Here is a 57671-nt window from a genome sequence, read left to right as displayed (position 1 = left end):
GCCCCCAGAGCCGGGTGGGCGGCGGGGATCATAAGTATCGGCGGGGATGATGTCTTTCAGTCAATTCTGAAAAAATGTGCAAGGGAGCGACTGATGCGCTCCCTCAGTAGTGAATGGATCGCCCGTTTTACTGCAGCAAATCCTTGATCTCATCTTTAACCAACAAGCGTTTTTCCTTTAACTTCTTCAGCTCCTCATCGCTGCCCGCTGCCTTTTCAGCGCTCACCACCAAGTCATCGACGGCGTTGTATTTATCAAACAGCGCGTTCAGACGCGGATTTTGCGCCCGGTGCCCATCGACTTCGTCCTTGCTCAAACCCAAGTCCTGATACAGGTCGTGTTTCACTGGCATGGCCTACCTCCGCAAGTTGATCAATGATTACGCCCTTGAAGCTAGCCCATTCCAAGGGGTCTTGTCATGTTTGCGGGCAAACCAGTTCCGTTCGTCGCTACATCGGCGACGCAATCAAACCTTTGCCGCACCCTGCCCTCCACTGTAGATCGCCACCCGAGGGAGACCGGTTTCATGAATCACGCCGCCACCGCTGTCGACACCCAATGCATCAACACCCTGCGCACCCTGGCCATGGATGCCGTGCAAAAGGCCAATTCCGGCCACCCCGGCACGCCCATTACCCATGACTCGATCGGCGTCGGCGAAGACGGCCCGACGCACCAGCCGATCGAGCACCTGACCCAGTTGCAGGAGAAGTACGGGTTTACCGTGGAGAATGTGGTGAAGCTGGCCAAGCAACAGATCCAACTGAACGGACATTGATCACAACTGTGGGAGGGGCGGTGTGACGGTTCGACTCGGTGGTTCAGTCACAGTATCTGTGCCTGACACTCCGTCATCGGGGGCAAGCCCCCTCCCACATTGACCGCATTCCCTTGTTTGATCGGCGGGGTTACTGGCAGATGATCGTCAAGGGCAGCATCCCGGTGCTGGCGAGGAGCCCCACTCTCACGAACACCGCCTAACCCATGTGGGAGGGGGCTTGCCCCCGATGACGGAGTGTCAGTCACTGCATGAGTGCCTGAACCACCGCCATCGGGGCCAAGTCGAACCGTCACACCGCCCCTCCCACAGCTGATCTCCTTTAATGCTCAGATCAGCTCTCGAACGAGGAACGGCGCGGTGCGGCTTTTCTTACTCTTCGCCACCTGTTGCGGCGTGCCGCTGGCAACCACTTTGCCGCCCAGATCCCCAGCGCCCGGCCCGATATCAATCACCCAGTCACTCTGGGCCACCACGCGCATTTCGTGCTCCACCACAACCACCGTATGCCCCGCGTCGACCAAATGATTCAACTGACTAAGCAAACGGTCCACATCGCGTGGGTGCAAGCCGGTCGTCGGTTCGTCCAGCACATACAAGGTGGCGCCCCGGGCATTGCGCTGCAGCTCGGTGGCCAGCTTGATGCGTTGTGCTTCGCCGCCGGACAGTTCCGTCGCCGGTTGGCCGAGGCGCAGATAGCCCAAGCCGATATCGCGCAGCACGAGCAGCGAACGCAGCACCCCTGGCTGCTCGGCAAACACCGCCGCCGCTTGCTCGACGGTCAAGCCGAGCACTTGGGCAATGTTCAAGCCTTGCCATTGGATCGCCAGGGTCTCGGGGTTGTAGCGCGCGCCGTGGCAGGTCGGGCACGGCGCATACACGCTGGGCATGAACAGCAACTCAACGCTGACGAACCCTTCGCCTTCACAGTTCGCGCAGCGGCCCTTGGCGACGTTGAACGAGAACTGCCCCGCATCGTAATCACACTGCTGCGCGGCCGGCGTGGCAGCGAACAGTTTGCGCACGTTGTCGAACAGCCCGGTGTAGGTCGCCAGGTTGGAGCGCGGGGTGCGGCCAATGGGTTTCTGGTCCACCTGCACCAGCCGGCGAATCTGCTCCAGCCCGGCGCTGATACGCCCGCCGCTGGTTTGCGGGGTGTCATCTTCCAGGCTCGGCTCATCGTCGCTTTCCAGCACGCGGCCGAGGCCACTGCCCACCAACTCCAGCAGCGCCTGGCTGACCAGGCTGGATTTGCCCGAGCCGGAAATACCGGTCACCGCCGTGAAGCAACCCAGCGGAAAATCGACACTCACCGCCTTGAGGTTATTGCGCGTCACTCCCTCCAGGCTCAGCCAACCGGTCGCTTCCCGACGCCGAGGATTCGCCGGGCGCCGTTCGGCAAACAGATATTCACGGGTCTGCGACGCTTCAACCTGCGCCAAGCCCGCCGGCGGCCCGCTGTACAGCACTTGCCCGCCGTGTTCTCCGGCCGCCGGGCCGACATCGATCAGCCAGTCGGCGCGGCGCATGGTTTCCAGGTCGTGTTCCACCACAAACAACGAATTGCCGGCGGCTTTCAAACGCGCCAGTGCCGTGAACAGCGCCTCGCCATCCGCCGGGTGCAGCCCCGCCGACGGCTCATCGAGCACATAGATCACGCCGAACAACTGCGAACCCAGTTGCGTGGCCAGGCGCAAGCGCTGCAACTCGCCGGACGACAACGTCGGCGTGCTGCGCTCCAGGGACAGGTAGCCCAGGCCCAACTCGGTCAAGGTGCTGACCCGCTCGAGCAAATCCTCGGCGATGCGTTGGGCGGCCAGGCGTTTTTCCACCGACAGCGTCATCGTGTCCTGCCCCGCCGCCACCGGCCGCAGCAGCTCGGCCAACTGGGTCAGCGACAGTTGCGACAGCTCGCCAATGTCCACCCCGGCGAACTTCACCGACAACGCCGCCTGGGTCAGCCGCTTGCCGGCGCATAACGGGCAGGCGCTGCCCTGCATGAACTGCGCGACGCGCTTTTTCATCAGCGCACTTTGGGTGTGGCTGAAGGTATGCAGGATATAGCGCCGCGCGCCGCTGAACGTACCCTGGTAACTCGGCTCCAGCTTGCGCTTCAACGCCTCGCGGGTCTGTTGCGGGGTGAAGCCGGCGTACACCGGCACGGTCGGGGTTTCTTCGGTGAACAGGATCCAGTCGCGCTGCTTTTTCGGCAGGTCGCGCCACGGGATGTCGACGTCATAGCCCAGGGTCACCAGAATGTCGCGCAGGTTCTGGCCCTGCCACGCCAAAGGCCAGGACGCCACCGCGCGCTGGCGGATGGTCAGCGAGGGATCGGGCACCATCAGCGCCTCGGTCACTTCATACACGCGGCCCAGGCCGTGGCATTGCGGGCAGGCGCCCTGGGGCAGATTTGGCGAAAAGTCCTCGGCATACAGCATCGCCTGCCCCGGCGGATAACTGCCGGCGCGCGAATACAGCATGCGGATCAGACTGGACAACGTGGTCACGCTGCCCACCGACGAACGCGCACTCGGCGTGCCGCGCTGTTGTTGCAAGGCCACGGCGGGCGGCAGGCCTTCGATGGAATCCACATCGGGCACGCCGACCTGATCGATCAGGCGCCGCGCATAAGGCGCCACCGATTCGAAATAGCGGCGCTGGGCCTCGGCATACACCGTGGAAAAGGCCAGGGACGACTTGCCGGAACCCGACACGCCGGTAAACACCACCAGGGCATCCCGTGGGATATCCACATCGACGTTACGCAGGTTATGTTCGCGAGCGCCGCGAACCCGCACGAACCCGAGGGGTTGGCTGGTGATCTGAGGGATGTTGCGCGATGAAGTCATGGTCAACCTTGTGGCGCGGCAAGCACGCTGCGCACCCGATGCGTCTGGGTTTCGCGGTTATAGGGCTTACTCAGCAAATGAATGTCAGGGCTCAGCAGGTGGGGGATTTCGTTTCATTGCATATAGCTTATCCACGCAGGCCAGGGCAACTGCGCTCAGTGAAAATCCCGACTGCGCACAGCGACGCCTTCCAGCAACGGCGACAGATCGGTGAGACGCCCGGCGATCAGGTGCCGCACCTCGCCCACCGCCTCCCAGCGCCCGTCCACCTTGAGCAGGCGCGAGCCTACCAAGGCCTGGCGCTGGCGCTCTGCCAGGTCGCGCCAGACCACCACGTTCAGGTTGCCGAACTCATCCTCCAACGTCACAAAGGTCACGCCGCTGGCGGTGCCGGGGCGCTGGCGACCGGTCACCAGCCCAGCGACGCTGACAGTGCGGCCATGCTCCACCGCCATCAGCTCAAGGGAACTGCGGCAGCGGCGTTTGCGCAATTCCTCACGCAGCAACGCCAACGGGTGCGGGCCGAGGGTGGTGCCGAGCGTGGCGTAATCGGCCTGCAGGTCCTCGCCCAGCGTGGGCGCCGGCAGTTCCACCCGTGCTTCGTCGGGGCTGGGCAGGCCGGCGAACAGCCCGAGTTGTTTGTGTACCCCCGCCACTTCCCAGCGCGCCGTGTGCCGGTTGCCGGCCAAGGCCCGCAAGGCCCCGGCATCCGCCAGCAAGGCTTGGGCGCGGGAGTCCAGCCCGGCGCGTCGGTCGAGGTCGGCAATGTCGCTGAATGCACGGTGCTCGCGCGCCGCTTCGATCCGTCGCCCATCCTCTTCGCGAAACCCCGCGATCATGCGCAACCCCAGGCGAATCGCCGGTTGCGCGCCGTCGATGGGTTCCAGGCTGCACTCCCAGTCACTGGCCTGCACGTCCACCGGGCGGATCTGCAAACGATGGCGCCGCGCATCCTGCAGGATCTGGTCCGGGCTGTAGAACCCCATGGGCCAGCTGTTGATCAACGCACAGGCGAAGGCCGCCGGTTCATGGCATTTGAGCCAGCAACTGGCGTAAGTCAACAAGGCAAAACTGGCCGCGTGGGATTCCGGAAAGCCATAGCTGCCAAAACCCTTGATCTGCTCGAAGATCTGCGCGGCGAAGGCTTCGCTGTAGCCGTTTTTGAGCATGCCGGTACGCAAGCGTTGCTGGTGCGGTTCAAGGCCGCCGTGACGTTTCCAGGCCGCCATGGAGCGGCGCAACTGATCGGCTTCGCCGGGGCTGTAATCGGCGGCGACCATGGCGATCTGCATCACCTGTTCCTGGAACAGCGGCACACCGAGGGTGCGTTTGAGTACCGCTTCAAGCTGCGGCGACGGATAGGTGGTGGGCTCCTCTTTGTTCCGCCGCCGCAGGTACGGATGCACCATGCCACCCTGGATCGGCCCCGGGCGCACGATGGCAACTTCAATCACCAGGTCATAAAAGGTCTGCGGCTTGAGCCTGGGCAGCATCGACATCTGCGCCCGCGACTCGATCTGGAACACGCCGAGGGTGTCGGCCTTGCTGATCATCGCGTAGGTCGCCGGGTCTTCCTTGGGGATCGTCGCCAGGCACAGGTCAAGGCTGCGGTGGCGGCGCAACAGGTCGAAACAACGGCGGATCGCGCTGAGCATGCCCAGGGCAAGGATATCCACCTTGAGCAGGCCGACGGCGTCGAGGTCGTCCTTGTCCCATTGGATGATGGTGCGCTCGGCCATCGCCGCATTTTCCACCGGCACCAGGGTGTCCAGCGGGTGTTCGGAAATCACGAAGCCGCCGGGGTGCTGGGACAGGTGCCGGGGGAAGCCGATCAGTTGCTGGGTCAGCGTGAGCACGCGGCGCAGCACCGGGCTGTCGGGGTCGAAACCGCCTTCGCGCAAACGCTCCACGGGCGGTGCATCGTCACTCCAGCGCCCGCAGCACTCGGCCAGCGCATTGACCTGGTCCGGCGGCAAACCCAGGGCCTTGGCCACGTCGCGCACCGCGCCGGCAGCGTGGTAGCTGCTGACCACCGCCGTCAGTGCGGCGCGGGTGCGGCCATAGCGCTTGAACACGTATTGCAGCACCTCTTCGCGGCGTTCGTGTTCGAAGTCGACGTCGATGTCCGGCGGCTCGTTACGCTCCCTGGACAGGAAGCGCTCGAACAGCATGTTCATCAGGCTCGGGTTGATCTCGGTGATGCCCAGGGCGAAACACACCGCCGAGTTGGCCGCCGAACCCCGGCCCTGGCACAGGATCGAACGGCTGCGGGCAAAGCGCACGATGTCATGCACGGTGAGGAAATAGCTTTCGTAACCCAGCTCGCTGATCAGCTCCAGTTCGTTATTGATCTGCTGCAAGGTCTTGGCGTCGACCCCTTGCGGCCAGCGCCGGGCGATGCCTTCTTCGGTGACGGCGCGCAGCCAGGATCGGGCGTCATAGCCGGCAGGCACCAGCTCACGCGGGTACTGGTAGCGCAGTTGGCTGAGGTCGAAGGTGCAGCGGCGGGCGATGACCAGGGTTTCGTCGAGCAACGACGGCGGATACAGCGCCTGTAACGCCGGCAGGCTGCGCAGATGCCGTTCGCCATTGGGATGCAGGCGCGTGCCGGCTTCGGCCACCGGCACGTGATGACGGATGGCGGTCATGGTGTCTTGCAGGGCGCGGCGGCCGCGGGCATGCATATGCACATCGCCGCAGGCCACTGCCGGGAGCTGCAGGCTGGCGGCCAGTGCCAGGCGTTGCTCCAGGTGACGCGCGTCGTCCTGCCCGCAATGCAGATGCACCGCCAGCCACAGGCGCTCGGCGAAGGTACGGCGCAACCATTGGATCGAGGCCTGGGTGTCGCTGTCTTCGGCGATCCAGAGCGCCAACAGGCCGGGCAGCGGTTGGTCGAAGTCTTCTGGCAGCAGGCGATAACAGCCCTTCTCCGCCCGCCGCCGGGCCAGGGTAATCAAGCGGCACAGGTGTTGGTAGCCGCTGAGGTCTTCCACCAGCAGCAGCAATTTCGGGCCGTTTTCGAGGCGCATCTCGCTGCCGATAATCAGCGGCAAGCCCACTGCCTTCGCCGCCTGCCAGGCGCGCACGATGCCGGCCAGGGTGCATTCGTCAGTGATCGCCAGGGCGCTGTAGCCCTGGCGCTTGGCCCGTTCGAACAACTCCAGCGCCGTGGAGGCACCGCGCTGGAAGCTGAAATTGGACAGGCAATGCAGCTCGGCGTAGCTCATGCAAACCAGCCTTGCAGCCACAGCCCATCGCTTTGCCCCACGGTGCGGTAGGCCCAGCCTTGCTGACCGGCGCGGGTCTGGATCAGGTAATAGTCGCGGCGGATATCGGCGCCATCCCACCAGCCCGATTCGATGCGCTCCGGGCCCTTCAGGATCTGCACGCCCGCCTCGGCCAGCAAGGTCGGCTCGGCGAGCAACCAGCCGGGGCGTTGCACGTTGTTCAAAGTGGGGCACGGGTTTTTATCGGCCGCCGCTTGCCAGGCGCATTCGGGGCGGTGGTCGGCGTGAAAGCGCAGGCCTTGCACCGCTTCATCGCCAAGCCGCGCGCGCAGGCGTTCGCGCAGTTGTTCCCAGGGCAGGGTCTGTTGCGGGCGGTCATCGAACAGGTCCTGGCGTTGCGGCACGAACACCGGCAGGTCCTGGGCCACCAAGCGAACACCGCGCACGGGTGCGCTCACTTGCACTTGCTCCAGGCGCCCGCGGGCCAGTTCGAACAGCATCGCCGCATCACGCTCGGCGCTGAGCAGGCCGACCTTGATCACGCTGTCCGGGGCCTGGGCGTGTTCCAGGTGCAGGGCGAAACGCTGCACGCCACTGTCGCGGCCACAGAGGAAGGCGGACAGGTCACCGGTCAGACGGCGCAGCGGAAATAGCAAGGCCTGGTGGGATTGCACGTCGAAGTTCAGCTCGATGCGCACATCGAAGCGGTCCGGCGGTTGATAGAACCCTAGGGCCAGCGGCCGCTGCCCGCTCAGGGCATCCAGATGCTTGAGCAACGCCGCATCAAAGCGCCGCGCCAAGGTGTGCCGGGGCAACGCCTGCACCTGGGCCAGGCGGCGCAAGCCCATGCGCGACAAGGCGATAGCGGCCTGCGGATCCAGGCCGGCGCGGTCAATGGGCAGCGGCGCCAAGGCCTGCATCAATGCCTGATCATCGGCCACGGCCAGGCCATCGTAGAGGTTCGCCAGCACCCGCGCCGCCGCCGGGTTGGGCGCGGCGACGATGCGATGACGAAAGCCCAGCTCGCTCAGCTCTTTGCGCAGGCGTGCCTCAAAGCGCGGCCAAGGCCCGAACAGGCCCAGGCTCGACTCGATCTCAAACAGCAAGGCGCGCGGGTAAAACACGCTGACCTGGGAACTGAACTGGTAGGCCCAGGCCGCCAGAAACTGCTGCCAACGTTCGATTTCCACGGGGTCGTATTCGGCGCAGGCAAAGGTTTTGACCAGCGCATGCGCCGCCGTCAGCGATTGACCAGGGCGCAGGCCCAACGTGTGCGCGGCCGCATTGACGGTTTGCAGGACGCGCCGCTGCGGCGTACCGGCCAGCAGTGCCAGCGGCTCGTGCGGCGCCGGATGCATACGCTGCACCGCGTCCAGCGCCAATTGCGGAAAAACAATACAGACCCAGCGCATGCCAACCTCAGTGCCCGACCAGCGCAATCGGCGCCGGGTGGGCCAGCCCGCCCCGGCACTTGAGCACCCGCACTTGCGCGGGCCGGGCGTCGACCGCCAGGCGTAAGGCGGCCGGCGAGGCGTTGAGCGCTTCACTCAAGGCGCGCCAGGCAAACGCCAGGGTCTGCCCGGTTTCCGCCGCCACCTGCAAGCGCCGCAAGGCACGATCATCGGCCTTGCGCGGCCAGCACAACACCGCACCGCAACTGCCCGAACGCAGGCACTGCTCGACCGCCCACAACGCATCCCGCTCCTCGGCCCGGACCACCGCGAGCTGACGCACATCCACCCCGGCGTTCTGCCAGGCGTGGGGGTACGGCGTGTAGGGCGGCGCCACCAGCACTATGCGTTCCCCCGCCGCCGACAAACGCGCCAGGGTCGGCAACACCAGTTGCAGTTCGCCCACGCCGTCCTTGGCCATGAGGATTTCGCTGAGGGCCGACTCCGGCCAGCCGCCCGTGGGCAGCACCGCATCCAGCGCCGCGAGCCCCGTGGGGTGGACACTGGCCGGTGGCGCGGCGGGCCGGCCCTTCCACACGCGCCCGCCATTGAACAGCGCGTCCAGGGCAACGACGGCGCCCATCAGCCTTGCCTCACCAGGCCGCAGAACACGCCTTCGATGGCCAGCTCCTGATCGGGCCTGACCACGATGGGTTGATACGCAGGGTTGCGCGGCAGCAGGCGCACGCTGTCGCCCTTGCGTTCGAAACGCTTGATGGTGACTTCACCGTCCAGGCGCGCCACCACAATCTGCCCGTTCACCGCTTCGGCACTGCGGCGCACGCCCACCAGGTCGCCGTCAAGGATGCCGTCTTCGATCATTGAGTCGCCCTGTACCCGCAACAGATAGTCCGGGGTCTTCGCGAAAGTGGCCGGGTCGAGTTGCAGGCGGCTGTGGACTTCGGCATCGGCGCCGATGGGCAAGCCGGCGGCGACTCGGCCGAGCACCGGAACGTCCAGCCATTCAGGCCGCGCTGGCGGGTTGAGCAGGCGAATGCCACGGGCCTGGTGGGGGTTGACCTCGATGAAGCCGGCTTCGGTCAGGGCCACCACGTGTTTGCGCGCGACGCTGCGGGAGGCGAAGCCGAATGCCTCGGCGATCTCGGCGAGGCTGGGGGGTTGGCCTTGTTGCGCGATGCGGTCGCGGATGAAGGTCAGGATGGCGGTGCGGCGGGGGGTTAGGGTTGTCATGGAGTACATTTGTACTCCTGTGGGAAATTTCTGACAATAGCCGGTAGTCGGGGTTGGGGGGGATTGGTGACCGTGTGCATATCCGTTTTTTCGGTAACGGCGGCTTATGGTTCCGCTCTTACAGCAGGTCACTTTGGAAAAAAAAGCCTCAAAGTAACCAAATGTATGGTCAGCCCACCTTTTGCTATCCAGTCACGATGAACGGTAAATCAGGCTTGCGCTAATGTATCCGGGCTCCTTGTGAGCGCGGTTACGCGTTCGGCCCTTGATGAGTATTCGCTCCTGCCTGTCCTTAAAAGCGCTTCAGCTTCGAAAGCTATTTTGCTTATCAGGTTCTCAGCCAGGGTATCTGCCGTTTATCGCCATCAATTACTGACGTCGCAAAAGCCGGTGGTAAAGCTGGGTCACACGGTGAAATGCCCGTTGTAGGTGCCACCTTTGGTCAGCAGCGCCCAGACAATCCTGGCCATTTTATTAGCCAGCGCACAGGCAACTTTGTTAAGCGGTTTCCGAGCCAGTAGGTTTCTGGCCCAGACTCCAAGGGCGTCGTTTCGCTTATCGATTCGATAAAGCAGGGTTTGGGCGCCCTGCATCAGCAAGGTTCTCAAATACCGATCCCCGCGCTTGCTGATACCCAGGAGCGTGGTTTGCCCTCCGGTTGAGTATTGCCGTGGCACCAGCCCCAACGAAGCCGAAAAATCTCGGGACGATTTATATATCGAAGCGTCCCCGACATCGGCCACCAGCGCGCTAGCGATGAGGGGGCCTATGCCGGGGATGCTCTGTAATCTTTTGCCAGCGTCACTCCCGTTCACCTGCTGCTTGATCTCGATATCCAGTGCTTTGATTTCGCTGGTCAATTGACGAATGTCATCAAGCATCCGACTAATAGCCTGCCGCAGGCGCAGCGGTAGATTGTGCTCTTCCATCAATGCAGGAACCCGATCCAGCGCGGCATAGCCAGCGGGAAAGATAACGCCAAACTCCAGTAAGAACCCGTGCACCTGGTTGATCACTCCAGTGCGCCGACTCACCAGTGATTTACGCAGTTTATGCACGGTCGACAACACCTGCTGATCAACCGACTTGACCTGTACAGAGCGCGTTCTGGGACGTGATGCGGCCTCACAGATAGCCTCGGCATCAATGAAGTCGTTCTTGTTGCCGGTGACGTAAGCCTTCACATGCTGCGGCGCTATCAGTTGGACCTGATGACCGAGCTTGGTGATTTCTCTGGCAAGAAACTGTGACCCGCCACAGGATTCCATGGCGACTTTGCAGGGGGGCATTTGTGCAAGTAATGGCAGCAACTGGCTTCGATTGAGCTTCTTGCGCAGTACCTGATGGCCTTGTGCGTCCTGGCCGTGTAAGTGGAAGCTGTTCTTGCCAATGTCGATGCCTAGAAGCGTTACGCTGTTCATGAGAAAACCTCCTCAGGAAAAGTGAGAACCTCAGTAGTGTAGACCTGAGGTTCTCGCCGGGCTGACCATCTCATTAGGGCTCTTGCCCCACCACTCGGCACCTCGCTAGTGCTCGGTGTGCCCTCACTCCGGCCAGCGTGGTTTAACGGGGCGCCTAAGATCAAAAGCAAAAGCCAGAGCAGAACGAGTTCTATCTGATCCATGGAGATCAAAATGTGGGAGGGGGCTTGCCCCCGATGGCGGTGGATCAGTCATGCATGTAGTGACTGACACACTGCCATCGGGGGCAAGCCCCCTCCCACATTTTTGACCGAGTTCGGCTCGCAGAGTCAGGTCGGCTACAAGGCCGCTTTGCTTTTGATCTGAGGCACACCGGGCCTAGCTTTGGCTACTTTTGAGAAAACGGATATCGACACGCCCCACTCTCACCACCCCTCTTTCAACATCCGCAACTCCAGATGCTGCAACAGCATGATGGTCTTCCCATCCACAATCTCCCCACTCTCCACCATCGCCAGCGCCCGCTCGAACCCCAATTCCAGCACCTCGATATCCTCACCCTCCTCTTCAATCCCACCGCCCGTGCCCACCCGATCCCCCGGTTGGTACTCACCGAGAAAAAAGTGAATCCGCTCAGTCACCGACCCCGGGCTCATAAATGCTGCATAGATCTTCTCCACATGCCCCACCCGATAGCCCGTCTCTTCTTCGGCTTCCAGGCGAATGCGTTCCTCGGGGCTGGCGTTGTCCAGCAACCCGGCCGCAGCTTCGATCAGGTAACCGGGGTAGTCGTTGACGAAGGTGGGCATGCGGAACTGTCGGATCAGCAGCACGGTGCGCTGTGCGCGGTTGTACAGCAGGATGGTCGCGCCGTTGCCCCGGTCGTACACCTCGCGGGTCTGGGCCTGCCAGTTGCCGTCGCGGCGGCGTAGGTCGAAGCTGTATTTTTTCAGCAGGTACCAATTGTCCGAAAGCGTCTCTTCGGCGGTGATGCGAACGGGGCTGTTGTCCATGGTCGGGCCTTTGCTCAAAGGAGCAGGAGCATGTCGCGGTGGCAAGGTCAGCGTCAAGCGGGTCGCATACCGCTACAATCGCGCCCACAAAAGGTCTCTCCAAGGGCAAGGCAATGTCGCTGCATATCCCGACGCTACTGATAGTGGCCGTGTTCGTGTTCTGCCTGATGGGCCTGCTCACCGTGCATGCCTGGAGCCGTGGCCGCGAGCCAACCCTGGGCTATCTCGGCATCATGCTGCTGCTCGCCTCCCTGGGTACCGGGCTGATCGTGGTGCGTGGCGTGGGCGTGGACTTTGTCGCATTGATCCTGGGCAATGTCGTGCTGTTGCTCAGCGCCGCGATGAACTGGACCGCCATGCGCACCTTCGTGCAACGCAAGCCCAGCCTGCCGGGGATTTTTGCCGGGTGTGGCGTGTGGCTGTTGATGTGCCTGCTGCCGCAGTTCTATGGTTCGCTGTCGGCGCGGGTCTCCCTGTATTCGCTGCTGGCGGCCGGTTATGGCGTGCTGTCGGCCCTGGAGCTGTGGCGCAACCGCGCGACCCTGGAAGTTGCCTACGCCCCCGCCCTGGTGCTGACCCTTTTGCATACCGCGTTCTACGGCATACGCGCGTTCACCGACCCCGGCCTGCCGATGAAAAACGCCCAGGCCTCGGGGGGCGAAGGCGTGCCGTTTTTCTCGTTCATGCTGTTTGAATCGATGCTGTATGCCATCGGCATTGCCTACGTCACCCTGGCGATGGTCAAGGAGCGCGCCGAGTTGCGCTTCAAGGCCGCCGCCTTCAGCGATGCACTGACCGGCGCCGGCAACCGCCGCGCCTTTATGCTCAAGGGCGAAAAACTGCTGGCCGACTGCAACCGTCGCCAGCGCAGCGCAGCCCTGTTGCTGTGCGACCTGGACCACTTCAAGCGCGTGAACGACAGTTTCGGCCACCCCATGGGCGACCAGGTGCTGATCGCCTTCAGCCAGGTGACCCGGGCAACGCTGCGCAGCGGTGATGTGTTTGCGCGTATCGGCGGTGAAGAGTTCGCCTGCCTGCTGGTCGACAGCGATGCGGCCGGTGCGTTTGAAGTGGCCGAGCGTATCCGCCGCGGGTTTGCCGAACTGGACCTGCTGACGCCGGGGTTCTTGAGCGTGAGCATCGGCATCGTGACCACCACGGCGGCCGGCCACGACCTCTCGCACTTACTGTCCCAGGCCGACCAGGCGCTGTACCAGGCCAAGGCTCATGGACGCAATCGGGTGCAGGTGATGACGAAGATACCGACACAGGTCGTCACCCACTCAACCGAACACACCAACGCCTCATAAAATGTGTTTTCGGCACTGGGTTCGCGCGGGGCTGTCAAGCGCAAACCCAGCCTATGCTGGCCCGCGCCAGAAGTTGATCAAATATTGACCTTGGGTTGAATCGCCAACCCCCGCCGGGCCCGCGCAAAGTTATCCACAGAGATACCCACGGTTTTCGTGGACAACTCTTTTTATTTTTTTACGATTTTTTTGCTCAACCCGCACCTTGGGGAAAGGTGCCAGGCAGCAAAATATCGCGATTCACATCGCGTATATCGTTATACCCGCACAGCGCCATCGACACGTCCAACTCGCGGGCGATGATCTCGAGCGCCTTGGTCACGCCCGCTTCACCCATCGCGCCCAAACCGTACAAATGCGGGCGACCGATCATGGTGCCTTTGGCGCCCAATGCCATCGCCTTGAGCACGTCCTGGCCGGAACGGATACCGCCATCGAGCCACACTTCAATACGCTCGCCCACCGCCTCGACGATCGCCGGCAATTGGCTGATGCTCGACGGCGCGCCATCCAGCTGACGACCGCCGTGGTTGCTCACCACCAACGCATCGGCGCCGGCATTCGCGGCCAGGCGCGCATCTTCCACATCGAGGATGCCCTTGATGATCAGCTTGCCGCCCCAGCACTTCTTGATCCACTCCACATCGTCCCAGCTCAGGCGCGGGTCGAATTGCTGGGCGGTCCACGACGACAGCGAACTCATGTCGGCCACGCCTTTGACATGCCCGACAATATTGCCGAAGCCATGGCGTTTGGTGCCGAGCATGCCCATCACCCAGCGCGGCTTGGTCATCATGTTGAGGATATTCGGCAGGGTCAGTCTGGGTGGCGCCGACAGGCCGTTGATCAGGTCCTTGTGACGTTGCCCGAGGATCTGCAGGTCCAGGGTCAACACCAACGCATCGACACCGGCGGCCTTGGCGCGCTCGATCAACTGCTCGATAAAGGCGCGGTCGCGCATCACATAGAGTTGAAACCAGAATGGCTGGCCGACCTGTTCGGCGATGTCTTCCAGGGAGCAAATGCTCATGGTCGACAAGGTGTAGCGCAGGCCAAAGGCTGCAGCGGCGCGGGCCGTGAGAATTTCACCATCGGCATGCTGCATCCCGGCCAGGCCGGTGGGCGCCAGGGCGACTGGCATGGCCATGTCCTGGCCGATCATGGTGGCGCGGATCGAACGCTCATCGATATTGCGCGCCACCCGTTGGCGGAATTTGATCTGGGCAAAATCGCTTTCATTTGCCCGGTAAGTGCTTTCAGTCCAAGAGCCGGAATCGGCGTAATCGTAAAACATCCTTGGAACGCGTTTTTGCGCCAGCTTGCGTAAGTCTTCGATGGTTGTGATCAACGACATCGGGGTCACCTCTCCCTGAACTGAGCACAGAGAGTAACCGCCCATCGGCCGTACAACCAGCCATTGCGTTCATTGTGATCAGGCCGCTGACGGCTCGTCCGTGGCAGGTGGTTCGGGGGTGAGCCCCCAGTCGCCGTGTTCGTACCAGTCATCACCGATCATCTCGGCCGGGTGCATGGTGCGGTCGGCGCCGTTGCCACAGGCCAGGTCGGTCGTGGCGCAATAGCGGTCGCAGCCCCAACAGATGCGCTCGGGGTGCTTGGGGTGCAGCGGAAAAGGCTTGGCCATGACGAGGTTCCCTACCGGCGAACGATAGAGCCAACCTAACCTGAGCAAGGGTGGATGGCCTTGACCGCCGTCAAGGTCGGTCAACATGAAATATCGCCTAAACTTGACAAGAATCATTATTGTTTACGATCAACCTTTCTAGACTCGGGTTTTCTCCCCTCCCCGTCAGGAAGCCTCCATGCGTATCCCTTCTTCATTGTCCCTGGTCCTGCTGTTGTCCACCTCTGCGGCGTTCGCCAAGGAGTATCCGATCGGCGAACCGCAGCACTGCCCGGGGCTGGAAATCGGCGCGGTGTACCTGCAACCGATCGAGATGGCGCCCGCCGGTATGATGCGCGCCACCGCCGACTCCGACGTCCACCTTGAAGCCGATGTACGCGCCACGGCGGACAATGCCCAAGGCTTCCAGGAAGGCAGTTTCGTGCCGTACCTGAACCTGTCCTTTACCTTGAAAAAGCAAGGCAGCGACACGCCGATCACCGGTGATTTCCACGCCATGGTCGCCAATGACGGGCCGCACTACGGCGACAACGTCAAGCTTCAAGGCCCGGGCAAATACACCCTGACCTTCAGCGTATTGCCGCCCAGCGGCCACCAGTCCCTGGGCCGCCATACCGACAAGGAAACCGGCGTCGCACCGTGGTTCGAACGCTGCGAAGTGCATTACGAATTCGTCTACGCCGGCATCGGCAAGAAAGGCGGCTACTGATGCCCCGCGCCCTGCTGCTGGGCAGCTTGCTGCTGAGCGGCGCGGCCCTGGCGGCGCCGTTGCCGACCTATGAACTGACCTTGCAGGACGGCCACTTCATCCCGCCGCAACTCACGGTCAAGGCCGGTGAGCGCTTCAAGATCGTGCTGCACAACCTCGGCCAAGGCCCGGCCGAATTCGAGAGCACACCGCTGCGCGTGGAGAAAGTCTTGTCCCCCGGTGTGACCACCTTCGTGGTGATCCACCCGCTCACGCCAGGGCTGTATCCGTTCTTTGACGAGTTCAACCCACAGTTGCCCGAAGGCAGCATCCTCGCCCAATAGCCCCGGAAGCCGTTGATGAATCAATCGATGTTTATTGTCTGGCGCGAAAGCGTCGAGGCGCTGCTGGTGATCGGCATTCTGCAGGTCTGGATCAGCCGCCAGACCGCGCACTCGCGCCTGGGGCGTTTCCTGTGGGCCGGGGTGGTCCTGGGGTTGTTTTGCTCCGCAGGCTTGGCCGGCCTGATGCTGTGGGCCGGTGAGGCCATGACCGGCCCCCAGGGCGAATGGCTGCAAGCGGCGCTGACGTTATTGGCCAGCGGCCTGATGGTGCAGATGGTGTTCTGGATGCATCGCCACGCGGCCACGCTCAAACACACCCTGGTACGCGAAGCCGATGAACGCCTGGCCCGCCAGGGCGGTTGGGGCGTGTTGCTATTGACGCTGTTGGCGGTGAGCCGCGAAGGCAGTGAAACCGTGGTGTTTCTGTACGGTGCCGGCGCGCGTCTACAGGGCCCGGCGCTGAACCTATTCGCCATCGGCGGCGTGCTGGGCCTGGTGCTGGCGGGGCTCACGGTGCTGCTGTTGCGCAGTACGCGGCGCTTCATTTCCTGGTCGCTGTTTTTCGCCCTCAGCGAAGCGCTGTTGCTGCTGCTCGGCGGAGCCTTACTGGTGGCGGCCGTGGACCGTATCAGCGGGCAATTGCTGGCGATGGACATGCCCGAGTGGGTTTATTCCAGCTTCGGTGAAAGCCGCTGGGACAGCAGCGCCCTGCTCAGTGACAGCCACGGCTTGGGCGCGCTGCTGGCAGACTTTGTCGGCTACCGCGCCGCGCCGAGCCTGGTGACCGTGCTGGTGCTGCTCGGTTATTGGCTGTGGGTGGGCAACGGCCTGCGCCGCTCGCGGCACGCAGCATGAGCTGGCTGCAGCGCCTGGGCGATGGCATGCGTCGTCATGCCCGGTTGATCCGTGCCGTGCAATGGGCCGTGGTACTGATCTACGCCGTGCTGCTGGTGCTGCCGGCGCTGCTGCCGTTGCCGGACAGCCAGGCACGCCTGGTGAACAACCTGACGCTGCTCGCGCAATTCATCTTCTGGGGCCTTTGGTGGCCGTTCGTGTTGCTCTCGATGGTGCTGTTCGGGCGCCTGTGGTGCGGCGTGCTCTGCCCGGAAGGCTCCCTGAGCGAATGGGCCAGCCAGCACGGGCGCGGCCTCGGCATTCCGCGCTGGGTACGCTGGGGTGGCTGGCCGACGCTGGGCTTTTGCCTGACCACCCTCTACGGCCAATTGATCAGCGTGTATGACTACGCCCAGGCCGCCCTGCTGATCCTCGGCGGTTCGACCCTGGCTGCGGTGATCGCCGGCCTGTTGTTCGTGCGCGGCAAGCGCGTGTGGTGTCGGTACCTGTGCCCGGTCAGCGGCGTCTTCGCCCTGCTCGCCCGCCTGGCGCCGGTGCATTTCGCGGTGGATGAACAACGCTGGAAAGCCAACGACGCACCGCGCCTGCCGCTGCCCAACTGCGCGCCACTGCTGGATATCCGCCGCCTGCAAGGGGCCAGCGAGTGCCACGCCTGCGGCCGCTGCAGCGGACAACGTGGCGCGGTGCAACTGATCGCCCGCTCGTGCAATCAGGAGATCCTGCAGGCGCCCCATCAGCAAGGCTCGGTGTGGGACGCGCGTTTGTTGCTGTTTGGTGTGATCGGTTTGGCGATGGGGGCTTTTCAATGGACCGTCAGTCCGTGGTTTATCGCGCTTAAACAAAGCCTGGCGACGTGGCTGGTCAGCCATGACTGGTTATGGCCACTGCAAGACAACGCGCCGTGGTGGTTGCTGACTCATTATCCGCAGCTCAATGACAGCTTCAGTTGGTTGGATGGCGTGTGCATTGTGCTGTATCTGGGGGGGAGTTCGTTGGTATTGGGGGGTGGCTGCTGGCTGCTGCTGCGGCTGGCGGCGTGGGTGGCGGGGGATCGTGCGCTGTTTCGGCCCCTGGTACTGACGCTGACGCCCCTGGGTGGTGCAGGGTTGTTCCTCGGATTGTCGGCGACCACGGTGAAGTTGTTGCGGTATGAGGGGTTGGGGTTGGCTTGGGTGCAATCGGCGCGGGCGGTGTTGTTGATGGCGGCGGTTGGGTGGTGTTTGTGGTTGGGGTGGCGGCAGCTTCGGGGGGTTGGGCGCGGGTCGCGTTGCCTTGCGGGGTTGTGCGTGTTGCTGAGTACGGGGTTGGTGGGGTGTGGGTGGTGGTTGCAGTTTTGGGGGTGGGGTTGAGTGCCGTTTTTTCGGTGATGGCGGCTGTGTACATATCCGTTTTTTGGGGGTGCCTCGCCTGTGTTCGGCCAGCGTGGTTTAACGGGGCGCCTAAGATCAAGATCCAGAATGAGTTCTATCTGATCCATGGAGATCAAAATGTGGGAGGGGGCTTGCCCCCGATAGCGGTGGATCAGTCATGCATGTAGTGACTGACACACTGCCATCGGGGGCAAGCCCCCTCCCACATTTCTGACCGAGTTCGGCTTGCAGGATCAGGTTGGCTATAAGGCCGCGCCCAAGAGCAAGAGCCAGAGCAGAACGAGTTCTATCTGATCCACGGAGATCAAAATGTGGGAGGGGGCTTGCCCCCGATAGCGGTGAGTCAGCCAAGGATGCATCAACTGATACACTGAAGTGCGCCCCAAAAGTTGGACAGTGATTGTTAGGCTACAGCGGACCGGGCTCTGTACGCTACAGGGCTCAGTCCGCCAAGCTTCGTTTTGATTCGTTTATGGTTGTAGTAATGGATGTATTCAGCCAGTCCAGCCTGCAACTGAGCCACGCTGTCGAAGCTTTCCCGGTAGTAAAATTCTGACTTCAACGTACCAAAGAAGCTCTCCATTGTGGCGTTGTCATAGCAGTTTCCTCTGCGTGACATGCTCTGTTCCAACCCTGCTTTTTCTAGTTGATCCCGGTACTTTGGGTATCGATAGTGCCAACCCTGATCCGAGTGCAGCATGGGTTTGACGCCCTCAGGCAAGCGCTCAAGAGCTTGTTCCAGCATGTCGCCCACCAACGCATATTGGGGGCGTGTGGCGGTCTGATAAGCCACGATTTCTCCGTTGTACAAGTCTAAAACTGGAGACAGATACAGCTTTCCGCCAGCCACTTTGAACTCGGTGACATCCGTTACCCATTTCTGATTCGGTTGTTCAGCCTCGAACTGACGAGCCAGGGTATTGGGCGAGACTTTTCCCATCGGCCCTCGATACGATCTGTATTTCTTCGGTCGTACCGTACATTTCAGACTCAACTCCCCCATCAGTCGCCGCACCGTTTTACTGTTGATCAACTGTCCGTTGCTGCGCAGAGCTAAAGTCATACGACGATAGCCGAAGCGCCCCTTATGCTCGTCTTGAAGGCTCTGGATAGAGGCTTTCAGCGAAACGAACCGGTCTGCTCCGTCCATCGCCTTGAGTTGGTAGTAGTACGTGCTGCGGGCGAGCCCAACCAGTTTGAGCAAAGGGTCCAAAGGGAAGCTTTGCCTCAACTCAGAGACTAATCGGGCTTTTTCTTCGCTTCTTTCTCGCGCCTCATTACCGCCTCGCCTAACTCCCCAAGCTTTTTTAGGTAGGCGTTCTCCATGCGCAAATACTGGAGTTCATCAAGTAAAGCCTTGTGAGCACGCTCTTGGTCGGTGAGTGGGGCAGCCGTTTTTCGAGGTTTAGCTGGTGGTTTGGACATAGCGATATTCAATCCTTTTTCCCCTGAGGCCAGGGCTTCAATACCGCCACTGTAATACTGCTGCTGCCATCTGCCCACTTGGGTAGAGTCACCCAGATTGAAGAGTGCCGCTGCGCGGCGAAAAGAGAGGGAGTCACGCCACATGCGTTGCAGAACGGAGAACTTGAACAAAGCACTATAACGTCCACCGGAACTACTCAGACTGGCCTCACCGTGCAGCCGGTAAGCTTCCACCCAGCGGCGAAGCAAAGTGGGGTCCATTTGAAATCGGGCTGCAATATGGCGAAAGCCACGGCCTCGCTCTAGGAAGGCGGTAATGGCGGAAAGTTTGAACTGCGCGGCGTACTTGCTCATGAAAAAGCCCCAGGAGTTGGATGAGTGTCCAACTTTTGGGGCGCACTTCATGGATCAGTCATGCATGTAGTGACTGACATACTGCCATCGGGGGCAAGCCCCCTCCCACATTTTTTTGACCGCGTTGGGCTTTCAGGATCAGGTCGGTTATAAGGCCGCCGCGCGTTGGTTACTTTTCGGGTTGGCCATTACCGAAGAAACGCATCGCCACACCACCTAAACCTTAAACCGCGCCACCGTCTGATGCAGCTCCCCCGCCATCCCCGCCAGATCATGCCCCGCCGTCTCGGTATGCAAAGCTCCCTGCAACACCTGCTGCGACAGGTTCCGTATCCCCACCAGGTTACGATCCACTTCCCGCGCCACCAGTGCCTGTTCTTCGGTGGCGCTGGCGATCATCAAATTGCGCTCATTGATCTGCGAAATCGACCGGGTGATTTCATCCAGCGCTTCCCCCGAACGCTGCGCCACGCCCAAGGTCGCCTGCACCCGCTCGCTGCTGTCGTGCATGGCGGCCACGGCGTGTTCGGTGTCCTGGCGGATGTTGCCGATCATCTGCTCGATCTCCTGGGTCGAGGTCTGAGTACGATGAGCCAGGGCGCGCACTTCATCGGCGACCACCGCAAAACCGCGCCCGGCATCGCCGGCACGGGCCGCTTCGATCGCGGCGTTGAGGGCCAGCAGGTTGGTCTGGTCGGCGATGCTGCGGATCACGTCCAGCACGCTGCTGATGTCTTGCACGCGGCCGGCGAGTTGCTGGATACGTTCGGAGGTTTCCACCACGCCGGTGGCCAGGGTGTTGATCGAGGCCACGGTTTCCTGCACCTGCGCCCGCCCAAGCTGGGCGGTCTGTTCCGACAGGCGCGAGGCTTCGCTGGTGCTCACCGCGTTGCGCGCGACTTCGTCGACGGCGGCGGTCATTTCGTTCACCGCCGTGGCGGCCTGTTCGATTTCCTGGCCCTGCAACTGCAGGCTGCTGCTGGTCTGGCTGCTGACCGCGCTCAACTCTTCCGACGAGCTGGCCACGCCATCCACCGAGGCGGCGATCTGCCGGACCATCTGGTTGAGGTTCTGCTGCATCTGGTGCAGGTTGCGCATCACGCTGCCGTCGGCACTGTTGCCCAGCGGCACCTCGATGGTCAGGTCGCCCTGGGCGATATGGTTGAGCACCCGCGCCACCTCGTCCGGCTCGCCGCCCAAAGGTCGGGTGACGCTGCGGGTGACGATTACGGCGGCCACCACGACCAGGCTCACGCACAGCAGCAACAGCCCGATCATCATGCGGCGCGCATCGTCGTAGAGGATTTGCGCAGCTTGCTCGCGCTCGACGAACAGCCGGCCTTGCATGGCCATCAACGCATCGAGGCTCTTGAACACCTCAAGTTCGGCCGGCACCACCTGCTGTTTGAGCAGGGCCAGGCCCTGGTCGTGGGCGCCCTGCTTGATCAGCGCCTGCACCTGGGTAAAGGCCGCGACGTAGGTTTCCCGATGGGCTTTCAACGCGGCATAGGCTGCCTTGCCTTCGGCGGTATCGAACAGCGGCTCCAGGGCGGCGAACGCCTGGGTAATGCGCTGCCGGGTGGTGCCGATGGCCTCCTGGGCCGGCTGGTTATCCTGGTCGATCAGCAGGTCGCGGGTGTTGCGTCCGTTATCGCGCACGCCGGTGGCGATCACCATGATCGGTGCGATTTTCGGCCAGTCCTGCTGCACGATCTGTTCGGACTGTTGCTTGAGGGTTGCCAGGTCGTGCAAGGCGTAAAACACCAAACCGACCAGAGCCAGCGGCGCAATCGCGAAGCCGATGACAATGCGTTGTGCCGTGGTTAACTGCGTCATTCTAAACATTCCTTGATGAATACCTGCCCGAAACGGGCAGCATCTTTAAAAATCCTGGGAGGGCGATCGGTCACCCTCGTAATACAAAAGCCGGAAACAACTCGCGCATGTGGCCCCACAACTCCGGCAACGCCATCTGTGCCGGGGCAATCGGCAGTTGCTCATCGAGCATGCTTGCCGTGCGGACCATCTGCACAGCGAAGCGCTTGACACCACTGGCCTGCAAACGCTGGGCCAGGCGCAACAGGCGCGACGTATCGATCAGATGCCAATGCACCGTGGTGCGGCACTCGTAGTCCACGCCACTGGCCAGCAAGGTCTCCAAACTGCGCCAATTGGCGACGCCGCTGCCTTTGACCTGGGTGACCAGTTGATAGTCCTCGACCAGGGCCTTCACATCGAAGCCCACCCAGTCGGCATGGCGCAGCGCATTGGCAAAGCCTGCCGGCTTGATCCCTGCACTGTGCAGGCCCACGCGAAAGCCCATGGCGCGCACTTCGTCCATCGCCGCCGGCAAGCCTTCCTGCAGGGTCGGCTCACCGCCGCTGAACACCACCGCGTCCAGCAGGTCCTGGCGGCGCTGCAAAAACAGCAAAACCCGGCGCCAATCGATCTCCGCGCTTCCGCGCGGTCCGATCAGGTCCGGGTTATGGCAATAACGACAGCGCCAGGCGCAACCCTGGCAGAACAGCACGCAGGCGAGCATGCCAGGGTAGTCGAGGGTGGTCAGGGGCACCATGCCCCCAACCCGTAGCATTCGACTCATTGGCGTCCGGCCGCACAAGCCGCTTCGGTAAAGTGAACACGCTCCTTGTGCTCGGACTGTTTGCCGGGGTTGAACGCGGACACCGGCCGGTGGTAACCCATCACCCGGGTCCAGACTTCGCAGCGCTGACGTTGTGGCTGAGATGCTTGCATGGTGAATCTCCTTGCGGGTTGAAAAACAGGTTCAGGACTGGGCAGCAAGCGCGAGGATTTCATCGCACTTGGGACAGAACTCGTGTTCGCCGGCGAGGTAGCCGTGCACCGGGCAGATCGAGAAGGTCGGGGTCACGGTCAGGTACGGCAGGCGGAAACGCCCCAGCGCTTTACGCACCAATTGCTTGCAGGCCTGGGCCGAGGAAATCTGTTCGGCCATGTACAGGTGCAGCACGGTGCCGCCGGTGTATTTGCATTGCAGTTCGTCTTGCAGTTCGAGGGCTTCGAAGGGGTCTTCGGTAAAGCCCACCGGCAGTTGCGACGAGTTGGTGTAGTACGGCGCATCCACGCTGCCGGCTTGCAGAATGTCCGGGTAGCGCTTGCGGTCTTCCTTGGCGAAACGGTAGGTGGTGCCTTCCGCCGGCGTGGCTTCGAGGTTGTAGAGGTGACCGGTTTCTTCTTGGAAGCGCAGCAAGGTGGCGCGCACATGGTCAAGCAGGCGCAGGGCGAACGCGCGGCCTTCTTCGGTGTGCGTGCCCTGCGTGTCATCGGTGAAATTGCGCAGCATCTCGTGCATGCCGTTGAGGCCGATGGTGGAGAAGTGGTTGCGCAAGGTACCCAGGTAACGCTTGGTGTACGGGTACAACCCGGCGTCCATGTGGTGCTGGATCACCTTGCGCTTGACCTCCAGGCTTTCCATGGCCATTTCCATCAGGCTGTCCAGGCGCTGCAGCAAGCCGCTGGTGTCGCCCTTGAACAGGTAACCGAGGCGCGCGCAGTTGATTGTCACCACGCCCAGCGAGCCGGTCTGCTCCGCCGAACCGAACAGCCCGCCGCCACGCTTGAGCAGCTCGCGCACGTCCAGTTGCAAGCGACAGCACATGGAGCGCACCTGGTTGGGCTGCATGTCGGAATTGAGGAAGTTCTGGAAATACGGCAAACCGTAGCGCGCCGTCATCTCGAACAAGCGGTCGGCGTTCTCGCTGTCCCAGGGGAAATCATGGGTGATGTTGTAGGTCGGAATCGGGAAGGTGAACACCCGCCCCTTGGCATCCCCGGCCTGCATCACTTCGATGTAGGCACGGTTGATCAGCTCCATTTCCGTTTGCAGGTCGCCATAGGCAAACGGCATTTCCTCACCACCGATCACCGGGATCTGCTCGCGCAAATCTTCCGGGCAGACCCAGTCGAAGGTCAGGTTGGTGAACGGCGTCTGCGTGCCCCAGCGCGACGGCACGTTGAGGTTGTAGATGAACTCCTGCACCGCCTGGCGCACCTCGGGGTAGCTCAGCTGGTCCTTGCGCACGTAGGGCGCAAGATACGTATCGAACGAGCTGAACGCCTGGGCACCGGCCCATTCGTTTTGCAGGGTGCCGAGGAAGTTGACCATCTGCCCCAGGGCACTGCTCAAATGCTTGGGCGGCCCCGCTTCGACGCGGCCGGGCACGCCATTGAGGCCTTCGTGCAACAACGAGCGCAGCGACCAACCGGCGCAGTAGCCGGCGAGCATGTCCAGGTCATGGATATGCAGATCCGCCTCACGGTGTGCGCGGCCAATCTGCTGGCTGTAGACCTCGTCCAGCCAGTAATTGGCAGTCACCTTGCCCGACACGTTCAACACCAGCCCGCCGAGGGAATACCCCTGGTTGGCATTGGCCTGTACGCGCCAGTCTTCACGGTCGAGGTATTCGTTCATCGAGGTGGCGACTTCCACCAGGGTCTTGCGATCGCGGCGCAGGCGGCCGTGTTGTTCGCGGTAGACGATATACGCGCGCATCGACAGGAAGTAACCGGCATCCATCAACACCCGCTCGACGCTGTCCTGGATCTGCTCCACATCCAGCCGTTCGATGCCGCGCAGCCGCGCCAGTACCGCGCCGAGCAACAGGTCGACCTCGGCCTCCCGATACTCGCCGGTGGCATTGCCGGCGGCGATCAGCGCCTGACGGATTTTTTCGGCGTCGAAGGCAACGAGACTGCCGTCGCGTTTGTGCAGGCGGTTACTGACCAGCGGGCTGAGCATGCTTTGCATTGGAAGGCTCCAGACACTACATATAGATTTAATAAATCTTTTAAACACAATATGCAGTGATATTACGGTCAAGCGTTTGGGCTGCCATTGATCAAGGTCAAGTCTGAACGAAGATCCAAATGTGGGAGGGCGCTTGCTGTGGGAGGGGGCTTGCCCCCGATAGCGTTGGATCAGTCATGCATGTATTGGCTGACACACTGCTATCGGGGGCAAGCCCCCTCCCACAGCAAGCACCCTGCCACATTCAACCGCCGCTCATATTCATGAAGCGCACCACCTGCACCTCCCCTGCCCCGGTGAAATCATGCCGCAGCGGTTTGCCTTTCAACCCCTTGTGCAAGGCCTCGATCAACGGCCCATCGTCCAACGGATAACGCCGCAGCAAAGCGCGCAAGTCCACCGCGTTGTCCTGCCCCAGGCACAGCAGCAATTGCCCTTCGACAGTCATGCGCACGCGGTTGCAACTGCCGCAGAAGTTGTGGGAGTTGGGCGAGATAAAGCCGATGCGCGTGCCCGGATGCCGTGCCAGGCGCACATAGCGCGCCGGGCCGCCGCTGTTTTCGGTGCTGTCGAGCACGGCATGGTGACGGGCGATCACGGCGCGTACTTCATCACTGGCACAGAACGTCTCGCCGCGGGAACGGCCCACGTCGCCCAGGGGCATTTCCTCGATAAAGCTGATGTCGATGCCTTGGTCGATCGCGTACTGCACCAGCGCCGGCACTTCATCGAAGTTGCGCCCTTTCATCACCACGCAATTGAGCTTGACCCGCTCGAACCCGGCCGCTCGCGCCGCCTCGATACCGTCCAGCACCTGGCGCAGATCACCGTTGCGAGTGATCGCGCGAAAGCGCTGCGGATCCAGGCTGTCGAGGCTGATGTTCATGCGTTTGACCCCGGCATCCACCAGCGGCTGCGCGAGGCGTGCCAACTGCGAGCCGTTGCTGGTCATCACCAGTTCGCGCAAGCCCGGCAGTGCCGCGATGTTGCGGCACAACCCGACAATGCCCGGGCGGATCAACGGCTCGCCGCCGGTCAGACGGATCTTGCGCACGCCTTGGCCGACGAACAGCGCGGCCAGGCGTTCCAGCTCTTCCAGGGTCAGCACCTGCTGGCGCGGCAGGAACGTCATGTTTTTCGCCATGCAATACACACAGCGAAAATCACAACGGTCGGTCACCGACAAGCGCAGGTAATCGATCGAACGGCCTACCCCATCCACCAGGCTCATGTCACTGCACCAGCGGCGAGTCGGCGCCCTGCAGCGCGATGCCACGAATATCCGCCGCGCCGATCAGGGTTTGCAGGTACTGCACCAATGCCTTTTGCCACACCCCTTGCTGCAACTGGGTGCGGATCGCCACCGCCACCGCTTCATACGGCAGCGGTTGGCCTTCGATGCGCTGATCGACATTGATCACATGCCAGCCGTAACGGCTTTCCAGTGGCTTACTTGCCAGGCCCGGCGCCAGGGTGAACAACTGACGCTCCAGCTCGGGCACGGTCTGGCCCTTGCTCACCTGACCCAACGAACCGCCCTGGGCCTTGGACGGGCACGCCGAATACTGCAGGGCCAGCTCGGCAAAGTGGCCGGGCTGCTCGTTCAGGTTCGCCAGCAGCACTTCTGCCTGGGTGTGCGCCAGATGGCGCGCCTCGGCGTCGTCCGGCGCGCACTCGAGCAGAATGTGCCGCACCGCCAGCAACGGCGCGCTGTGAAAGCGCCCGCGGTTGTTCTCGAAGTAACGCACACAGGTGGCCTCGTCGCACTCGGGCACCTTGACCTCACGCTCCAGCAGCAAGCGCGTGGCGGCTTCTTCTTCGTTCTCGCCAGCGGCGATCTCCACCGCCAGGCCCAGCTCGGCGATCCGCTGCTGCAACAGCTCGCGGATCACCAGCGCACGGGCGGCCAGATACACCGCCTCTTCGCGGCTTTCGGCCGGGTGATATTGCAACTCCAGGGCCATGGCCTCCGGCGTGACGGGCACGCCGTTGACGCTGATGATCGGCCATTCCTGTTCACTGCTGGCGATCAACTCCGGTGCCTTGAGTTCCTCGAACAGCGCCGGGGCCGCAACCTCGGCCACCAGCGGTTCTTTGACCGACGAGCCGCAACCACCGCTGCCGCCTTTACCGCCACCACATCCGCATCCAGTTGTCATGACGTTCTCCTCAATACTTCTGCCGCACGATTTGATAACGACGCCCCAAGTACCAGATCGGCGCGCTGACCATATGCACCAAGCGGGTAAACGGGAACAGTACGAACAGGGTCAAGCCCAGCGCCACATGCGCCTTGTAGATCAGGCTGACCGGCTCGATCGACGCCGCCGCGTCCACCGGCCGCAACAGCACCACGTTCTGCGCCCAGTCGGCGAGCATCACCATCACCGAACCGTCCATATGCCCGGTGGAGGCGACGATGGTCAGCAAGCCAAGCACCAACTGCGCGAGCAGCACCAGCAGGATCAGGATGTCCGACGGGCTCGATGTGGCACGTACACGCGGGTCGCTCAGGCGGCGCTTGACCAGCATCAGCAAGCCCACCAGGCACAGCAGGCCAAAGACGCCGCCGGAGACCATCGCCAGCAATTGCTTGTGCTCAGTGCTGATCACATGGTGATAGACCGACGCCGGGGTCAGCAGGCCGACAAAGTGCCCGGCCAGCACGAACAGCACGCCGATGTGGAAGAAGTTGCTCGCCACGCGCATGCCACGGTTGTTGAGCATCTGGCTGGAGCCGGCCTTCCAGGTGTACTGCGACAGGTCGAACCGCGCCCAACTGCCCAACAGGCAGATCGCCAGGGCGACATAGGGGTACACCCCGAAAACCAGCAAATTCCACTTAGACATTACCCACCTCCGCGGCTGGCACTGCGGCCTGCCCTTCTTGCTGAAAATCCACCCAGTGCAACGGCACCGCGCTTTCTTCGCGGGCTTTACCCGGTGCGCTGGGCATCGAGCTGCAACGGTCCTGTTGTTCGGCCTGCATAAAGTCCACCGCTTCCTCTTCCCAGATTTTGTCCAGGGCTTCGAGGGAGTCGTCACGCGGCTCGGCGGCGACCTGGGCGCGCAGCTCGGCCACGGCCTGGTGCGGCTCGGCACCCGAGATCTGCAGCAATGCCCGGAAGCAACTGGCGTAGGCGCTCTCGCGCTCGTCCAGACGTGCGGCGAGCAGCGCCAGCAGGTGCGCCACATCCGCCAGGCCCTCGCGGGCCTCGATGTCTTCGCGGGTCGAGAGGAACTCCAGGTACAGCGGGATATAGTCCGGCAGCTCCTTGACGCCGATGGCAAACCCGGCCTCTTCGTACTGGGCCATCATGTCGACCATGGCCTGGCCACGGTCGCGAGACTCGCCGTGGACGTGTTCGAACAGCAGCAACGACAGCGAGCGCCCCCGGCCGAACAGCGCGCCGTAGTGTTCCTGGCCATCCATCAGGTCATTGGCGCAGATCAGCTCAAGCAACTCGAACAACGCGCCGCGCTGCTTGGGGCTGATTTCCCGCGACTCGATAATCGCCTGTTCCAGTTCGTCGCGGCCGTTCACCAGGGTTTCGGTGGGGTAGTCCAGCAGCAACGAAATCACTTTAAGAATGCGCATGGCTCAGTCCTCCCAGATCTGGACGGTTTTCAGCACGTCGCGGCGGTTGGCCTTCTTGGCGCCGAACATGTTGGTGTCGGAGCTGCCGCTGCAACCGCTGCCGAAGCTGAAGCCACAGCCGGAGCGTTCGGCGAACGCATCGCTCATGGCGTCTTCACGGTGCGCGCTCGGCACCACAAAGCGGTCTTCGTAGTTGGCGATCGCCAGGTAGCGGTACATCTCTTCCACCTGTTCCACGCTCAGGCCGACGTCTTCGAGCACTTGCAGGTCCTGCACACCGTCGACTTGCTGGGAGCGTTTGTAGGCACGCATCGCCAACAGGCGTTTGAGCGCACGCTTGACCGGTTTTTCATCGCCGGCGGTCAGCAGGTTGGCCAGGTAACGCAACGGAATGCGCAGGCTGTCGACATCCGGGATCACCCCGTTCATGCCCACGGTGCCGGCGGCTGCGGCGTTCTGGATCGGCGACAGTGGCGGCACGTACCAGACCATCGGCAAGGTGCGGTATTCCGGGTGCAGCGGCAGTGCGAGTTTCCAATCGACGGCCATTTTGTAGACCGGCGAGCGCTGCGCCGAGTCGATCACCGACTGCGGCACGCCATCGGCCAGGGCCTGGCGAATCACCGCCGGGTCATTCGGGTCGAGGAAGATTTCCAGCTGCTTCTCGTACAGGTCCTGCTCGTTGGCAGTGCTCGCCACTTCGCTGATGCGGTCAGCGTCGTAGAGCAACACGCCGAGGTAGCGAATCCGGCCGACGCAGGTTTCGGCACACACGGTAGGCATGCCGGCTTCGATGCGCGGGTAGCAGAAGATGCACTTCTCGGACTTGCCGCTCTTCCAGTTGAAGTAGATCTTCTTGTACGGGCAGCCGCTGATGCACATGCGCCAGCCACGGCACTTTTCCTGGTCGATCAGCACGATGCCGTCTTCTTCACGCTTGTAGATCGCACCGCTCGGGCACGAGGCCGCGCACGCCGGGTTGAGGCAGTGCTCGCACAGGCGCGGCAGGTACATCATGAAGGTGTTTTCGTACTCGCCATAAATGTCGGCCTGGATCTGGTCGAAGTTCTTGTCCTTGCGGCGCTTGGCGAACTCGGTGCCGAGGATTTCTTCCCAGTTCGGGCCCCACTCGATTTTCTGCATGCGCTTGCCGGACACCAGCGAACGCGGGCGCGCGGTCGGCTGGTGCTCGCCCAAAGGCGCGGTGTGCAGGTGCTGGTAGTCGAAGTCGAACGGCTCGTAGTAGTCGTCCAGGCTCGGCAGGTCAGGGTTGGCGAAGATGTTCGCCAACACGCGGAACTTGCCGCCGATGCGCGGGTTGATCGAGCCGTTGGCGTTGCGCACCCAGCCGCCCTTCCACTTGTCCTGGTTTTCCCATTCTTTGGGGTAACCGATGCCGGGCTTGGACTCGACGTTGTTGAACCAGGCGTATTCCATGCCTTCACGGCTGGTCCAGACGTTTTTGCAGGTGATGGAACAGGTGTGGCAGCCGATGCATTTGTCCAGGTTCAGGACCATGCCGATCTGTGAGCGAATCTTCATCTCAGTTCTCCTCGATATCAGTCGGCAATGGGCGCGGCAAGTCATCGCCGGTGGAACCATCGAGCCAGTCGACCTTGGCCATTTTGCGCACCACGACAAACTCGTCGCGGTTGCAACCGACCGTGCCGTAGTAGTTGAAACCGTAGGCCTGCTGGGCATAGCCGCCGATCATGTGGGTCGGCTTGAGCACCACGCGGGTTACCGAGTTGTGGTGGCCGCCACGGGTTTTGGTGGTTTCCGAACCCGGCACGTTCACGATGCGTTCCTGGGCGTGGTACATCATCACCATGCCTTCCTTGACGCGCTGGCTGACCACCGCACGGGCGGTCAGTGCGCCGTTGACGTTGAAGCACTCGATCCAGTCGTTGTCCTCGATCCCGGCGCGCTTGGCGTCGATTTCCGAGAGCCACACAATCGGGCCGCCACGGCTCAAGGTGAGCATCAGCAGGTTGTCGCTGTAGGTGCTGTGGATGCCCCATTTCTGGTGCGGGGTGATCCAGTTCAGCACGATCTCGGTTTCGCCATTGCTGCGCTTGCCCTTCACGCCTTCGATGGTCTTGGTGTTGACCGGTGGCCGGTAGCTCATCAACTGCTCGCCGAACGCCTGCATCCACGGGTGATCCTGGTAGAACTGCTGGCGGCCGGTGATGGTGCGCCATGGGATGTTTTCATGGACGTTGGTGTAGCCGGCGTTGTAGCTCACGTGTTCGTCTTCGAGGCCAGACCAGGTCGGGCTGGAGATGATCTTGCGCGGCTGCGCCTGGATATCGCGGAAGCGGATCGCTTCATGGGCCTTGGAGATCGCCAGGTGGCTGTGGTCGATGCCGGTGAATTCCGACAGCGCGGCCCAGGCTTTCAAAGCGACCTTGCCGTTGGTTTCCGGGGCCAGGGACAGGATCACCTCGGCGGCGTCGATAGCCGTGTCGATTTTCGGCCGGCCATGGCTGATCCCGGCATCGTTTTCGTGATGGTTCAGTTCGCCGAGGAACTCGACTTCTTCATCGGTGTTCCAGTTGATGCCCTTGCCGCCGTTGCCGAGTTTTTCCAGCATCGGGCCCAGCGACGAGAACTGCTTGTAGATGTTCGGGTAGTCGCGTTCCACCACTGCGATGTTCGGCGCGTTTTTGCCGGGTACCGGGGCCACGCGTGCGCTTTTCCAGTCAGTGCCGCCAAACGGCTGGGCCAGTTCGCCGACGCTGTCGTGCATCAGCGGTACGGTGACCAGGTCTTGTTCCACACCCAGGTGACCGACCGACATGGCCGAGAACGCCTTGGCGATGCCTTTGTAGATTTCCCAGTCGGAGCGCGATTCCCACGCCGGGTCGATAGCCGCCGACAATGGGTGGATGAACGGGTGCATGTCCGAGGTGTTCATGTCGTCTTTTTCGTACCAGGTGGCGGTCGGCAAGACGATGTCGGAATACACGCAGGTGGAGGACATGCGGAAGTCCAGCGTGGTCACCAGGTCGAGCTTGCCGATGGCGCCGTCCTCGACCCATTCGGCCTCGGTCGGTTTGCACTCGGTGCTGTGGCCGATGTCTTCGTTCATCACGCCGTTCTTGGTGCCCAACAGGTACTTGAGCATGTACTCATGGCCCTTGCCCGACGAACCGAGCAGGTTGGAGCGCCAGATGAACATGTTGCGCGGGAAGTTCACCGGGCTGTCCGGCTGTTCGCAGGCAAAGCGCAGGCTGCCGTCCTGCCAGGATTTGACCACGTAGTCTTTCGGCGTCATGCCGGCGGCGGCCGCCTCACGGCAGATGTGCAGCGGGTTGGTGTTGAGCTGCGGCGCGCTGGGCAACCAGCCGGCGCGTTCGGCGCGGATGTTGTAATCCAGCGCGTGTTCGGGGAACTGCGACTTGTCGGCCAGTGGCGAGAGCACATCGTGCATGCTCATTTTCTCGTGACGCCATTGCGAACTGTGGCCATAGAAGAAGCTGGTGCCGTTCATCTGGCGCGGTGGGCGGTTCCAGTCCAGGCCGAAGGCCAGGGGCAACCAGCCGCATTGCGGGCGCAGTTTTTCCTGGCCGACATAGTGCGCCCAACCGCCGCCGGTCTGGCCGACGCAACCGCAGAGCATGAGCATGTTGATCAGCCCGCGGTAGTTCATGTCCATGTGGTACCAGTGATTCATCGCCGCGCCGACGATGATCATCGAGCGGCCCTTGGTCTTGTCGGCGTTGTCGGCAAACTCACGGGCGATCTGGATGGCTTTCTCGCGGCTGACGCCGGTGATCGCTTCCTGCCACGCCGGGGTGCCCGGCACGCTGGCGTCGTCGTAGTCCTTGGCCACGTTGTGGCCGCCCAGGCCACGGTCGATGGCCAGGTTGGCCGCCGACAGGTCGAACACGGTGGCGACCTTGGCCACGCTGCCGTCGGCCAGGGTCACGTTGTGCACCGGCACGCGGCGGTACTGCACCGCCTCGCCGGCCACGTGCTGGAAATGCTCCTGGACTTCGCCGGCAAAATACGGGAACGCGACTTCGGCGACGTCGTCACCGATCAGGCTGAGTTTCAGGTCGATCGCGCGGCCTTCGCCGCCCTCTTTGGCGAGGATGTTCCACTTGCCCTTCTCGCCCCAGCGATAGCCGATGGAGCCTTGCGGCGAGACCAGTTCGCCACTCTCGTCGAGGGCGATGGTTTTCCATTCCGGGTTGTTGTCCTGACCGAGGTTGCCGGTGAGGTCGGAGGCGCGCAGGAAGCGGTCCGGCTGGTAGCCTGCGCCCGGGGCGAAACCGGTCATCGGCTTGAGCATCACCAGCACCGGCAAGTCGGTGAAGCGCTTGGCGTAGTCGGTGAAGTAGGCGCTCGGCTTGTCCAGGTGAAATTCTTTGAAGATCACATGATTGAAGGCCTGGGCCAGCGCGGCGTCGGTGCCCTGCTTAGGGTTGAGCCACAGGTCGGTGAGCTTGGCCACTTCCGAATAGTCGGGAGTGATCGCCACGGTCTTGGTGCCCTTGTAGCGCACCTCGGTGAAGAAGTGCGCGTCCGGGGTACGGGTCTGCGGAACGTTCGAACCCCAGGCGATGATGTAGTTGGAGTTGTACCAGTCGGCCGATTCCGGCACGTCGGTCTGCTCGCCCCACACCATCGGCGAGGCCGGTGGCAGGTCGCAGTACCAGTCGTAGAAGCTCAGGCACACGCCGCCGATCAGCGACAGGTAACGCGAACCCGCCGCGTAGCTGACCATCGACATGGCCGGGATCGGCGAGAAGCCGACGATGCGGTCCGGGCCGTATTGCTTGATGGTGTAGACGTTGGAGGCGGCGATGATTTCATTCACCTCCTCCCAGTTCGAGCGAATGAAACCGCCCATGCCGCGCTTGCTCTTGTAGGAGTCGGCCTTGGCCTTGTCCTCGACAATGCTCGCCCAGGCTTCCACCGGCGCCAGGGTCTGGCGCGCTTCACGCCACAGTTTGAGCAGCGGCTTGCGGATCTTCGGGTACTTGAGCCGGTTGGCACTATAGATGTACCAGCTGTAGCTCGCACCACGCGGGCAGCCGCGGGGTTCGTGGTTGGGCAGGTCGTTGCGGGTGCGCGGGTAGTCGGTCTGCTGGGTTTCCCAGGTGATCAGGCCGTTCTTCACGTAGATCTTCCACGAGCAGGAGCCGGTGCAGTTCACGCCGTGGGTGGAACGCACGATCTTGTCGTACTGCCAGCGCGAACGGTAGACGTTTTCCCAGTCACGGGACTCTTTGCGAGTCTCACCGTGGCCGTCGGAGAATTCGTTTTGTTTGCGGTTGAAGAACCGCAGTTGATCCAATAAATGACTCATGGTGCTTTCCTCATCAGGCGTGCTGCGGGGTGCGTTGCCCCGCGAATTCAGGTCGGACTAGCAGGGTGTGGCGCAGCCTTTGCGGGCATACCACCACCAGGTCACGACGATGCAGCTCAGGTAGAAACCGACAAACATGTAGAAGGCCATCGCCGGGCTGCCGGTGGCGGCCATGGAGGTGCCGAAGGACTTGGGAATAAAGAACGCACCGAAGGCGCCCATCGCCGAACTGAACCCCAGCACCGCGGCCGATTCCTTGCCGGCATTCTTGATGGCCTGCTCGCGCTCGGCGGCGGATTTACCGGCGCTGGCTTTCTCGTGCTGGGTGCGGAAGATCACCGGGATCATGCGGAAGGTGGAGCCGTTGCCCACGCCAGTGGTGATGAACAGCAACATGAACATCCCGAGGAAACCGTAGAAATTGCCGCCCTGGCCGTTCTGCGGCAGGAAGTGCAGCACGCCGAACACCATCACGATCATCAGCACGAAGTTCCACAGGGTCACCCGCGCGCCGCCCAGTTTGTCCGCCAGCCAGCCGCCCAGTGGGCGTACCAGGGCGCCGACCAGCGGGCCGAGGAAGGCAAACTTCAACGCCACCACGTCCGGAAACGAGGTTTTGATCAGCAGCGGGAACGCCGCCGAAAAGCCGATGAACGAACCGAAGGTCGCCAGGTACAACCAGCACATCAGCCAGTTGTGCTTGCGTTTGAAGATCACCGCCTGCTCGCTGAACGAAGCGCGGGCGCTGGACAGGTCATTCATGCCGAACCAGGCCGCCACGGTGACGGTGAGGATGAACGGCACCCAGATGAACCCGGCGTTTTGCAGCCACAACTGGCTACCGTCGGGCAGGGTTTGCGCTTGCCCACCGACCATGCCGAACACCCCGAAGGTGATCACCAGCGGCACGCAGAACTGCATCACCGACACGCCAAGATTACCGAGGCCGGCGTTCAGGCCCAGGGCCGTGCCCTGCTGCGACTTGGGGTAGAAGAAACTGATGTTGGACATGCTGGAGGCGAAGTTGCCGCCGCCAAACCCGCACAGCAAGGCGATCAGCACGAACACGCTGTAAGGGGTGTTGGGGTCTTGCACCGCGAAACCCATCCACAGCGCCGGCAGCAGCAGCGACGCGGTGCTCAGGGCGGTCCAGCGGCGTCCGCCGAAGATCGGCACCATGAACGAATAGAACACCCGCAAGGTCGCGCCGGACAGGCCGGGCAACGCCGCCAGCCAGAACAGCTGGTCGGTGGTGAAGCTGAAGCCGATGGCGTTCAGGCGCACGATCACCGTGCTCCACACCATCCACACGGCGAAGGCCAGGAGCAGTGCGGGAATCGAGATCCACAGGTTGCGGGTAGCGGTTTTTTTGCCGCTGGCCCCCCAGAACGCGGGGTCCTCGGGGCGCCAGTCGTGAATCACCGGGCCCGACTCGGGCTTTTGCGCGATGGACATGTTCATTCTCCTTGGAGACGTTGGGCGGTGTGGCCCAGCAGCGGTTGTTTGCGGATTTCGCTGAGGTACATCCAGGTCAGGGACACCCAGACCACGCCGTACATCAACATGAAGCAGGACGAGCGCACGCCGGTGAGGTCCACCAGGGCGCCAAACAGAATCGGCAGCACAAAGCCCCCGAGGCCACCGGCCAGGCCGACGATGCCGGACACCGCGCCCATGTTCTGCGGGTAGTCATTGGCGATGTACTTGAATACCGAGGCCTTGCCGAACGCGAAGGCGATGCCCATCACGAACAGCAGCACGGTGAACAGAGTGGGGTTGAGGCCGATGTGCAAATCCAGCGGACCGTTGACGGTCATCACTTGCAGTTGGGTCTGCGGGTAGCTGAGCAGGAACAGGCAGATCCAGCTCACCCACAACACCCACCAGGTCACGCTCTGGGCGCCCCAGCGGTCGGACATCCAACCGCCGACTGCGCGCAGCACGCCACCGGGCAGGGAGAAACAGGCGGCCAGCAGCGCGGCGCTTTGCAGGCTGAAACCGTATTCCTGCACGTAGTATTTGGTCATCCACAACGCCAGGCCGACGTAGCCGCCGAAGACAATCGAGTAGTACTGGCAGTAGCGCCACACGGCCGGGTCTTTCAGGCACCGCAGTTGCTCGCGCAAGGTGGCGCCGCCGGCACTGCGGTGGGCCTTGTTTTCGCTGGTGAGGAACCAGAACAGCAGCGCGGTGATGAACAGGATCGCGCCGAACACCTTGGGCACCAGGTGCCAGGTGCCAAGGGCGATCAGCGCCGGGGCAAGGAATTTGGTGACCGCAGCCCCGGCGTTACCGGCGCCGAACACGCCCATGGCGAAGCCCTGGTTGTCCTTGTCGAACCACTTGGCGACGTAGGCGATGCCCACCGAGAACGAACCACCGGCCAGACCGACAAACAGGCCCAGCACCAGGAACTGCCAATAGGCGGTGGCGTAGGTGATCAGGTACAGCGGCAGGACGCAGGCCAGCATCAACAGGAAGAACACGATGCGCCCGCCGAAACGGTCAGTCAGCAAGCCCAATGGCAAGCGCACCAGGGAACCGGTCAAGACCGGCGTGGCGGCCAGCAGGCCGAACTGGGTTTCGTTGAGTTGCAGCAGCTCTTTGATGGGCACGCCCAACACGGCGAACATCATCCACACCATAAAGCAGACGGTGAAGGCCAGCGTGCTCATGCCCAGCACCAAGCCTTGTCTTATACGGGGTTGAGTCACGGTAAGCGCTCCAGAAGGTGATTTCATGAGCGCAGGTTAGGGGCGGCCCCCCCGCAGAACTTGACGCAGATCAACGTCCACCTGGGGGGTATAAGGCTATGCTGACCGCACATACCTCTAAGGAGGTAGTCCCTATAACAAGAGAAAGTCTTTATTTATCAATGGATTGATCTCTTGTGCCGGCGTTTTCCCGTGGGAGGGTTTGCCGGCAACTCTTTAGAGGTAGTGCGCCAGGGATCGCGCTTTCCCAGCTCGTTTTTCCTTTTCAGGTGCCGCCATGCAGGCTTTCTCCCCCCTCCGAATACGCCGTGATGTTTAACTGGCTACGCAGCTCCCTGCCCGCGCGCGCCGGCTTGGCCGTGATCCTGATCGCCATCCTGGCCCTCGCCAGCTCCTTGAGCGCGGGGCTGATCGCCTGGTTCAGCCAGGGCGACGCCGCCGCGATCAACACTGCCGGTTCCGTGCGCATGGAGACCTACCACCTGAGCTGGCGACTCGCCGCTGCCGCGCCGGTTGCGGAGATCGACGCCATCACCCAGAGCCTGCAAGGACGCCTCGACAGCCAGTCGCTCAAGGCGGTGCTGGAAGACGGCCCGAACAGCGCCCTGCTGCAGAGCTACCAACAGATCCAGCAACGCTGGAACGACGAGCTGCACCCGGCCCTGGTGCGCGGTGATGCGGCGCTGTTCCAGGCCAGCGCACCGGCATTCGTCGAGCAAATGAATCAATTCGTCAGCCTGTTGCAGCAACAGAGCGAACAAAAACAAGGCTGGCAGCAAGGGATCCAGGGCCTGGCGCTGTTCAGCACGCTGATCATCCTGTTGATCGGCCTGTATGAATTGCAGTACGGCGTGGTCAACCCTTTGCAGGAACTGGTACAGGCCACCCGGCGCTTTCGCGACGGCGACTTCAAGACCCGGGTCAACCACCGTTCCGACGATGAGCTGGGGCAACTGGCCCTGAGCTTCAACACCATGGCCGAGACCATCGAGGCGTCCCACCGTACCCTGGAAAGCCAGGTGCGCCTCAAGACCCTCAACCTGCAACAAGCCAACGCCGCCCTCGAACTGCTGTACCAGAGCAGCAGTAGCCTGGCCACGCGCCTGGCCAATGCCGAAGGCCTGGACGAATTGATCCGGCGCTTCCAGAAACGCCTGCCGGGGTTGCGCCTGTCGTTGTGCCTGCAAGGCCACTTCCTCGCACCGGCCCAGCAGATGCTCGCCTTGCACGGCGGCGACAGCCGCAACATCTGCGCCATCGGCGATTGCGCGAGCTGCCATAAACACAAAGTCGCGCCGCCGCAGGTATTCAGCATCAGCAACCAGGGCTCGGAACTGGGCGAACTCAAGGCCCACTTCGACGATGGCCATCCCCCGCAGGACTGGGAGAAGCAATTGATCCAGGCCCTGGCCAACCTGATCGGCACCTCGCTGTCGCTCAAACGCCAGCGCGAACAGGATCATCGTTTGCTGCTGCTTGACGAGCGCACCATCATCGCCCGGGAACTGCACGACTCCCTGGCCCAGGCGCTGTCGTACATGAAGCTGCAAGTCAGCCGCATGCAAACCCTGATCCGTCGTGGCGAGCCGGTGGAGACCCTGGCCACCGTCACCGCCGAACTGCGCGACGGCCTGAACAACGCCTACCGCCAACTGCGCGAGCTGCTGACCACCTTCCGCCTGCAAATCCACGATGCCGGGCTGGTACAGGAACTGTCGGACACCGCCGAAGAGTTCTCCCGGCGCGGCGAATTCCAGGTGCACCTGCACGTCGACGCGCTCGCCTTCCAATTGTCGGCCAGCGAGCAGATCCACTTGCTGCAAATCACCCGCGAGGCCCTGTCCAACTGCCTGCGCCACGCCCATGCGCAAAACGCCTGGCTGCAACTGCGCCAGGAGGGCGAGACCGTAAGCCTGAGCATCGAGGACGACGGCCGTGGCTTTTGCGGCGCCGTCGACCAACGTGAACACCACGGCCTGACCATCATGGACGAACGTGCACGCAGCCTGCACGGCCAACTCGACATCGTCCCCCGCGAGCCCCAGGGCACGCGGGTGCAAATGCGCTTTCAACCGGAATTTCTCGGGCAACCTCTACAAGGCAACCACCCATGAGCACACTCCCCCGCCACCGTATCCTGCTGGTCGACGATCACCCGATGATGCGCCGCGGCATGCGTCAGATACTCGAGTTGGAAGACGATTTGCAGGTGGTCGGCGAAGCCGGCAATGGCCAGGAAGCCCTGGACCAGATCGAGAGCCTGCAACCGGACCTGGTGCTGCTGGACAACAACATGCCGCAGATGAACGGCCTGGAAACCCTGCGCCGCCTGCGTGCCATGAACTATGCGGGCAAGGTGCTGCTGTTTACCGTGTCCGATGCCGAGGATGACATTCGCGACGCGCTACGCCTGGATGCCAACGGGTATCTGCTCAAAGACATGGAGCCGGAGTTGGTGGTGGAATTCATCCGCGATGCGTTGCATGGGGCGTTGGTGATCAGCCCCGGGTTGACGCGGGTGCTGGCCCAGGCGCTGCGCTCGCCGCAACCCCATGCGGCGGTGGATTTGACTGAGCGGGAGCGCCAGGTGCTGCGCACGATTGCCAGTGGGTATAGCAATAAGGTGATCGGGCATAAACTGGGGATTACCGAGGGGACGGTGAAGGTACACGTGAAGAATTTGCTGCATAAGTTGGGGTTGCGGTCGCGGGTGGAGGCAGCGGTTTGGGCGATGGAGCATTTGCGGCAGGCGGGTTGATGGTTTTTCGGGGGATTGGGTACATATCCGTTTCTTCGATAGCGGCGGCTGGTGGCTCCGCTCTTGCCCCAACACTCGGCACCTCGCTAATGCTCGGGCAAGAGCACATGCAGAATGAGGTCTATCTGACCCATGAAGATCCAAATGTGGGAGGGGGCTTGCCCCCGATAGCAGTATGCCAGCCACTACATGCATGACTGATCCACCGCCATCGGGGGCAAGCCCCCTCCCACATTTTGACCGCGTTCGGCTTGCAGGATCAGGTTGGCTATAAGGCCGCGCCCAAGAGTACATGCAGAATAAGGTCTATCTGACCCATGGAGATCCAAATGTGGGAGGGGGCTTGCCCCCGATAGCAGTATGCCAGCCACTCCATGCATGACTGATCCACCGCCATCGGGGGCAAGCCCCCTCCCACATTAAGGCCGCCTCTTTAACCCAAGCTGACCGAACGCGGGAAGAGGTACCCCCTTCGAGGCATATCCCCAAACCCCGGGCCGCCCTACCCTGATGACCCGTGGAGGCCCTTATGCTCACCCATCCCCAAATCGTTCTAACCTTGCGCCGGCATCACCTGTTCAGCCGGCTGCCTGAAAAAACCTTTCAGGATGTCTGCACCCTGGCCAGTCTCAGGCGTTTGCCCAATCACACCCCGCTCATGCATCAGGGCGATCCCGCCGATCGGTTCTTTCTGCTGGTCAGCGGCCAGATCAAGCTGCACCGGGTCACGGGCGAGGGTCAGGAGCATCTGGTGGAAGTCATCCACCCCGGCCAGACGTTTGCCGAAGCGCTGCTGTTCACCCAGGCCAAGGCGTACCCGGTGAGTGGCACCGCGCTCAAGGACAGCGTCCTGGTGAGTATCGAAGGCCAACACTATCGACGGGCGCTGGAAGATCAGCCGGCCATTTGCCTGGCGATTCTGGCGAGCATGAGTATTCACCTGCATCAGCGCCTCCAGGACATCGACACCCTGACCCTGGCCAATGCCAGTCGCCGGGTGATCAATTTCCTGTTCCAGGAGCGCGACGGCGTCAACAGCGAGGTGGTGTTGCAGGTGCCCAAGCGCCTGGTGGCGTCGAAGCTGGGGATTCAGCCGGAGACGTTTTCGAGGATTCTGCATCGGCTGGTGGAAGGCGGGTTGATCGAGGTGCGCCAGCGCACCATTCGAATCCTCAACGAAGAGCAGTTGATGGGGTATCAAGCCGGTTGATACCCCCTCGCGGTCAATGCCCGCTGTGCATCATCGACATCGGTTGCTGCAACAGCGCCAGGTCGATCTGCTCGAAACGCAACAGCCGGCCACCGGTGTCCGCCGCGACTTTCTGTGCCTTCGCCTCATCGGCAAACGAAGCCAGCACCACGCCCATGGCGCCCTTGAGCCCGGTGCCGATCACGTAGTAGGCGGTGCGGGCGTCGATCAGGTGCTTGTCGTCCGGTGCATTCCACTGGCTGCGGCCCATGTCGTGCACGTACAGCTTGGCGTCGTCGTGGCGGTTTTCCGGTTGCAACCACCAGCCGAGCATTTCGGCGGTGGAACAGAATTTCTTCACCCCGTCACGCTCTACCACTTGGCCCTTGGGCCCGGGAAATTGGTTGATCACCATGCCGCATACGTGGCACTCGTCGTTGGGATGAAACGCCACCGGCGCTTCGCTGAAGCTCGACTCCGGCGCCTTGTCGCAGGCGGTTATCAATAAGCCGACCAGCAAGGCCGCGACTAACCGTGTCTTGAAACCCATATCACTCACTCCAACAGTCATAAAAAGTCCTCACGCCGCGCGGCGGCGGAACAGCCCGTAGGCCAGCGCCAGCGGCACGGCCACCCATGCCAGCAGGCACGCCCATAGGGCCAGCGGCGGCACGTCGAGGTCCGACCCCAGGGCCATGACCCCCACGGACTGGGTGCCCGTGCCGAAACCGGAAAGGTTGATCAGCCGATACACATCGGTGGGGTTGAGCAGCAGCAACCAGGGCAGCCCCTGCGGGTTGAACTGGCCTTTGCTGAGCACCAGCAAGGCCAGCAGCGCCAGGTCGAAAACCAGCACGAAGTAGAACCACACGCCCAGCGCCAGCCCGGCGGCGGTGGATTTTTCTGCGCACAGGCTGCTCAAGCCATAGGCCATCCCGAGAAAGCACCACCCCAACAAGGCCGAGGTCAGCATGAACCGGCCGAAGGCCCAGAGCAGCATGGCGAAATCCACGTCGTCGACCAGCAGCGCAATGGCGAGCATCGCGCAGCCGAAGCCGAGTACCGTGGCCAGCGCAAGGATCAGCCCATGGCCGACGAACTTGCCGAGCAGGATCTGCCCGCGCCCCAAGGGGTAGGTGAGCAGCAACAACAAGGTGCCGCTCTCGTCTTCGCCGACGATCGCGTCATAGGCCAGCAACAGCGCGATCAGCGGCATCAAAAACGTCGCCAGGCTGGCCAGGCTGGCGATGGTCGCCGGGATCGAGGTGAAGCCCAGTTGCCCGGCAGCCGCGGCGCCGAGCCAGGCAATGCCGATGGCCAAGACCGCAAACAACAGGCTGATCGCCAACAACCAACGGTTACGCAGGCCGTCGCAGAACTCTTTGCGCGCCATGTTCCAGATCGGGTTCATAAGGCCGCCTCCTGTGCCGTGACCATCGCGCTGTCCATGTAATGCCGGTAGATGTCTTCAAGGGACGGCGGCAGAATTTCCACGTCGCTGGGGCTGTCTTCGGCCAGCAGTTGGCGCAGCAGTTGCACCTTGCTGCCGTTGTGCGCCGCCACTTGCAGCCCTTCGACGCCCCAGCGCCGGGTCACATGGCCGGCGGCGCTCCAGCGTTGTTGCAGCGATTCGACGCGCTGCAAGCCGCTGGTGCGGATCAGCGTCGGCAAGCCGGCCTCGGCGCGCAACTGCGCCAGGCTGCCCAAGGCCAGCAGGCGGCCCTGGGTGAGGATCGCCGCGCGGTTGATGTGCGCCTCGACGCCCGGCAGCACATGGGAACACAGGATGGTACTGGTGCCGGCCGCACGCAGACGGTCGAGCAGGCGATACAGGTCCTGGGTGGCGAACGGGTCGAGGCCCACGGTGGGTTCGTCGAGCAGCAACAGGCGTGGCTCGCCGAGCAAGGCCTGGGCCAGCCCGAGGCGCTGGCGCATGCCCTTGGAATAGGTCTTGACCCGCCGCCCCGCCGCCGCGGTCAGGCCGACGTCGTCCAGCAGGCTGTCGACCTGATGCATCGGCGCGCCCTTGAGCCGGGCAAAGTGGCGCAGGGTTTCGACGCCGCTCAACTGCGCGTAGAACGTGACGTTTTCCGGCAGGTAGCCGAGCCAGCGGCGCACGTGGGGATCACTCGGCGCACGGCCAAACACCCGCACCTCGCCGGCGCTGGCGCGCAGCAAGCCAAGGACCAGTTTCATCGCGGTGGTCTTGCCCGCGCCGTTGTGCCCGAACAACCCCAGCACTTCCCCGGGGGCCAGGCTCAGGTTCAGGTCGTGCAGCACCGTGGCGCGCCCATAGCGCTGGCTGACGCCTTCGATCTCGACGACATTCATCATGCAGGTTCCTTATGCGTGGGGGCTTGCATCAGCGGGTGGCTGTCCATCACTCCCGGCGACTTCATCACCGGAAACGCACGTTGCACCCAGCGCAGCAACTCAATGCCGGGGCTGTTCATCAACAGCCGCACCTGGGGGTACATCCACAGCAGGCGGTCGACGTTGTCGTTCGGCTCGTAAGCCACATCGCCCAGGCCATCGCCGTTGCGGTCCCAGCCAAGGTAGTCGCTCCAGTAGTTGCCCCGGCCGTCCGCCGACCATTCCTGCAAGCGGCTGGCGACGTATTTGACCTGGCGCTGGTTGTCGATGAAGGCGTTGCCGGCGATGCGGTTGTCTTCGGAGCCGGCGGTCAGGTGAATGCCCACCGCGCTGCGCGCGAAGCGGTTGTTTTCGATGCGGTTGAACAGCGAGTTGTAGATGAACAGCGCCTTGCCTTCGCCGCCGGCGATCATGGTGTCGCCGGTGGAGCCGTCGCGCACATCGGTGACGACGTTGTCCTGCAAAGTCGAATAGGTGATGTAGTTCATCAGGATGCCGTAATTCTGGTCCTGCTCGGAGCGATTGCCGATCACCGTCAGCTTGCGGCTTTGCATCAAGGCGTAGCCGGTGCGGGTGCGGCGCGTGGTGTTGCCCAGGACCTGGTTGTCGTTGGCGAACATGTAGTGAATGCCGTAGCGCAGGTCTTCCAGGGTGTTGCCTTGCAGCAGGTTGCCGTTGGAGGTGTCGATGTAGATGCCGTCGCGGGTGTCACGCACCTGGTTATCGATGACGCGGGCACCGTGTACGGCGTACAGGTGAATGCCGTTGCCACGGTCCTGGGAGCGTACCGAGGTATCGCCCTGGATGCGGTTGCCGATCAGGCTTACGTCCTGGGTGCCGTCGACCCAGATGCCAAAGCCCTGGCCTTGCAGGCGGTTGCCCAGCAGTTGTGTACCGCGGGCCTGGGGTTGGATGAAGACACCGGCGTTCATGGCCGTGAGGTCGTCGCCCCAATCGAGGAACGTGCAGCCTTGGACACTGACATCCGGCGCGCTGATCAGCAGGCCGTTGCCCTGCCCTTCGGCCTGGAAGATGGCGCCGGGGGCGCAGGTCAATTGCAGCGGTTGGTCGATGCGGAACGAGCCCCGGTATTCGCCGGCAGGCAGGCGCCAGTGGTTGGGGCCGTCGGCTTGCAGGGGCAAGTCGGTGATGGGGCGCACGCCAGCGTTCACCCCGAACGAGAGCAGTGCGAGCCCTATCAAGGTGATGAGTGATCGAGCCACAGTGATGTCCTTAAACTGAATGCGGCTAAATGTGGGAGGGCGCTTGCTCCCGATGAGGGTGTATCAGTTGATGCATCCTTGGCTGATTCACCGCCATCGGGGGCAAGCCCCCTCCCACCTTTGTCCTGCTGTGTCCTTGTGTCAGGCGCGCTCGACCTTCATCCGCCCGACCATTTCCATGTGCAGGGCATGGCAGAACCAGCTGCAGTAGTACCAATGCAGCCCCGGTTTGTCGGCAATGAACGTGATCGACGAGGTCTGCTGCGGGCTGATCTCCATGCTCACGCCGTGGTTGACCATGACAAAGCCGTGGGTCACGTCTTCGATCATGTCAATGTTGGTGATGGTCACGGTGACTTCATCGCCCTGTTTGACGGTGAACTCCGTGAGCCCGTAAGCCGGGGCCATGGAGGTCATGTACACGCGCACCTTGTTGCCGTCGCGGATCACCTTGCTGTCGGTTTCCAGGTTGATCCCGTCCTTCTTGGCGATGGCTACCGTCTCGGCGAAGAACGGATCGTTGCGCTCCCAGATTTTCTTGGTCTTGATCTGGTCGCGGCGCGCCATCACACAGTCATGGGGCTCGGCGAAGGCCGGGCCGTCGTGGACCAGTTTCATTTCATCGCCGGAGATGTCGATCAACTGGTCGTTCTCCGGGTGCAGCGGGCCGGTGGGCAGGAAGCGGTCCTTGGAGAACTTGCTCAGCACCATCAGCCACTGGCCGTCGGCGTCACGGGTTTCGGTCAACGACGCATGGTTGTGACCCGGCTGGTACTGCACATCGAGCTTCTGCTTGATGTAGTTGACCTTCTCGCCGCCATAGGCGCGAATGGCCTCGGCGATGTTCCACTTGACCACCTGGCTGTCGATGAACAGCGTGGTGTAGGCAAAGCCGCGCCCGTCGTAGGTGGTGTGCAGCGGGCCCAGGCCCAGTTCCGGCTCACCAACCACCACGCCGCGCGGGTCAGGGATCTTGCCGCTGAACAGGTCGTCGAGTTTGTCGATGGCGATGATGGTGCAGGTCGGCGACAGCTTGCCGTTGGCGATGAAGTACTTGCCATCCGGCGAAGTGTTGCAGCCGTGGGGGTTCTTCGGCACCGGAATGTAGCGGGTGAACTCGCTGTCCTTGCCGTCCTCGGATTTGCGCCCGTCCACCACCGGCACCTTGACGCCGTCCACACTGATGAACTTACCGGCCTTGATCGCTGCTTCGATGCGCGGGATGTTGAACACCACCACCCAGTCGCGCTCGTTGCGCATCATGCCGGCCAGGTCGGTGGCCTTTTCCGAGTTGTAGCAGGTGGCCGCCGCGTACTTGCCGGTGTAGTCCATGTCAGCGTTGTCGAGGTTGCCGTCGACGATCACCTGGAACGCCATTTCCATTTTCTCGGCGTCGATGGCATTGAACATGGTGAAGGCGTTGCGATCCTGCAGGTCAAAGCTGTGGCCGTCATTGGGGTGCGGAATGATGAACTCGGCGTTGCAGAACACGTACTTGGTGTAGGGCACCTTTTGCAGGCGCAGGCCGTGGATGGCCTGGACGTTCGGTACGGTGAGGATTTTGTCGCACTTCATGATGTCCAGGCGGATGCGCGCCACCCGGCTGTTGGCCTTGTCATTGATAAACAGGTACTTGCCGTCGTAGCGGCCATCGGTGGTGGACAAGTGCGGGTGGTGGCAATCGCCGTTGCGGTACTTGGCACCGTCGCCGAGGATGCGCTTGCTCTCGTTGGTCAGGCCCCAGCCGGTGGCCGAGTCGACGTTGAACACCGGGATGCGCATCAGCTCGCGCATCGACGGGATGCCCAGCACCCGCACTTCGCCCTGGTGGCCGCCGCTCCAGAAGCCGTAGTAATCGTCGAGCTGGCCGGGTTCTACATGGATTTTCGATTTGGCGTCCTTGGCCGCCGCCGCGAAGGATTCACGGGTAAACACCGCGCCGCCGAGGGCCGACGCACCCGCCAGCACAGCGCCGGTCACCGCACCGGTGCCGAGGAAACTGCGCCGGGTCAGGCCGTCATGTTTATCGTCTGTATCGTTCATGGGTTGCTCCTTCAAGTGTTGGGATTTATCTGCACTACGGGAATCTGTTCGGGCGCCGCCTTGTTGCGCTTCTTGCGTTTATTGATCAGCGGCGGGCACTTGTTTTCGTTGTGCCAGGTCATCTGGCAGTCGAGGCAGTAGTGGCATTCGTTGGCGTTGATATGGCCGTCCGGGTGGATCGCCTGGATCTCGCATTCCTTGGCGCACAGTTGGCATGGGTTGCCGCATTCCTGGCGACGTTTGAGCCAGTCGAACAGGCGGAACTTGCTCGGAATCGCCAGGGCAGCGCCGAGGGGACAGAGGTAGCGGCAGTAGACTTTGCGGGTGAACAGGTTGATCACCAGCAACGCCACGGCGTAGAGCACGAACCACCACTGGCGGTCGAACTTGAGCGTGATGGCGGTCTTGAACGGTTCCACTTCGGCAAAGCGTTCGGCGGTGGCCATCGATTCCAGCGAGAGGCCGAACAGCACCAGCAGGATCAGGTACTTGATCGCCCACAGCCGTTCATGCACCGCGAAGGGCAATTCGAACTGGCGGATCTTCAGGCGGCGCGCGGCTTCGTTGAGCAGTTCCTGCAAGGCCCCGAACGGGCACAGCCAGCCGCAGAACACCCCGCGCCCCCAGAGCAGGATGCTGGCGGCGGTGAAGACCCAGAGCATGAAGATCAGCGGGTCGGTGAGGAACAGCTCCCAGCGGAAGTCCTGGACCAGCGCATGCACGAAGGTCAGCACATTGACCACCGACAACTGCCCCAGCGCATACCAGCCGATGAACCCTACGGTAAACACCAGATAACCCCGGCGCAGCCAGTGCAGCAGACGCGGGCGCCGGGCCAGGCTGTCCTGCAGGAACAGGATCGCAGTGAGCAGCAGCAGCGCGACGCCGAGCACCATGACCTGGACCTGTTTCTGGTACCAGATGCTCAACCACAGCGGGCGGCTGGCCTCATCCAGCGCGGCTTGTTCGGCGGCGGTGGGCAGCGGCCGTTCCAGGTACTGTTCGGGCATCTGGTAAGGCAGTTCGAAGCTGCTGAACGTGCCGCTGACCGGACCGGTCTGGCGCCGCACCAGCAGTTCCAGGGTCCAGGCCGAGCCGGGGTCGAAGCCGGCCTGCGGACGCACGATGAATACCGACATCTCGTCGAAGGCCGGTATGCCCTCGGCGTAGACGTCGTCGATGCGTTGGTGGTCGAGGTCACGGAAGCTGATCACGTTGCCGAACTGGCGCAACTGCACCCGGTCGAAAATCCCGCCGCGCACATAACCCGAGCCCTTGAATGAAAACAGCCCACGACCGAACACGGCGATGGCCTGTTCGCCGGGTTTGAGCCCCTGCATCAAGCTGCGGTAGTGTTCTTCGCCCAACAGATTGCGGCCGATGCTCGGCGGGTTGATGTCGGCCACATAAAGCTCGATGAACGTTTCGTCCGCCGCCTCGGCGCCTTCGGCGGCGGTGTCCTTGAAGGCCGCGTCGACCTGGCCACGGGTCAAAAGCAGGCGGCGGATCGCGCCATTGCCGGTCAATTGCGCCCAGGTGGCGGGGTCAAACCGATCGGTGCGGATCAGCGCGACTTTCTGCGCGGTAGCGGCCTTGCCGTCGATCAGCTTGAGCCACACCGCCACGTCATGGGCCGCCCGCATCACCACTTCATTGACCACCATCGCGGTCACGGTCGCACCGGCAATCGCATCCACCGTTACGGCCTTCGGGTCGCTGGAACGTCCGACCACCACGCGCTGGCGCACATCGACGCCGGAATAGTGCGCGGTGAATTCGTGCAGTTTGATCTCGGGAATACCGATCAACAGGATCGGCTCGTGGTGTTCCAGCACGTAGGCATCGCGGATCACCCCGGCGGTGTCGAGGATCACCTGGGTGTTGATCGGCTTGCCTGAATACGCCGGGATCGCCACCACATCCAGGCTCTGGAACACGTAGCCGATGGGCTTGCCGGCGCTCGAAATGGTGCGCACCTTGAACGGGCCGTCCGGTGCGGAGACCGCATCCTGGGCGGGAAAGGTGCGTTCGATACGCTGCTGTTCGATGTCGCCGTAAGACCGGGCCTGGGCGGTGAAGCTGGTGATGAGCAACACCACCAGCACAGTCAGCCAGTGGCGTGTCAAGCGCGCGGAGCGAGTCATGGAGTCCCTTGAGGCGTCGGGCTGAAGATGGGACGGATGGTAGGGGCGATGATGGCGGGTGGCCCTTGACCAGAATCAAGTCCGGCCAGTAGGCGGTGCGACGAATACGCACGGCTGGCGCGTTGTCGCACCCCTCACTTGAGCTTCAGGCGCCGCGCCAGTTTGTGCAGGTTGCTGGCGTCCACGCCAAGCAAGCGCGCGGCACTCGCCCAATTGCCGGCGCAGTGTTCCAGGGCGTGGCGAATGTTCCAGCGCTGGCACTCATCCACCGCCACCGCCAAGGGTTGGAAGGCCTCAATCGATGACGCGGGCAAGGCGCATTCAACCGCGACGACGGCCGCATCCAGGCCCAGGGCGTGCGGCTCCAGGCAGATCACCGGACTGCGCGGTTCAGCACGGCTGAGCTGTTTCAACGCGGCGCGACTGATCACGTGCTCCAGCTCGCGCACATTGCCCGGCCAGGGGTAATCGAGCAGCGCCCGTTGCGCCGCTGGCGATAGCTGCAGGTCACGCAAGCCCAGGCGCTCACGGTTGAGTTCGACGAAATGCCGCGCCAGCAACAACACGTCCTCGCCACGCTCGCGCAACGCCGGGATCGGCACCGGGTACACCGACAGCCGGTGATACAGGTCGGCGCGAAACAGGCCGTCGCGCACGCTGTCCGGCAGGTGGCGATTGGTCGCGGCGATGATGCGCACGTCCACATGCAATGGTCGATCGGCGCCCAGGCGTTGGATCTCGCCATTCTCCAGGGTGCGCAGCAGCTTGGCCTGGACGCTCAAGGGCAATTCGCCGACCTCATCGAGGAACAAGGTGCCGCCGTTCGCCGCATCGAACCGCCCGGCGCGGTCGTGGGTGGCGCCGGAGAAAGCACCCTTGACGTGACCGAACAGCTCGCTTTCGGCCAACGCCTCCGGCAGCGCCGCGCAGTTGACCTGCACCAAAGGCTTGTTGCCACGGCGCGACAGGCGATGCAGGCGCCGTGCGAACAGCTCTTTGCCGACCCCGGTTTCGCCGAGCAACAACACCGGCAACTGCGTTTCGGCCAGCAGCGCCAGCTCGTCGAGCAACTGCAGCAACACCGCGCTTTGGCCGAGAATGCCGTCGGGCGGCGCGGTCATTTCGACCCTCCTGGGGTTCACAACACCCTGACAACCTGTGGTCATGATTACCTTACTCCGGGATATAGCGTTACTTTTCAATAAGTTGAAGTTGGCACGCGACCTGCAATCACCGGTTCATATCCGTACTGCCGATGAGGAAAGCCCGATGACCGTGAGCGACTGGAACACCCAACCCCAGGACCACTTGATCGACCATCTGCTGGCGCGCTACCACGCACGTCATCGCGAGCAGTTGCCGGAACTGGTGCGCATGGCGAGCCGCGTCGAACAGGTCCACGCTCAGCACCTGCAATGCCCCACCGGCCTGGCCGACCTGCTGCGCGATATGCAGCAGGAATTGGAAAACCATATGCTCAAGGAAGAACAGGTGCTGTTCCCGATGCTGCAAATGGGCATGGGGCCGCAGGCGGCGATGCCGATCCAGGTGATGCGCCATGAGCACGACCAGCACGCCGAGGCGCTGGAACAACTGTTGAGCCTGACGAACCAGATCACTCCGCCAGCCGAGGCCTGTAATACCTGGCGCAGCCTGTACCGCGAGCTGAGCGCCTTTCATGCCGACCTGCGCGAACACATCCACCTGGAGAACGACATACTGTTCGCCAAAGCCGCCGCGCCCGGCCTCGTGCCGGCCCGCGCATAGCACACTTTCGCAACCGATCACTGCGACGATCGTGCAACGTTGTGTGTGCGCTGCCCTTGTCGCGGATCAAGTACGGCCGACGCCAACAGGATTATCCTCGGGCATCCCTTCCCGTTATCCCCCGAGGTCAAGATGGTGCTCCATCGTGTTCATCACCAAATCCTGCGCAGCCACCACTTGTTCGAGCCCCTGGACGAGGCGCAACTGAACGAACTGATGAGCAGCAGCCAATTGCTCAGTGTCGACAAAGGCGAACCGCTGTTTCGCCAGGGCGAACCGGCCGACGCGTTCTACTTCGTGATCGCCGGCGCAGTGAAAATCTACCGCCTCACCCCGGACGGCCAGGAGAAGGTGTTCGAGGTGATCGGCGAACGGCAGACCTTCGCCGAAGCCATGATGCTGATGGATACGCCCAACTACGTGGCGTGCGCCGAAGCGGTGTGCCCCACGCAGTTGTACCGGCTGTCCAACGCCACCTACATGCGTTTGCTGCAGAGCAACAGCCGCCTGACCTTCGCCCTGCTCGGCACGTTGTGCGTGCGCCTGCACCAGCGGGTCAACGAGATCGAAACCCTGTCGCTGAAAAACGCCACCCACCGCGTGGTGCGCTACCTGCTCACGCAACTGGTGCGCCTGCAAAGCACCAACTGCAGCTTCGAGCTGCCGATGGCCAAGCAATTGATTGCCGGGCACCTGTCGATCCAGCCGGAGACCTTTTCGCGGATTATCCGGCGCTTGATCGACGAGAAAATCATCACCCAGGACGGCCGGCAAATCGCGATTCTCGACCGCCCGCGCCTGGAGCAATTCGAGTGAAAACCTGCCTGGTCTGCCAGCACGGCAACGCCGTGGAGCGCGACCTGTGCGAGCGCTGCGCCACACCGCTGCCCGAGGCCCACGCCAGCACCCAGGCGCGCCGACTGAAGCGTTTCCAGTGGTTCTGCCTGGGCCTGACGCTGTTCTGCGTGGTGATGTTCTTCTGGTTGCCCAGGGACTTTTACTGAGTCTCGGTCAACTGCCGATACAGCTGCGGCAGGCGTTGCGGTAATTGTTCGGGGCGATGGATCAGGGTGAAACCATGCGCGCCGAACATGTACGGCAGATAGTCGCCGGCCTGTTTGTCGATGGTGATGCAGAACGGAATCAAGCCCTGGCGCCGCGCTTCGACCACCGCCTGGCGCGTGTCCTCCACGCCGTAACGGCCCTCATACAGGTCCAGGTCATTGGGCTTGCCGTCGGTGATCAACAACAGCAACTTGCGCCGCTGCGGGCAGGCGCCCAGCAACTGGGTGGCCTGGCGGATGGCCGCGCCCATGCGCGTGTAGTAACCCGGTTTGAGGCCCTGGATCGCGCCACGCGTGCGGTCGTCATAGGCTTGCTGGAAGGTTTTGAGCACCTGCAAGCGCACCTGGTGCCGACGCAGCGAAGAAAACCCATACAACGCAAAGCGATCCCCGGCCCCGGCCAGGCTTTCGCCGAACAGCAGCAGGCTGTCGCGTATCACATCGATGACCTTTTGCTCATCGTTGACATGGGCATCGGTAGACATCGACAGATCGGCCAGCAACAGGCACGCCAGGTCGCGGTGGGTGTGGCGCTGCTCAAGAAACAGACCGCGCTCGGCGCAGGCGCCCTGCTGGCGCTGCACATGAAAATCCAGCCAGGCTTGCAGGTCCACCTCTGACCCTTGAGGCTGCTGGCGCTGCCATTGGCGGTCGGTGCGCAAGCTCTGGAATTGCCGACGCAGGCGCTGGGCCTGGGCCTGCAACCGCGCGGGCAAGGGTTGCGGCGCGTCGCAACGCGGCTGCATCAATTGCAGGTTGACGAAGCCTGCCTGCAAGCACTGCCGCCGGTAGTCCCACTCGGGCAACTTGATGCCCTCACCCAAGGGGATGTCGTCGACATCGGCGGGCGGCAGATCCAGGTGCAGCTTGAGCCCGCCGCTCTTGCGCACGCGCTGGCGCGACAGGCTCAACTGGTCGAGGTCTTCGGCGACGCGGGCGGCGTCCGGGTCCTGGCTATCGTCGGACCAGCGATCGAGGTCGACGTGTTCGCTCCAACTGAACAGGTTTTCCAGGCGCACCACCAACAGGCCGCCATCGCGGCTCGCGTCGTCGATACGGGTGGCGCGCTTGGGCCCGCCTAGTTGCTCGCCGGGTGGGGCTGAGAGGTCGTCGCCCTCCTCTTCCAAGTCGGTATTTTGCGCGGTGTCCAACTGCAGCGCCGGGTACAGCCATAACGGCAACGGCCAGGCGGCCCGTGAACTGCGCGGCAAGTGACGCACGCTGCCGGGTTCGCGCAGGGCCTTGCGCAAGGCCCGTTCCAGCGCGGCTTCGTCGGGTTTGAGGCTGGCGGGGTCGGGGCGCAGTTGCAGGTGCGCCTCCACCAGGCGTTGGTAGCGCGGCAGCATCGCCGGGTAGCGCTGCAACAGCAGCCAGGTCCAGCGTTGGTTGTCACGCGCCCAATGGCTCATCGGCCCGGCGTGGGCCGCGAGCAGCGCCAGCCAGCGGTACAACTCGTGATTCAGCGCCGCGTCGGGAAACACCGCCAGGCGTGCCGGCAAGCGCAAGCGGTTACCGTCGCAGGACGCCAGGGGCGCCTGCTTGCAAGTGCCGGCGATGCGCATCAACAGGTTGCGGCGCAGCAACAGGTCGCGCTCGCAGGCCGCCTCCAGCGCCATCCCGCCGGCGCCGCCCAGGGCGCGAAACAACAGGGCCAGGCTGCGCTGATGATCCGTCAGCGCGACCTGCGCCTCGGGGAAATCCACATTGGCGCGGCGGGTGATGAAGCGGTGCCAGACGCTGCCGACCCACTCTTCCAATTCCAGGGTAAAGGCCATGACGTGTGCTCCAAACGTAAAACGGCCCGCTGTACCAGCCGGGCCGCCCTCTTAGGGATTGACGATCAATACACAATCGGTGCCGGCGCACCGGCGACGGCTTGGCGTTGGCGGAAGCTGTACAGGTAGCAGAGCAGCCCCAGCAGGAACACCACGCCACTGGCCAACCGCGCCCAGAACAAGATAGTCAAATGCTCGACCGTGGCCATGAACGGCAAGGCCACACCGTCCGCCGGCCAGCGCTGCAACCACACCTGCACCACGCCGGCGGCGGTGAGGAACAGGGTGATCATCACCATCGACAGCACCATCAGCCAAAAGCCCCAGATTTCAATGGTCTGCGAACGCGCATCGGGGGCTTCGCCGAGGCCGCGCAAGCGTGGCATGGCGTAGCTGATCAGGGTCATCACGATCATCGCGTAGGCCCCGAAGAACGCCAGGTGGCCGTGGGCCGCCGTGAGCTGGGTGCCGTGGGTGTAGAAGTTGACCGGTGCCAGGGTGTGCAGGAAGCCCCAGACCCCGGCGCCGAAGAACGCCGTCACCGTGGTGCCCTTGGCCCACAAGGTGGCCGCGCGGTTCGGGTGCTGGCGCCGCCGACGCTTGACCATGGTGAAGGCGAACATCACCATCGCCAGGAACGGCAGCGGCTCCAGGGCCGAGAAGATCGAGCCGACCCACAGCCACACCTCGGGTGCGCCGATCCAGAAGAAGTGGTGCCCGGTGCCGATGATCCCGGTGATCAAGGCCATGGCGATGATCACGTACAGCCATTTCTCCACCACTTCACGGTCGACGCCGGTGACCTTGATCAGCACGAATGCCAGCATCGAGCCCATGATCAGTTCCCACACGCCTTCGACCCAAAGGTGCACCACCCACCACCAGTAGAACTTGTCCCGTGCGAGGTTGCCGGGGTTGTAGAAGGAGAACAGGAAGAACACCGCGAGGCCGATCAGGCCGGTCATCATCACCATGCTGACCGTGGTTTTGCGGCCCTTGAGCAGGGTCATGCCGATGTTGTAGAGAAAGCCCAGGCACACCACCACGATGCCCATTTTGGTAATGGTCGGTTGCTCGAGGAACTCGCGACCCATGGTCGGCAACAGTTCGTTATGGGTCAGCTTGGCCAGCGCCGCATACGGCACCAGCAGGTAACCGAGGATGGTCAACACCCCGGCCACGGCAAACACCCAGAACAGCACGATCGCCAGTTTGGGGCTGTGCAGCTCGCGGTCGGCCTCCTCGGGTATCAGGTAATAGGCGGCGCCCATGAAGCCGAACAACAGCCAGACGATCAACAGGTTGGTATGGACCATCCGCGCCACGTTGAAGGGGATCAACGGGAACAGAAAGTCGCCCACCACGTATTGCAGGCCCATGATCAGGCCAAACAGCACCTGGCCGACGAACAGGATCAAGGCAAACACAAAGTAGGGTTTGGCCACGGCCTGGGATTGGAATTTCAGATAGGGATTGGCGCTGCGCATGGCTCAGCCCTCCTTGTTCGGTGGCCAGTTATTGGTATCGATCTTCGAGCTCCATTTGAGGAACTCGGCCATGTCGTCCACCTCCTGGTCGCTGAGGTTGAATTGCGGCATGGCCCGACGCCCCGGCACCCCAAGGGGCTGCATTTTCATCCAGGCGTGCAGGAACGGCTTGAACCCTTCGTCACCCCCACGACGCTTGAACACATTGCCCAGCTCCGGCGCAAAGTACGCGCCCTCGCCCAACAGGGTGTGGCAACCGACGCAGTTATTGCGCTCCCAGACGCTCTTGCCGCGGATCACCGATTCAGTGAGCTGGTCGACGTTGCTGCGGGCGGGAAAGGTTTGTTCGGTGTGGTAGGTCAAGGCCAGGAAAATCAGGAAGAAGAACACGCTTCCTCCGAAATAGATGTTCCTGGCCATGCCCTTGGTGAAGGTCTCTGACATGGTCGCTTCCTCATGGCTTGGCGGTGGCCATGATAGGAAGGTGGGGGGTGAAAACCGCTTGATGGCGATCAAGAATTGTTGATCGGGGTGGTCGGGTATTCTTGGGGGATTGAGTAGCGGTTGGTTTGGCTCCGTTTGATTCAGGGCGCAGCGAAGCAGTTAAGCGTGCTCTTGAGCGTTGCCCAGTGAGCCGCTTCGGCTGGCCCGAGGGGTTGGGTCTTGACGTAACTCAACGCGATCAGGCGGCGTGTGCCCGGTAGTTGCAGCGCCAACTGGTACTGGTAAAAGCTGTCACTGCCTTTGTTGAAACTGTTCTGCACTTCATAGGCATCGACATCCTGTGCGGTCCCCACCTTTATGGCTTGCACTGGCGAGTAACGAAGGTACGTCTCCTGCTGTTCGAGCGTCTTGAGCTGCGCTTCGAAGTTACTTCGCAACGTTTCGCCGTCCGCCAGCGGGCTACGGCTGACGACCAGCGTGGTGCCCAGGTGGGCGAACTTGAGGATATTGATCGAGGCATCCTGTACGGCTGCATCGGGCAAGGTGAATTGGGCTTCATTGATCAAGTAGTTCATGGTGTAAGTATCTCGTTATTGGCCGGCGCCCGGCTTGTCCGCAAATGTTGATTCGACGGCGTTATGGATAGTGGCTCGCACACCCTGCTGACCGGGTGATGTGCCCTTGTCACTGCCCTGGTTGATATCCAGTTTGCCTTGTGTCTGGATCTTGCTGCTGCCGGAGGAAAACAGATTGAACGAGCCACAGGTCAGGTTGATGGCTCCGTCTGCCGTGAGCTCAATCACACTGTCGCCACACACCAGGCGAATACTGTCTCCAGCTTCGACGGTATAGCGCGTGGCGGCGCTGTCGGATTTGGCGCCGCCCACCAGCAGGGTGTCGTTGTTGCGTACTACGCGCAGGCGATTAGCGCCAATCGTCACCGTCTCGTTGTGCCCGATGCGCTTGTTGCGGTCATGCCCCACCGAGTGGCTTTCGTCCACTTCGACGACGACGTCCTGATTCCGCTCGGCATGGATATACACTTGCTCCAACCCCTTCTTGTCCTCCATGCGGATTTCATTGAAGTTGGCCGGCGTGCCGCCCTTGCTCGAACGACTTTTCATGCCGCTCTGGGTCGCGTTCTCCGGCAAATCGTAGGGCACCGTCTGCTCCGCGTTGTACACCCGCCCGGTAATGATCGGCCGGTCCGGGTCGCCTTCCAGAAAGCTCACAATCACTTCCTGGCCGATCCGTGGGATCTGCATCGAGCCCCAGTTCTTGCCGGCCCAGGATTGCGACACACGTATCCAGCACGAGCTGTTTTCGTTGGATTGGTCGTGGCGGTCCCAGTGGAAATGCACCTTTACGCGGCCGTATTGGTCGGTCCAGATTTCCTCGCCTTTGGGGCCGACCACCAGGGCGGTCTGCGGGCCTTTGACGATGGGCCGGTGGGTGTTGGCCAGCGGGCGGAAGTTTTGTTGGGCATCGATGCAGGTGAGGCTGCTTTCGTACTGCGCAGAGTTTGAGCCGCCGCCGCTTTCCAGGCTTTCCTGATGGATGTTGTAGCGGATGCCGACGATCAGGTATTCGCGGTTCTGGTCCTGGCGACTGAAGCCGGTGAGGCTGAACAGGTGGCCGGAACCGAGGCCGCGGGCGTTGCCGCTGAATTCGATTTGTTCATGCAGGGTTTGCAGCGCTTCGATGCGGGTGCGCGCGTAGTGTTCGCCGTCCGCGCTTTGCACGTAGGTGCCGGGGTAGTCGTACAGCGGATAGTCGCCGGCGGCGTGCGGGCGCGGCATGGCCGAGCGCACGTCGATGCTCGCGCTGGGACGCTGGAAGTCGTAGTCGTTAAGCTCCAGCGAGCCCGGCTGCACTTGCTGCGCCAGGTGCCAGTTGTGCAGGTGGTCGCGTTCGCGTTGCTGCTCGTCCTTGGGGTAGTACGGAACCGACGCGTAGCCCGGCACCGTGGCGTGGGCGCCGTAGGCGTCGGCCAGCACCAGCACGTGGCGGTCCTGTTCATGGCGGAAGAAGTAGTAGATGCCTTCCTGTTCCATCAAGCGGCTGACGAAATCGAAGCTGGTCTCGCGGTACTGCACGCAGTATTCCCACTCGCGGTACGGCCGGCTCAGGGCGTCTTCGAAGTCGGAAAAGCCGAGGTCGCGGAACACCTGCTTGATGATCTGCGGGATGCTCTGGTTCTGGAAAATCCGACAGTCCGACGTGCGGCTCAGCAACCACAGCCACGGGCGCAGCGTCACCTGGTAGCTGGCGAACTGGCCCTGGTCGATACTCTGGCTGCACTGCGCGACGATCCCGTGGAAATACCGCTCGCCACCGTCCGCCAGTTGCAGGCCGACGCTCATCGGCTTGCCGAGCAACTGGTTGAGGTCGATGTTGGCGTCCAGGGAAGTCAGTTGCAGCTCATAGGCGAACAGCCGCCCCAACTCTTCGCCGCCGCCCATTTGATTGAGCAGCAGCACGTCCGGCCCGAGGGGGCTGGTGATTTTGGTTAGGCGTGAGGTTTGGTTGAATAGCATCGAAGTACCCTAATAGCTGAACAAATGTGGGAGGGGGCTTGCCCCCGATAGCAGTGTTTCAGTTGATGCATGTGGTGACTGATTCACCGCCATCGGGGGCAAGCCCCCTCCCACATTTGCATTGCATTCCAACAGTCGTTGTTCGGTGTCGCTGAAGGCGTAGTGCAGTTCGTTTTCCCGGCTGCTGATCCGCACACCCGCCAGCGCCTTGCCTTCGAGCATACGCGTGAGGAATTCATGCCCTTCAGAACAAATTTATTTATGCTTCTTTGCGCTCGGTTAAAGGCTCAGATCATTTCTGAATAGCCTCTTAGGCTGCCGCTGTTTTTTTCAGCTTTCTAAGACCCCTGAAGAAGTGAAATAAATCGCGTGGTAAATTCTAGACCTTCATAATCTTCAAGGCTCTCAATATTGAAAACCGCCCCGCGTTGAGCGGTGAGCTTTTGCAATCGCCGCTTCAATATCTTATTGACCTGATTGTCTGGCTCAGACGATAAGAGGGCGAGCGCCTTTTGTGCGCGGGCAGACACGTCT

General features: G+C 62.5%; 47 protein-coding genes and 2 pseudogenes (1 of these 49 running past the window's edge). 12 read left to right on the top strand and 37 right to left on the bottom strand.

What is annotated here, in order from left to right; genetic code table 11:
• Positions 1–127: 127 nt before the first annotated feature.
• On the bottom strand, positions 128–352 hold the full coding sequence (locus U5A08_RS12225) for a DUF465 domain-containing protein (RefSeq protein WP_253395168.1): 225 nt from the start codon (positions 350–352) through the stop codon (positions 128–130).
• Between the two features lie 174 nt (positions 353–526).
• On the opposite strand from U5A08_RS12225, the gene U5A08_RS12220 reads away from it, so the two are divergent.
• Positions 527–778, top strand: a complete 252-nt coding sequence (locus tag U5A08_RS12220) for a thiamine pyrophosphate-binding protein (protein ID WP_253395166.1) — start codon at positions 527–529, stop codon at positions 776–778.
• 329 nt (positions 779–1107) lie between these two features.
• Here the strand turns inward: U5A08_RS12220 and U5A08_RS12215 are convergent, their stop codons facing one another.
• From U5A08_RS12215 to U5A08_RS12185, 7 genes are all read right to left on the bottom strand, one after another.
• Positions 1108–3627 carry an excinuclease ABC subunit UvrA gene (locus U5A08_RS12215; protein ID WP_321851709.1) on the bottom strand — a complete coding sequence of 840 codons (2520 nt, stop codon included), beginning with the start codon at positions 3625–3627 and terminating at the stop codon, positions 1108–1110.
• A 155-nt stretch (positions 3628–3782) separates the two neighbouring features.
• A complete protein-coding gene (locus U5A08_RS12210) occupies positions 3783–6875 on the bottom strand; it encodes an error-prone DNA polymerase (RefSeq protein ID WP_321851707.1) in 3093 nt (1030 codons plus the stop codon).
• Positions 6851–8266 carry a Y-family DNA polymerase gene (locus U5A08_RS12205; RefSeq protein ID WP_321851706.1) on the bottom strand — a complete coding sequence of 472 codons (1416 nt, stop codon included), beginning with the start codon at positions 8264–8266 and terminating at the stop codon, positions 6851–6853. The genes U5A08_RS12210 and U5A08_RS12205 overlap by 25 nt, the downstream gene beginning before the upstream one ends.
• 7 nt (positions 8267–8273) lie before the next feature.
• Positions 8274–8888 (bottom strand): translesion DNA synthesis-associated protein ImuA, encoded by a 615-nt coding sequence (gene imuA, locus U5A08_RS12200; RefSeq protein ID WP_253395158.1) that lies wholly within the window; start codon positions 8886–8888, stop codon positions 8274–8276.
• Complete coding sequence (gene lexA / locus U5A08_RS12195) at positions 8888–9505, bottom strand: transcriptional repressor LexA (RefSeq protein WP_253395156.1); 618 nt, start codon at positions 9503–9505, stop codon at positions 8888–8890. The genes imuA and lexA overlap by 1 nt, the downstream gene beginning before the upstream one ends.
• Positions 9506–9900: 395 nt before the next feature.
• A complete protein-coding gene (locus U5A08_RS12190) occupies positions 9901–10917 on the bottom strand; it encodes an IS110 family RNA-guided transposase (protein WP_177033629.1) in 1017 nt (338 codons plus the stop codon).
• Between the two features lie 425 nt (positions 10918–11342).
• Entirely contained in the window at positions 11343–11930 is a 588-nt protein-coding gene (locus tag U5A08_RS12185; RefSeq protein ID WP_247406823.1) for an NUDIX domain-containing protein, read from the bottom strand.
• Positions 11931–12043: 113 nt separating this feature from the next.
• On the opposite strand from U5A08_RS12185, the gene U5A08_RS12180 reads away from it, so the two are divergent.
• The gene (locus tag U5A08_RS12180; protein WP_321851704.1) at positions 12044–13240 is read left to right on the top strand and encodes a GGDEF domain-containing protein; all 1197 of its coding nucleotides are present in this window, start codon (positions 12044–12046) and stop codon (positions 13238–13240) included.
• Between the two features lie 193 nt (positions 13241–13433).
• Here the strand turns inward: U5A08_RS12180 and U5A08_RS12175 are convergent, their stop codons facing one another.
• Positions 13434–14594: an alpha-hydroxy acid oxidase gene (locus U5A08_RS12175; RefSeq protein WP_247406829.1), complete on the bottom strand. Its 1161-nt coding sequence runs from the start codon at positions 14592–14594 to the stop codon at positions 13434–13436.
• Between the two features lie 78 nt (positions 14595–14672).
• On the bottom strand, positions 14673–14882 hold the full coding sequence (locus tag U5A08_RS12170) for a DUF3079 domain-containing protein (protein ID WP_017849308.1): 210 nt from the start codon (positions 14880–14882) through the stop codon (positions 14673–14675).
• Between the two features lie 178 nt (positions 14883–15060).
• Between U5A08_RS12170 and U5A08_RS12165 the strand changes: the two genes are divergently transcribed.
• Genes U5A08_RS12165 through U5A08_RS12150 form a run of 4 tightly spaced genes read left to right on the top strand, consistent with a single transcriptional unit; the run spans position 15061 to position 18118 of the window.
• The gene (locus U5A08_RS12165; protein WP_247406847.1) at positions 15061–15591 is read left to right on the top strand and encodes an iron transporter; all 531 of its coding nucleotides are present in this window, start codon (positions 15061–15063) and stop codon (positions 15589–15591) included.
• On the top strand, positions 15591–15914 hold the full coding sequence (locus U5A08_RS12160) for a cupredoxin domain-containing protein (protein ID WP_253395150.1): 324 nt from the start codon (positions 15591–15593) through the stop codon (positions 15912–15914). The genes U5A08_RS12165 and U5A08_RS12160 overlap by 1 nt, the downstream gene beginning before the upstream one ends.
• 15 nt (positions 15915–15929) lie before the next feature.
• On the top strand, positions 15930–16769 hold the full coding sequence (locus U5A08_RS12155) for an FTR1 family iron permease (protein WP_253395148.1): 840 nt from the start codon (positions 15930–15932) through the stop codon (positions 16767–16769).
• Positions 16766–18118 carry a 4Fe-4S binding protein gene (locus tag U5A08_RS12150; RefSeq protein ID WP_321851702.1) on the top strand — a complete coding sequence of 451 codons (1353 nt, stop codon included), beginning with the start codon at positions 16766–16768 and terminating at the stop codon, positions 18116–18118. Before U5A08_RS12155 ends, U5A08_RS12150 begins: the two co-directional genes overlap by 4 nt.
• 424 nt (positions 18119–18542) lie before the next feature.
• On the opposite strand, the gene U5A08_RS12145 is transcribed toward U5A08_RS12150, so the two are convergent.
• The 13 genes from U5A08_RS12145 to U5A08_RS12085 all read right to left on the bottom strand — a co-directional run bounded on the left by U5A08_RS12145 (position 18543) and on the right by U5A08_RS12085 (position 36333).
• A protein-coding gene (locus U5A08_RS12145; protein ID WP_321847797.1) for an IS3 family transposase occupies positions 18543–19918 on the bottom strand; the annotation gives its coding sequence in 2 pieces (ribosomal slippage) (positions 18543–19415 and positions 19418–19918; 1374 coding nt in all).
• A 216-nt stretch (positions 19919–20134) separates the two neighbouring features.
• Entirely contained in the window at positions 20135–21754 is a 1620-nt protein-coding gene (locus U5A08_RS12140; protein WP_321851700.1) for a methyl-accepting chemotaxis protein, read from the bottom strand.
• 70 nt (positions 21755–21824) lie between these two features.
• Positions 21825–22520: an anaerobic ribonucleoside-triphosphate reductase activating protein gene (locus U5A08_RS12135; RefSeq protein WP_301294966.1), complete on the bottom strand. Its 696-nt coding sequence runs from the start codon at positions 22518–22520 to the stop codon at positions 21825–21827.
• On the bottom strand, positions 22517–22672 hold the full coding sequence (gene nrdD / locus U5A08_RS12130; RefSeq protein WP_253395143.1) for an anaerobic ribonucleoside-triphosphate reductase: 156 nt from the start codon (positions 22670–22672) through the stop codon (positions 22517–22519). Before nrdD ends, U5A08_RS12135 begins: the two co-directional genes overlap by 4 nt.
• 31 nt (positions 22673–22703) lie before the next feature.
• Complete coding sequence (locus U5A08_RS12125; protein WP_253395142.1) at positions 22704–24704, bottom strand: ribonucleoside triphosphate reductase; 2001 nt, start codon at positions 24702–24704, stop codon at positions 22704–22706.
• A gap of 244 nt (positions 24705–24948) precedes the next feature.
• Positions 24949–25935, bottom strand: coding sequence for a GTP 3',8-cyclase MoaA (moaA, locus tag U5A08_RS12120; protein ID WP_253395141.1), 987 nt, complete (start codon positions 25933–25935; stop codon positions 24949–24951).
• A gap of 1 nt (position 25936) precedes the next feature.
• Positions 25937–26863: a peptidylprolyl isomerase gene (locus tag U5A08_RS12115; protein ID WP_253395140.1), complete on the bottom strand. Its 927-nt coding sequence runs from the start codon at positions 26861–26863 to the stop codon at positions 25937–25939.
• A gap of 10 nt (positions 26864–26873) precedes the next feature.
• Positions 26874–27554 (bottom strand): respiratory nitrate reductase subunit gamma, encoded by a 681-nt coding sequence (gene narI / locus U5A08_RS12110; protein ID WP_253395138.1) that lies wholly within the window; start codon positions 27552–27554, stop codon positions 26874–26876.
• A complete protein-coding gene (narJ, locus tag U5A08_RS12105) occupies positions 27547–28302 on the bottom strand; it encodes a nitrate reductase molybdenum cofactor assembly chaperone (RefSeq protein WP_253395136.1) in 756 nt (251 codons plus the stop codon). The genes narI and narJ overlap by 8 nt, the downstream gene beginning before the upstream one ends.
• Positions 28303–28305: 3 nt before the next feature.
• Positions 28306–29844 carry a nitrate reductase subunit beta gene (gene narH / locus U5A08_RS12100; protein ID WP_017849323.1) on the bottom strand — a complete coding sequence of 513 codons (1539 nt, stop codon included), beginning with the start codon at positions 29842–29844 and terminating at the stop codon, positions 28306–28308.
• Between the two features lies 1 nt (position 29845).
• Entirely contained in the window at positions 29846–33619 is a 3774-nt protein-coding gene (locus tag U5A08_RS12095) for a nitrate reductase subunit alpha (RefSeq protein ID WP_321851697.1), read from the bottom strand.
• Between the two features lie 57 nt (positions 33620–33676).
• On the bottom strand, positions 33677–35074 hold the full coding sequence (locus U5A08_RS12090; RefSeq protein ID WP_247401779.1) for a NarK family nitrate/nitrite MFS transporter: 1398 nt from the start codon (positions 35072–35074) through the stop codon (positions 33677–33679).
• A 2-nt stretch (positions 35075–35076) separates the two neighbouring features.
• On the bottom strand, positions 35077–36333 hold the full coding sequence (locus U5A08_RS12085; protein WP_253395133.1) for an MFS transporter: 1257 nt from the start codon (positions 36331–36333) through the stop codon (positions 35077–35079).
• Positions 36334–36644: 311 nt separating this feature from the next.
• Between U5A08_RS12085 and U5A08_RS12080 the strand changes: the two genes are divergently transcribed.
• The 3 genes from U5A08_RS12080 to U5A08_RS12070 all read left to right on the top strand — a co-directional run bounded on the left by U5A08_RS12080 (position 36645) and on the right by U5A08_RS12070 (position 40301).
• Positions 36645–38447, top strand: coding sequence for a HAMP domain-containing protein (locus tag U5A08_RS12080; protein ID WP_321851695.1), 1803 nt, complete (start codon positions 36645–36647; stop codon positions 38445–38447).
• Complete coding sequence (gene narL / locus U5A08_RS12075) at positions 38444–39091, top strand: two-component system response regulator NarL (RefSeq protein ID WP_247401775.1); 648 nt, start codon at positions 38444–38446, stop codon at positions 39089–39091. The genes U5A08_RS12080 and narL overlap by 4 nt, the downstream gene beginning before the upstream one ends.
• Positions 39092–39620: 529 nt before the next feature.
• Positions 39621–40301, top strand: coding sequence for a Crp/Fnr family transcriptional regulator (locus U5A08_RS12070; protein WP_253395131.1), 681 nt, complete (start codon positions 39621–39623; stop codon positions 40299–40301).
• A 13-nt stretch (positions 40302–40314) separates the two neighbouring features.
• On the opposite strand, the gene U5A08_RS12065 is transcribed toward U5A08_RS12070, so the two are convergent.
• The 7 genes and pseudogenes from U5A08_RS12065 to U5A08_RS12035 form a co-directional block, all read right to left on the bottom strand.
• Positions 40315–40830: a nitrous oxide reductase accessory protein NosL gene (locus U5A08_RS12065; protein ID WP_321851692.1), complete on the bottom strand. Its 516-nt coding sequence runs from the start codon at positions 40828–40830 to the stop codon at positions 40315–40317.
• Positions 40831–40860: 30 nt separating this feature from the next.
• Positions 40861–41691, bottom strand: a complete 831-nt coding sequence (locus tag U5A08_RS12060) for an ABC transporter permease (protein ID WP_253395128.1) — start codon at positions 41689–41691, stop codon at positions 40861–40863.
• Positions 41688–42611, bottom strand: coding sequence for an ABC transporter ATP-binding protein (locus U5A08_RS12055; protein WP_321852214.1), 924 nt, complete (start codon positions 42609–42611; stop codon positions 41688–41690). Before U5A08_RS12055 ends, U5A08_RS12060 begins: the two co-directional genes overlap by 4 nt.
• Positions 42611–43876, bottom strand: coding sequence for a nitrous oxide reductase family maturation protein NosD (locus tag U5A08_RS12050; RefSeq protein WP_425262831.1), 1266 nt, complete (start codon positions 43874–43876; stop codon positions 42611–42613). Before U5A08_RS12050 ends, U5A08_RS12055 begins: the two co-directional genes overlap by 1 nt.
• A gap of 141 nt (positions 43877–44017) precedes the next feature.
• On the bottom strand, positions 44018–45919 hold the full coding sequence (gene nosZ / locus U5A08_RS12045; RefSeq protein ID WP_253395126.1) for a TAT-dependent nitrous-oxide reductase: 1902 nt from the start codon (positions 45917–45919) through the stop codon (positions 44018–44020).
• A gap of 11 nt (positions 45920–45930) precedes the next feature.
• A complete protein-coding gene (gene nosR, locus U5A08_RS12040; protein ID WP_321851689.1) occupies positions 45931–48063 on the bottom strand; it encodes a transcriptional regulator NosR in 2133 nt (710 codons plus the stop codon).
• A gap of 134 nt (positions 48064–48197) precedes the next feature.
• Positions 48198–49163 (bottom strand): annotated as a pseudogene (locus U5A08_RS12035) (sigma 54-interacting transcriptional regulator); the annotation flags it as partial.
• 64 nt (positions 49164–49227) lie between these two features.
• On the opposite strand from U5A08_RS12035, the gene U5A08_RS12030 reads away from it, so the two are divergent.
• The 3 genes from U5A08_RS12030 to U5A08_RS12020 all read left to right on the top strand — a co-directional run bounded on the left by U5A08_RS12030 (position 49228) and on the right by U5A08_RS12020 (position 50834).
• On the top strand, positions 49228–49830 hold the full coding sequence (locus U5A08_RS12030) for a hemerythrin domain-containing protein (protein WP_425262830.1): 603 nt from the start codon (positions 49228–49230) through the stop codon (positions 49828–49830).
• Between the two features lie 132 nt (positions 49831–49962).
• Entirely contained in the window at positions 49963–50646 is a 684-nt protein-coding gene (locus U5A08_RS12025) for a Crp/Fnr family transcriptional regulator (RefSeq protein WP_253395121.1), read from the top strand.
• Complete coding sequence (locus tag U5A08_RS12020; RefSeq protein ID WP_017849339.1) at positions 50643–50834, top strand: hypothetical protein; 192 nt, start codon at positions 50643–50645, stop codon at positions 50832–50834. The genes U5A08_RS12025 and U5A08_RS12020 overlap by 4 nt, the downstream gene beginning before the upstream one ends.
• Here U5A08_RS12020 and U5A08_RS12015 read toward each other — a convergent pair.
• From U5A08_RS12015 to U5A08_RS29905, 7 genes and pseudogenes are all read right to left on the bottom strand, one after another.
• On the bottom strand, positions 50828–52669 hold the full coding sequence (locus U5A08_RS12015) for a nitric oxide reductase activation protein NorD (protein WP_321851687.1): 1842 nt from the start codon (positions 52667–52669) through the stop codon (positions 50828–50830). The two genes, U5A08_RS12020 and U5A08_RS12015, sit on opposite strands and share 7 nt — an antisense overlap.
• Before the next feature lie 65 nt (positions 52670–52734).
• On the bottom strand, positions 52735–54156 hold the full coding sequence (locus U5A08_RS12010; RefSeq protein WP_321851686.1) for a cbb3-type cytochrome c oxidase subunit I: 1422 nt from the start codon (positions 54154–54156) through the stop codon (positions 52735–52737).
• Between the two features lie 3 nt (positions 54157–54159).
• On the bottom strand, positions 54160–54600 hold the full coding sequence (locus U5A08_RS12005) for a c-type cytochrome (protein WP_017849342.1): 441 nt from the start codon (positions 54598–54600) through the stop codon (positions 54160–54162).
• Between the two features lie 140 nt (positions 54601–54740).
• The gene (locus U5A08_RS12000; RefSeq protein WP_253395114.1) at positions 54741–55175 is read right to left on the bottom strand and encodes a DcrB-related protein; all 435 of its coding nucleotides are present in this window, start codon (positions 55173–55175) and stop codon (positions 54741–54743) included.
• A 15-nt stretch (positions 55176–55190) separates the two neighbouring features.
• Positions 55191–57137 (bottom strand): type VI secretion system Vgr family protein, encoded by a 1947-nt coding sequence (locus U5A08_RS11995; RefSeq protein WP_321851683.1) that lies wholly within the window; start codon positions 57135–57137, stop codon positions 55191–55193.
• A 141-nt stretch (positions 57138–57278) separates the two neighbouring features.
• Positions 57279–57374, bottom strand: a pseudogene (locus U5A08_RS29910) (hypothetical protein); the annotation flags it as partial.
• Positions 57375–57594: 220 nt separating this feature from the next.
• A protein-coding gene (locus U5A08_RS29905) for a pentapeptide repeat-containing protein (protein WP_425262847.1) crosses the window boundary here: on the bottom strand, positions 57595–57671 show its 3' portion. 496 nt of this gene lie beyond the right edge of the window; the window shows 77 of its 573 coding nt (coding positions 497–573); the start codon falls outside the window, past its right edge; the stop codon is at positions 57595–57597.

Source organism: Pseudomonas paraveronii (assembly GCF_963681955.1).
In the GTDB taxonomy this organism is placed as follows: domain Bacteria; phylum Pseudomonadota; class Gammaproteobacteria; order Pseudomonadales; family Pseudomonadaceae; genus Aquipseudomonas; species Aquipseudomonas paraveronii.
The sequence above is the reverse complement of the archived record's forward strand: the minus strand, read 5'-3'. Positions and strand labels throughout refer to the sequence as shown.

What these genes read in the sequence shown, in the direction of transcription:
- U5A08_RS12225 (WP_253395168.1), bottom strand. Translation starts at nt 352, where the DNA reads ATGCCAGTGAAACACGACCTGTATCAGGACTTGGGTTTGAGCAAGGAC.
- U5A08_RS12220 (WP_253395166.1), top strand. Translation starts at nt 527, where the DNA reads ATGAATCACGCCGCCACCGCTGTCGACACCCAATGCATCAACACCCTG.
- U5A08_RS12215 (WP_321851709.1), bottom strand. Translation starts at nt 3,627, where the DNA reads ATGACTTCATCGCGCAACATCCCTCAGATCACCAGCCAACCCCTCGGG.
- U5A08_RS12205 (WP_321851706.1), bottom strand. Translation starts at nt 8,266, where the DNA reads ATGCGCTGGGTCTGTATTGTTTTTCCGCAATTGGCGCTGGACGCGGTG.
- imuA (WP_253395158.1), bottom strand. Translation starts at nt 8,888, where the DNA reads ATGGGCGCCGTCGTTGCCCTGGACGCGCTGTTCAATGGCGGGCGCGTG.
- lexA (WP_253395156.1), bottom strand. Translation starts at nt 9,505, where the DNA reads ATGTACTCCATGACAACCCTAACCCCCCGCCGCACCGCCATCCTGACC.
- U5A08_RS12190 (WP_177033629.1), bottom strand. Translation starts at nt 10,917, where the DNA reads ATGAACAGCGTAACGCTTCTAGGCATCGACATTGGCAAGAACAGCTTC.
- U5A08_RS12185 (WP_247406823.1), bottom strand. Translation starts at nt 11,930, where the DNA reads ATGGACAACAGCCCCGTTCGCATCACCGCCGAAGAGACGCTTTCGGAC.
- U5A08_RS12180 (WP_321851704.1), top strand. Translation starts at nt 12,044, where the DNA reads ATGTCGCTGCATATCCCGACGCTACTGATAGTGGCCGTGTTCGTGTTC.
- U5A08_RS12175 (WP_247406829.1), bottom strand. Translation starts at nt 14,594, where the DNA reads ATGTCGTTGATCACAACCATCGAAGACTTACGCAAGCTGGCGCAAAAA.
- U5A08_RS12170 (WP_017849308.1), bottom strand. Translation starts at nt 14,882, where the DNA reads ATGGCCAAGCCTTTTCCGCTGCACCCCAAGCACCCCGAGCGCATCTGT.
- U5A08_RS12165 (WP_247406847.1), top strand. Translation starts at nt 15,061, where the DNA reads ATGCGTATCCCTTCTTCATTGTCCCTGGTCCTGCTGTTGTCCACCTCT.
- U5A08_RS12160 (WP_253395150.1), top strand. Translation starts at nt 15,591, where the DNA reads ATGCCCCGCGCCCTGCTGCTGGGCAGCTTGCTGCTGAGCGGCGCGGCC.
- U5A08_RS12155 (WP_253395148.1), top strand. Translation starts at nt 15,930, where the DNA reads ATGAATCAATCGATGTTTATTGTCTGGCGCGAAAGCGTCGAGGCGCTG.
- U5A08_RS12150 (WP_321851702.1), top strand. Translation starts at nt 16,766, where the DNA reads ATGAGCTGGCTGCAGCGCCTGGGCGATGGCATGCGTCGTCATGCCCGG.
- U5A08_RS12140 (WP_321851700.1), bottom strand. Translation starts at nt 21,754, where the DNA reads ATGACGCAGTTAACCACGGCACAACGCATTGTCATCGGCTTCGCGATT.
- U5A08_RS12135 (WP_301294966.1), bottom strand. Translation starts at nt 22,520, where the DNA reads ATGAGTCGAATGCTACGGGTTGGGGGCATGGTGCCCCTGACCACCCTC.
- nrdD (WP_253395143.1), bottom strand. Translation starts at nt 22,672, where the DNA reads ATGCAAGCATCTCAGCCACAACGTCAGCGCTGCGAAGTCTGGACCCGG.
- U5A08_RS12125 (WP_253395142.1), bottom strand. Translation starts at nt 24,704, where the DNA reads ATGCAAAGCATGCTCAGCCCGCTGGTCAGTAACCGCCTGCACAAACGC.
- moaA (WP_253395141.1), bottom strand. Translation starts at nt 25,935, where the DNA reads ATGAGCCTGGTGGATGGGGTAGGCCGTTCGATCGATTACCTGCGCTTG.
- U5A08_RS12115 (WP_253395140.1), bottom strand. Translation starts at nt 26,863, where the DNA reads ATGACAACTGGATGCGGATGTGGTGGCGGTAAAGGCGGCAGCGGTGGT.
- narI (WP_253395138.1), bottom strand. Translation starts at nt 27,554, where the DNA reads ATGTCTAAGTGGAATTTGCTGGTTTTCGGGGTGTACCCCTATGTCGCC.
- narJ (WP_253395136.1), bottom strand. Translation starts at nt 28,302, where the DNA reads ATGCGCATTCTTAAAGTGATTTCGTTGCTGCTGGACTACCCCACCGAA.
- narH (WP_017849323.1), bottom strand. Translation starts at nt 29,844, where the DNA reads ATGAAGATTCGCTCACAGATCGGCATGGTCCTGAACCTGGACAAATGC.
- U5A08_RS12095 (WP_321851697.1), bottom strand. Translation starts at nt 33,619, where the DNA reads ATGAGTCATTTATTGGATCAACTGCGGTTCTTCAACCGCAAACAAAAC.
- U5A08_RS12090 (WP_247401779.1), bottom strand. Translation starts at nt 35,074, where the DNA reads ATGTCCATCGCGCAAAAGCCCGAGTCGGGCCCGGTGATTCACGACTGG.
- U5A08_RS12080 (WP_321851695.1), top strand. Translation starts at nt 36,645, where the DNA reads ATGTTTAACTGGCTACGCAGCTCCCTGCCCGCGCGCGCCGGCTTGGCC.
- narL (WP_247401775.1), top strand. Translation starts at nt 38,444, where the DNA reads ATGAGCACACTCCCCCGCCACCGTATCCTGCTGGTCGACGATCACCCG.
- U5A08_RS12070 (WP_253395131.1), top strand. Translation starts at nt 39,621, where the DNA reads ATGCTCACCCATCCCCAAATCGTTCTAACCTTGCGCCGGCATCACCTG.
- U5A08_RS12065 (WP_321851692.1), bottom strand. Translation starts at nt 40,830, where the DNA reads ATGGGTTTCAAGACACGGTTAGTCGCGGCCTTGCTGGTCGGCTTATTG.
- U5A08_RS12060 (WP_253395128.1), bottom strand. Translation starts at nt 41,691, where the DNA reads ATGAACCCGATCTGGAACATGGCGCGCAAAGAGTTCTGCGACGGCCTG.
- U5A08_RS12055 (WP_321852214.1), bottom strand. Translation starts at nt 42,611, where the DNA reads ATGAATGTCGTCGAGATCGAAGGCGTCAGCCAGCGCTATGGGCGCGCC.
- nosZ (WP_253395126.1), bottom strand. Translation starts at nt 45,919, where the DNA reads ATGAACGATACAGACGATAAACATGACGGCCTGACCCGGCGCAGTTTC.
- nosR (WP_321851689.1), bottom strand. Translation starts at nt 48,063, where the DNA reads ATGACTCGCTCCGCGCGCTTGACACGCCACTGGCTGACTGTGCTGGTG.
- U5A08_RS12030 (WP_425262830.1), top strand. Translation starts at nt 49,228, where the DNA reads ATGATTACCTTACTCCGGGATATAGCGTTACTTTTCAATAAGTTGAAG.
- U5A08_RS12025 (WP_253395121.1), top strand. Translation starts at nt 49,963, where the DNA reads ATGGTGCTCCATCGTGTTCATCACCAAATCCTGCGCAGCCACCACTTG.
- U5A08_RS12015 (WP_321851687.1), bottom strand. Translation starts at nt 52,669, where the DNA reads ATGGCCTTTACCCTGGAATTGGAAGAGTGGGTCGGCAGCGTCTGGCAC.
- U5A08_RS12010 (WP_321851686.1), bottom strand. Translation starts at nt 54,156, where the DNA reads ATGCGCAGCGCCAATCCCTATCTGAAATTCCAATCCCAGGCCGTGGCC.
- U5A08_RS12005 (WP_017849342.1), bottom strand. Translation starts at nt 54,600, where the DNA reads ATGTCAGAGACCTTCACCAAGGGCATGGCCAGGAACATCTATTTCGGA.
- U5A08_RS12000 (WP_253395114.1), bottom strand. Translation starts at nt 55,175, where the DNA reads ATGAACTACTTGATCAATGAAGCCCAATTCACCTTGCCCGATGCAGCC.
- U5A08_RS11995 (WP_321851683.1), bottom strand. Translation starts at nt 57,137, where the DNA reads ATGCTATTCAACCAAACCTCACGCCTAACCAAAATCACCAGCCCCCTC.